The following is a 57,671-nucleotide window of genomic DNA, read 5'->3' on the forward strand; positions in this document are numbered from 1 at the left end:
CGATCAGGATGCCTTTGGTTTCGATGTAGCGTTTGACGATCGTCCGGATCGTGTCCGGAGGCAACGGCTTGACCCCAATCTCGCGCATTTTCCACCACAGTTTCCGGACGCGGGCCTTTTCAGCCGATCACCTGGGCATGGTCGAAAATGGCCAGCCAGAAGGCCACCTGCGTCGGCGTCAAATTGGTCAGGTCGTCGACCGCGATCACCGGCTTGGCTTCGGCGACTTGCTTCAAGGCCGCCTCCCGTTCTTCCTTGACCGACGACAACGGAATGTTGATCTGCAGGCCGCCGAACACGGTGTAAGGATCGTCCCGGAACTCGGTGCCGCCGACACTGACCCGGCCGATGAACGACAACACGGCGTCGTCATCCCAGGCCGCTACCCGGAAAGGCAAGAATAAGGCTACAATAAAGACGATTCGCACGATCATGGATTCACTTTTATCATACAAAAGTGTAATTTTGTTTTAACTTAGTCTAGCTTTTGTAGCCGCAAAAGTGAATATGAATAGTAAAGAAGCCGAAATTTTATTTCAGGCGGGCGCTTTAGAGGCGCCCGTCACCCAAAAACACGCCTCCGGAGACGGCTGGACCGTCACGCTGGAAGGAAAGCATAAACTGAATCCGATGCTGGAGACCGCGCGCGGCCAGGTTCGCGTGTTCAAGCGCCTGGACGCGGCGGTGGGGGTGTTGTTTGATATCGGGCTTGGTGAAATCCATGTGATGCGATGAATCCTGTTGCTTAACCTTTCATTCTGCCCTTGGTAATCCACCATGACACATAAGAAATCAAAAAAATCCTCGCGCATCCCCCGCCAACGCCCTAAAGCAGACCGGCGCAATATCTATTTTGTCACCAATGAACCGGTGATCGACAAAAGTGACAACTTGACTCCCGAAATTACGCTCGCCTTAAATAAAATCTATGAAGAAATCGCCAACCACAGGCCGAAACCCGCCATTGCCGAACTGGAAGCGCTGCAGGTCAAGCACCCCGACGTGCCCAAGATAGACAATTTACTGGTTGCCGCGCACAGCATGCTGGGTTACCGCGATAAGGTCAATGAATTAGCGGAAACAGCCTACCGAAAATTTCCGAATTATCTATTCGCCAAGATTAACTATGCGCAAATGCTGTTGAGCCGGGGGGAATTCGATGCCGTTCCCGATATATTCGATCATAAATTCGACCTGATGCTGCTTTATCCTGAGAGGCGATTATTTCATGTCTCCGAACATACCGGTTTTATCAGCGTCCTATGTGCCTATTTCTGTTGCGTTGGCCGACAGGACATCGCCCAGGAGCTCTATGACAGCCTCCTGAAAATTACCCCGCAGTCGCCCATGACGGCCTACGCCCGCTCGTTTCTTAAGCCGAGTTTACGCCTACGGCTAATACTGTGGTTGCGGCGGCGAAACGCCCGAACGGACGACGACATACCGTCTCCGCCCACCTCGTCCTATCGTTTCGAGGCGTGAGCCTTTTGAAAGATGCGTAATTTGTAAAACCAAGCGCGCCAAGATTTTTCGCGAAAGCTGAAATGGGGCCCGTCCGATTTCAGCAGCGAAAAATGACTTGGCGATTATTGCCTTCGGCGGCCCCGATTCGCCCTGCGTCCGTGCCACTACGCCACATCATCGTATACTCGATGCGGCTCCGTAGCACTCCCACAAATGGCTTTACGCCGTGTCGCGATGCCTTGTATTTTGCCTCCGCCTGCGCTATTCGCGCAGAATCCGGCAAAACACCCGGCGCTACGGCTATCGGGGACTAAAAATCTTCACTTCGCTAACGCTCCGTTTCCAAGATTTTCAGCGAAGGTAGGTAAACAATGAGCGATATTCCAAATCACTGGGCGCAAGACTGGGCGTTTTTTAAATCCGGCGGCAAGGGCTTCGTCCCGAACGAAGACGATCCGGAGTTGATCGAATGGGTTAAAGGTTTCGGAGCGGCTATGGCCGATTACGACTTGGCAGGCGAATATCCGAGCCTTCAAACCGCCCTACTCGATCACGGCATTGATGCCGATTTGCTCGCGGAATGTTTAAAAGCGGCCGAAAGAATCCTCGCGGAACCGGAATTCAACCGCTGGCCATCGGTGCCGGTGCGGGGCTATGGCGAAGGGAATCTTCGGGCGGGGCCGTTTGTGGTGGTTTTGCCGGATGCGGCGAATGATGATCATTAGGCGGGTAACGGCCATTATGTCAAGTTTCCTTTTATGCACAGTTTCTTAGTTTCGAATAGCTGACATCAGGAATTAAGCGGATTGAGCAAAGCAGCCAGATAAAAAACTGGTCATAATTTTTGCAAACTTCAGGAATAGATTTGGCTCTATGTGAAATACAGTGGGTAATAAAATTTCAACTTTCCACATAGGAAGTAAATCATATTAATGAAATTGTTGATGTTGCGATAGCCTCTGGCTCGCCGTTTAGCCAGCTGAATCTTACTATTGATGCCTTCAAGAATGCCGTTACTAATGAGTGATTCCACGAAATGCACAATTCCCGACCAATGTCCTCGAACTGTGTTGGCGAACTTGATAAACGCTGGAATTTTGGCTGCGTCCACCTCATCGCACCATTGCCTCAAAAAAGCCTCCGCTGTCGGTTTGTCGGGCATTTCCCAGAGATCATTGAATAGCACTTTTAAGCGGTAAGCTTCGCCCAGCGTGGGGTACAGTTGTATCAGTTCATCCAGCTCTTTTTCTTTTTTGTCGGATAGGTTTTCCCGGTTCTTTAGAAAAGTGTATTTGTGGCCTTTCAGAGCATCATGCTCTTTGCGTTCGGCAATGCGCACCTGATTCATGGCCTCGTTCAATAATTTCACAACATGGAATCGGTCAAAGGTAATTTGTGCAGACGGGAATGATTCGGCAGCACCGGCAATAAATGACGGTGACAAATCCATGCTGATTTGCTCCACCTGTTCTTTATCAACACCTTTATCTTCAAGGTGTTGCTGAATACTTTGCAGCGTTGCCTTACCCTTACCTTCGGTGACATGAATTACGCGGGCTTCATCCAAATCAACGCCCAGCGTAACGTAATGATGGCCTTTTTTGGTCGAGGTTTCATCGACGCCCAGCTTGGTTATCATGCTCGGATCATCGGCTGCTTTTGCCTTGCTAATCCAGTGATTAAAGATAGTCCAGATGCGCTGTGGATTGACCTTCAGTATCTCGGCGACTCGGTTGACCGGCATTTCCCGCTCAATCAAGGCTAGCGCTAAGGCTTCGAATAACAGGGTAAAACCACTGCCTGGCCGTGCCCAAGGAACGTCAACAGTACGGACTTTGCCATCGGTCGTGGTAATGCGCGGCACCGCACAATGGAGGTAACAGGTGTGTTCAAAAAAGCTCAAATGTTGCCATTGCCGCTCTACGGTATCATGCACTGGACAGAGGTTATTCGCGTCGTCTAAGAAGCGCGAGCCAGTCACGAAATCGATATGCAGATGAAGTTCGCTACGGGCCAATTCATCTGTAGAAAAGGTCACAGCTTTGACCTGCCAAGGAGGTTGCAGGCCTAAAGCCATGCTGAATAAAGTTTCACTGTTCATGGCTATATTATTGCATTACCCACTACGAATCACATAGAGCCATAGATTTTCGTTGTTCAATTCAGAAAAAGGCCTTCAACACAACAGATAGCTTTTTTCTACTTAAATTAGTTCCCAACAGGAAAACAATCATGCGGAATTTATCCGTCATGTCGATAAAAAGTGATAATTCGAAAGGGTCTGATGACATCGACTGGAATAAGCGCTGATATTGCTCCCTTTTGGTGTATTTGAATCCTTGTTTCAATTCATGGAAATTATGCAAAGATTGCGAGCGAGGTAGAGGCATTAAAGCCAGCTTACATCATGGTTGCGCCAAAGCCGCTGCACATAAAAGGAAACTTCACATAATGGCCGTTATGCAAAGCTTTGCATAACGGCCACAACCTGCCGGACGAGTTTGATTTTGGAATGGCAGCTTTATGTCATAACGCGCTTATTTTTAGGCAGAACTAACTAGGCGAAAGACACAAAACCAATCTACAAACCGACTGCGGTCGGCGTTAGGTCAAGAAAACATACCCAAACCCAAGTAAGCGCACGAAACAAACAACCCAACCTGAAAAAACACGGTAGCAATTGTTGATGCGATTCTGAAATGCCCTGACTCAACGTCATTTCCTCTTAACTTGGTCAATAGTATCTGCCTGACTGACTGGATGATTTGCTTGCCTCGACGCAATAGCCCTAGAAACCATCTTATCAACGTTGGGTTCCATGTTATCGGGCAGTAATGTTATTTCTGGATGAGATTGTGCGTAGACACGGAAAATTTCATCGGCAAAAGCTTGGCCGATAGCCAACACACCCTCAAAGTCAAAAATAACGTAATGAAAGCGTTCTAACCGTGCCAGTAATCGTTTCGCTTGCGACCTGGATACAAGTTTTTCATTACCGTATTGGGCTAAGCGCACAGGAATGATGGTTTTGTTGAATTGAAATTCGTCGGGTCCGGCATAGTCGTCGAACACCGCTTGAATCTGGCGCGTCGAATCCCGATTAATAAGCATATAGACCACTGTACCGTCTTTATCTCTAGAAATAGACGACTCGAGAATAAAATCGAAATCGAATGTGTCGTCGTGACTAAACCTGATTCCACACGATTCGATTTCAAACTCGTCGAAGACTCTCGATGTAAAGAAAATGCCTTCGCCGGTATGATTGTCGGGATCGGTGGTCAGCTTGCCTTTGGACAATTCGAATAGGGCTTGTCGTTCGTCACTTAAATCGCACAGCCGTTTAATTTTCCTAAAAATACCTTCACCGTCGTCAACGACAGCGATGACTATTTTTTCTTTGTCCCGTACAACGGATATATAAACTTGTTCTCCGCCCGAGTGGTCGATGACGTTATTGACCATTTCGGTAAAACCGTAATGGCATATGTCGACGATGTTTTCAGGCAAACCGTCAAATACGAAAGCGTAATAATCTCGCCAGACGCTATCCTCTGTGAAGCCTTCGGTCAGAGGAAATAGAGACTTATATTGTCTTAAGTCGCCAAGAAAATATCTTTTTCCTTTACCGGTGCCGCTCGAGTTTAACCAGCCTTCGGTTTCTAAGCGTTTTATGTGGTTGTTGACTGCTTGTGCGCTTATCGAGAAGATAGTTGCAATATGTTTTGCAATATCAATGGGATGATGCCTGACGTCCCTAATAATTTGGCGTCGAATTTGCTCACCGCGCTCTTTGTTGCTCATACTTTATCCTTTAAGAAAACAGTTTTCTTAAAGGATAAATCGATTTTTCTTAAAGGGCAAGAGCCCGATATAGACTGATTGCACGGTTTCTTGTTATCTAGCGAACGTCTGCTGCTTGCCAATGGCCAGTCAACCAAACAATTTCTGTCAAAGACGGCTTTGGGTCAATACCGACCATACGATTTAATTATCGCTAAAAACCCATATTTCGGACAAAAAAATGCGGTCAACGAGCCGCGCATTATAAATAGGAGTAATTATTCAGATCCCCATGCGGCATTTGGGTACTTTTTTCATCCAGGCTTTCGTATGGCACTCAATAAATCATCCGGATTTCTTGGAAGGTTTCGGTCAATAGTTTTAAGCGCTGTTTTTTGCCGCATTCAACATGGCTGCTGTTGCACGATTGACCGACTCTCTGACGGGGTCGAGATCGAGCCGCGCATAAATCGCGGTGGATTGGGTGCTCTTATGATTGAGGCTTTTGCCAATCGTCAACAGACTGGCTCCGGTTTTCGCTTGCCAACTGCCTAACGTGCGGCGTAAATCATGAATGCGTAAATCGGAGAGGCCTGCGCGTTCAAGCAATCGTTGCCAAGCTTTTTTGGGTTCTACCAAATGACCTGTCTTACCTGTACCGGGAAAAACCCACTCGCTCTGAGCGCTGAGTTTTCTGTTTGCTAAAATATCAATGACCTCGGGTGATAGGGTTACTGTTTGAGCGGAATTGCTCTTGGTAATGATTCGCCATTCGCCTCGTTCTAAATGAATTTCATCCCAGCGCATCGCTAGAACGTTTGATTTCCTAACACCAGTCAACAAAGCCAATAGAAAATAATCCCTCATGTCAGGATTTTCTTCTTTAGCCAAGGCATCGAAAAATCGCGGAAGCTCGTCGGGGTATAAAAATCGATCCCGCTCGTTTTCAGGATATTTTTTAATTTTTTCAGCGGGATTTGTGACCTTGTATGAGCGTTCCAGAATTCCAAAATTGTAAAGGCTTGATACTAAAGCCATCGTTCGATTAGCGGTAGTGGGCCGGTCTTTGCCCAGCTTTTTGTGCAGGGCAGACATTTCTGCAGAAGCGATTTTGGATAATTTGCGTTTGGACCAAGGTTCCAAATAGCAAGTAAACGATTTACGGTATTCTTGAACGGTTTTGGGCGACAAGTGCTGGCCTTTTTTATTGCGCTTATGCTCGATAAAATCGTAGAATAACTCCAACAGCGTAGGTTCTGCTTTTTGAAGCTTTAACGGTTCATTCGGATTTTCACCATTTTCGACCGCTGCGTTTAATTGGGCAGCTTTACTGCGAGCCTGCTCCACCGTCATTGCCGGAAATCGGCCTAAAGTAATGCGTTCCGGTTTTGAGGCACCTTTGATCCAACGATAAAAACAGAATGTTTTGGTGCCTGCAGAAGATACCCTCAATAGCAGCCCCTTGGCTTGCTTATCATGAAATTCGAATCGCTGTCCTTCAGATGGCAGGGGTATCGCCTCGATCCTGCCTTTAGAAAAATTCATTGTGTTTTTGCCATAGCTCCGGCTCCGTTCCGTTTTTGGGGTTAGGATTCTGGGTTAGGTATGGGTTAGGGTTTTAGTCGACTTTGAGGGAAAATAATAGAAAAGAATGGTTTTGCGTAATTTCATATATTATTGTTTTATATAAAATAAACGACTTATGGAGAACCCGGGAGAATATAGGACTTACTAATTCGTAATCAGTAGGTCGCGGGTTCGAATCCCGCCATTGGCTCCAATTAAAAAAAGGGTTTGGTCGTCTTTGACCGGGCCCTTTTTTATTCCGATGTATCCATCCAATACTTTCCTATTCTTGCTTGTCCCGGAGCTTATCACTGAATGAAAACTAAAATCCTCACTTTATTGATTTTACCTTTATTGGTTTGGGTCAATTTAAGCATCTGGAACTATCTGAATTATCCACTCAAGATGCAATCTTGGGATAAAGTCATGAAAGGGATAACTTACAGCCCGATGCGGAGGGATTTCGACCCCGGGAACAGCAGCCCTCCTACCCAAGTTCAAATCGAGGACGACCTAAAGCTGCTTGCCGGCAAAGTTCATGCGGTAAGAACCTATAGCGCTCTGGAAGGGTTGGAATTCGTTCCCGAACTGGCGGAAAAATACGACCTGAACGTAACGATGGGCGCATGGATCGACGCCGATCTCGACAAAAACCGGCGCGAAATTGACAGCTTGATCGAGCTCAGCAACCAAAATTCGCCGACAATCGTACGCTTATTGGTCGGTAATGAGGTGTTGTTGCGTAAAGATATCGCACCCGATCAATTGATCGCTTATATCCGTGAAGTGAAAGCACGCACTTGGCGTCCGGTCAGCACATCGGAAACGTGGGACATGTGGTTGGCGCATCCCGAACTGGCCGAAGAAGTCGATTTCATCGCTCTGCATATATTGCCGTACTGGGAAGGCTTGTCGATCGATGCAGCTGTCGATTACGTGTTCTACCGCTTCAATGCGATGCGCGAAGCATTTCCGAATAAACCTATTATCATAACCGAAGTCGGCTGGCCTTCCGACGGACAACCTTTTAAAAACGCCACCGCATCGCTGGCGAATCAAGCCCAGTTTTTAAGACAATTTCTCAACCGCGCGACCGAGCAAAAAATCACCTACTACATCATTGAAGCCTTCGACCAACCCTGGAAAGTGGAACTTGAAGGCTCGGCCGGGGCCTATTGGGGAATATTCAACGCCGATCGAGAATTAAAATTTCCGATGAAAGGCGATGTCACGCCGATGCCGGATTGGCAAGCCTGGGCGACCGGCGCCGCTGTTTTAAGCATCTTTTTGATGGCTTTGTTTCTATTCAGCCGCCACCGAAGATTGAAGTTGCCCGGCAAGATTTTCTTCGGCATCGTCGCAAATTTGGCCGCATCGGTCATTCTATGGTCCGCGGCGGTAGCGGCCCAGCAATATCAAACTGGGGTCTCATTGGTATTCTGGACTCTGCTGTTGCTAATGCAGGCAATGGCTGTCGTTATTCTGTTGACCGAAAGCATGGAAATCGCCGAAGTGCTGTGGCACCGCAAAGGCAAGCGCACGTTTAAACCGCTACAACCACCGGCCGGCTTCACATTTCCCAAAGTGTCGGTACATCTGCCGATTCACAACGAACCGCCGGAAATGGTACGCGAAACGCTCGAGGCATTGGCGCGTGTCGATTATCCGAATCTTGAGGTGTTGGTACTCGACAACAATACCAAAGACCCGGCCGTTTGGGAGCCGGTACAAAAAGATTGCGAACGGCTTGGCGGCGTATTCAAATTTTTCCACCTGGAAAACTGGCCGGGCTTCAAGGCGGGCGCGATCAACTTCGGACTGGAACAAACCGCCTCCGATGCCGATATTATCGCCGTGATCGATAGCGATTACATCATCTCGCCCGATTGGCTGAAATCGATGGTGCCTTATTTCGAGGACGAAAAAGTCGGTTTCGTCCAGTCACCCCAAGATTATCGCGATCGAGGCCTCAGCACATTCAAGTCGATGTGTTACTGGGAATATGCCGGATTTTTCAATATCGGCATGGTACAACGCAACGAATACAACGCAATCATACAGCACGGCACCATGACAATGATTCGCAAATCTGCGTTGCTCGAAGTGGGCCGTTGGGGAGAGTGGTGTATTTGCGAGGACAGCGAATTAGGCTTACGCCTTTACGAAGCCGGGTACGATTCGGTCTATTGCAAGGACTCGTTCGGACAGGGGCTCATGCCGGATACGTTTTCGGGTTACATGACACAGCGATTCCGCTGGGTGTACGGAGCGATGCAAATCATCAAACATCATTGGCGGCAATTTTTGCCCGGCAAACAATCCACACTGACCACCGCGCAACGCTATTATTTCATCGCCGGTTGGCTGCCTTGGTTTTCCGATGCGTTGGCGTTACTTTTGACGATTGCCAGCTTGATCATGACGACATTGCTGGTCGCCGATCCGCTACGCAGCGAATTACCGGTCAACGCCTTGTTGCTGCCGACCATCGGTTTGTTCTGCTTCAAAATTTTCCGTACGCTATGGTTATACAAGGCCCGCGTTAACTGTTCGACTCTGCAATCGCTCGGAGCCGCGCTGTCCGGCTTATCCTTAACGCATACCGTCGCTAAAGGCACGCTTCAGGGCTTGTTTACCTCCGGCAAACCGTTCATGCGTACGCCGAAACTCGAAAAGCAAGGCCCTTTCATCGCGGGCCTCGCGACGATCTGGCAAGAGCTCTTGTTGCTGACCTTACTCGGTTTGGCGATTTATTCGATGTCATCAATCGATCACTTCGATAATTTGAGCGGCCGCCTCTGGGTTGCCGTACTCTCGGTGCAAACGGTGCCCTATATAGCGACATTTCTGACCTTGTTATTCAGTATCGCGCCCAATTATTATCCCGGATCGGAAACACAAGCCATCAAGGGTCCGCAAGATAAGGAGTTGTTGTAACCTAAATTCGGCAGTTTAACCATGAAGCGCATGAAGTTTTTTAAAGGCTTGTCCTAAAATTTTGGATATCCTTTTAGGGAACAAAAATGATTTACATAGGCAAAAAAGCCAATGGATTAACTTTTTATTCTTCATGATCTTTATGGTGAAATGCTTTTTCTAGGTTGTAGGATATCAATTACCAGACCGTGCTCGGCTTTCTGCCCTCGCGCCGCCGGACTTTTTTGAGAATCTTCGCGCTCTAATGCATTATTTTCCTTTCGACGACTGGGATCATTTGCTGCGGTTTATGCTTAAAGAGCTCAACGGCGCAATTCCTGGTTTCAGGTATGGTTATAAAATGAGAATGGGTATGTAGGATTTGAAGTATACCTGTCGAGGGGCGCCGTGAAACCATCCATGGGGGCTTAATTGCAGACCCTGCTACCTGACTAAGCCGTCCCTGTAAATATGCGAACTATAAACCCGGGATTATTTTTAAAATCAATAGGCTCAACAAAAAGACTGCTTTATGAGAACATTTAAAACATTAGCCATCATTATGATGTTGTCTTTGGCGTCACCGAGCTTCGCACAAAAGCGTATCGACGAACCCGACGGTCATGATGTTTTGCTCGACGTTATCTTGTTGCGCCCAATCGGCTTTGTCGGCTTAATCGCGGGAACCGTATCGTTTATAGCAACCAGTCCTTTTACGGCCATTGCCACAATACCGAAACCGCATGATGCATTTTCGAAAATGGCGAAGTTCTTAATCGTTAAGCCGGCAAAATACACCTTCGTCAGACAGGCGGGTGATCTCGATTACGAACAAGGATTTCGCGGCAAATAACTTTTCGCTCCTTCCCAAACTCCGGCCTCCCGAGCCCTGCCAGCTAGCCCGACCGATTGAACTTGGTAGCTGTAACCGCTGCAAGCGAAGGAACATTAGCTTCTTTTTCGCTTGTACAGCGAAGCTAGAGCTTCACTCATCCTGAAAACCGGGGTAAGGCCTGACCCCGATCTCGTGTGTGACCGACATTTCCATGATCCAATTTGATGCAAACTGAGCAATGTACGTTACCGTACAGAACTTATCTATTTTTTAAGCGTAAAGTCTAAAGCTGATGAGGCAAAATAGTTTATTCATTAAACACAAACCTGTTAGGGGACTTATGGATATTGAAGTAGGCGGTTTTCTGGGTCTTATTGTGCTTGTACTGAACATCTGGGCCATAATTAGCATTGTAAAAAGTGGTGCTTCAACTGGATCGCAAGTTTTATGGGTGATTTTGATTTTACTGCTGCCCGTTGTCGGTCTGATACTTTGGTGGTTTGCCGGACCGAAAGGGGGTTAACCGACTTGTCGAAGGAAGATAGACGCTGTCAACGCAGTAAGCCGCAATTCGGTTAAAGGGGCTCTTGATAAGTATGTTCTGCATTCGGCGTTATTCATTAAACCTTAACCACTCAAGCCTAGAGGCTCGCAGGAAACAGAGCCGTCGTCAGTGCATTATAAATGTTGTTTCGTCATTTTGGAGGTTCCGGCAATACAGGCGGCGTAATATCAATGTAGGTTAAGAAGCTTTCCCAAAGCTCGTGGGTTCTTTGTTGCGTAAGCCTGGCTTTACACAAAATCGCCATATTACTCCGAATGCTGCCATCACGCCATTTCGTAAAAACCGCGTTGCAATGCGCCTCCCGGTAGGCTTTCCATTGCTCTTGAGACGAAGCTATCGCATCAATGAGTTTGAAGTCATCGGCATAATGCTGGCTGCTTGCGTTTAGATACTTAGCCAATTCGATTTCAGCACGTTCAAGATCGATCATCGCGCAATGACTAACTTCGATAGTGGTCATCGCCTGATCACAATCGATTGGATCATCAGACGCAGTCACTGATAACGAAAACGCGACCAAGGCCGCGCCAAAAAACTGATTATTCATTGCTTGAACCCTAAAAATCGTTGTTGTTTATTTGCAGAAAAAAGGGGTCAGGTTGATTTTTAGATTTATCTGACCCCCCATAAGCGCCAACTTAAGGAAGGAACGCGTCATTCCGCCAGGAATTGGCGGAATCCAGGGCCAAGGATGGCAATGCGTAGCACCACATCCATGTAACATGGATATCAACACCCCATACCGATATGATGAATAAAGCCATAAACGCACCGCTAAGTTAGCGCTTATGATCTGCCCTCCCCCTTTACCGACCCCCTTTTTCCTTTTTATGGACTTGATTTATCTTTATAGAAATATTGCCGTCCTTGGCATTCTAGGTTTTTTATCAAGAAAGACCGGAGTTTTCGATACTATTCATTGATAGCCCACTGCTTACAGTAACTCAACTCATGAATTGTCTTCAGAATCGGCGGTTTTTTCACAACCAAGCCAGCGGTAGACCAATCCGGCAAGGCCCGCGCCAATGATGGGCGCAACCCAGAACAACCAGAGTTGCGCGACCGCCCAATCGCCTACAAAAATAGCGACTGCGGTACTGCGAGCCGGATTGACCGAGGTATTCGTAACCGGGATGCTGATTAGATGGATGAGCGTGAGACCCAACCCGATTGCAATCGGAGCAAAGCCTGCCGGCGCCCGTCTATCGGTTGCACCGAGAATGATGATCAGAAACATGAAAGTCATGACTATTTCGGTAGTCAATGCTGACGCCAAACTATAGCCGCCGGGCGAATGCTCCCCATAACCGTTCGAAGCGAACCCACCGCTTACATCGAATCCCGCTTTACCTGTCGCGATAATATAGAGCACGACCGCCCCGAAAATTCCGCCTAACACTTGCGCGGCGATATACGGCCCGAGTTCTCCGGCCGAGAAGCGTCCGCCGGACCACAGGCCGATCGAAACGGCGGGATTAAGGTGACAGCCTGAAATATGACCGATGGCATAGGCCATGGTCAATACTGTTAAACCGAAAGCAAAGGAAACACCGGTAAGACCGATGCCTACTTCGGGAAAAGCTGCGGCAAGCACTGCGCTCCCGCAACCGCCGAGAACCAGCCAGAACGTACCGATGAATTCGGCGCCTAATTTTTTTGATAGTGTCATGATTAAATCTCCCCGGACTGCTTAAAAGCTTATTGTTAATATTGTTATGAGTCCTACTACTTCAAGATACTTGCCGCGGATTTTCTCCTATGTGAACGAGTTGGAAGAAATATAGCAAAGTTTATGTTAGCGGACTTGTAAAATTAACGCATCGAGTACGAAAATATCGTGTGGCCACTAACAAATAGCAAGCATCATGAAAATATTCATTCCGACCATTTTTGCCTTGCTGCTCTGCTGCCCCGCCCTCAGCGCCACGTTGTCGGTCGGCCCAGAGCGTGTCTTGAAACGGCCCAGCGATGCGGCAAGAATCGCCAAGAGCGGAGACACGGTGGTCATCGATGCCGGCGACTATTCGGGCGATGTCGCAGTTTGGCGGCAACATCGGCTAACATTACGCGGCTCCGACAAGCGGGCGCGTCTTCAGGCCAACGGAAAGTCCGCCGAAGGCAAAGCCATTTGGGTCATCAAGGGTAATAATGTCGTTGTCGAGAATATCGAATTTTCCGGCGCGGCTGTCGCAAGTTTAAATGGAGCCGGCATACGCTTTGAAGGCACGCATTTGACGGTTCGCAATGCGCATTTTCATGATAATCAAATGGGGATTTTAACCGGCTCGAATCCGCGTAGCGATATCTTGATCGAAGGATCCGAGTTCAATGACAATACGGTCGATTACCACCGGCACGGCAAGCTTGGACACAATATTTATATCGGCGCTATTCGCCGCTTTACACTGCGCAATTGTTACGTTCACGACGCCCAAACCGGACATAATGTTAAATCGCGGGCGCAGGAAAATTATCTGCTTTACAACCGCATTACCGACGAGCACGGCGCGTCGAGTTATTTGATCGATCTACCGAACGGCGGCGATGCTTTCATTATCGGCAATGTGCTGCGGCAAAGCCCCGGCTCTGATAATTGGACGGCCATTGCCTATGCCGGCGAATATAACCGGAGCAATCCGGATCAAAACCTCTATGCGGTGAACAATACTTTCGTCAACGATCGCAGCAGAGGCGTGTTCATTCACAATCACGGAAACGCCGAAGTGGTATCGATCAATAATTTACTGGTCGGTAACGTTATTCCGCTGCAAGGATCCGGGCGGCAACGCCATAACCTGAGGACTGAGGGTGGCGGTTTTGTCGATCGTGACGCTTTCAATTATCGCCTTTTGCCCGGCTCTCCCGCGATAGGAAGAGGCACCGCTCCGGGCATGAGCTCTAGCGGCGTTTCGCTTCGTCCGGAATTTCAATATCGCCATCCGCTGAGCCGAGAAAAGCGTCGGGAACGAGACCCGATCGATATCGGCGCTTTTGCATTTGACGGTGGATTATAAAACCGTCAAGACATAAACTTGTTCTTGCAAACGACTTAGGCCTCTTTCCCGAAAGCGAGGCTCTTTAGACAATATGTCTTCGGTGTGCAGTAAATCGATCCGGCACCAATCTCGATATAGCATTTCTACTTCTTGGTATTGCACGCTGAACGGCGGCCCGTCCATTTCTTGCTGCGGATAATCGAATGCTACTAATAATATTTTCGTTCCGGTTTTAAGCAAGCGTTTCATATGCGCCGCATAATCCGCGCGCATCTCCGGCGGCAACGCAACGAGCGAGGCCCGATCATAAACGGCATCAACACCCGTTAAATCGTCCTCTCTCAGGTGAAAAAAATCGCCGCAATAAATGCACAGATCATCGTTTTCCCACACTTCGAATTTGTCTTTATGCCCTGCGGTTGCCGGTACTTTGTTCTCGGTGAAAAACGCGTTGACCGCCAAGGGACTCAATTCGACGCCGATGACTCGATAGTTTTGCGCGAGCAGCCACAGCATATCGTTACTCTTTCCGCACAACGGCACGAAGACCCGGCTTCCCGCTTCGATATGCAATGCCGGCCAATATTGTTCTAAATGCGGATTGATGCTTTCACTATGAAAACCGATCTGATTTTGTTGCCAGCGTTCAAGCCAGAATTCTTGATGCATAGTTTCTCACGCTATTTATTCCCTTTTGATCGAAAAACCGTCGAAGAAATATAAGGTATGGGATGTGTCTATCGAGGGCCGCCGTGAACCACACCCCATACCTTCATAAAGTTAGCTATTTTTTGAGTACAATGGGAGTAACCGTTCATTGGTTTCAATCATTCAACACAGCTTCGCATAAAGCGGGCAACTCCGGCGCTTTGGCCGGAGCCGCCGGTGCTGCGGGCGTTTTCGCTTCGGCGGTAAACCACCAGTCGAGCGTTGCATCGCAGCCGTCGCCTTTAGATATTGGCTCTTGGCTTCGGCAATCGGGGTTGCTTTCCGGGCATTTCAAGCGCACATGGAAATGATCGTGATGCCCCCACCACGGGCGAATCTTTCCGAGCCAATCACGTTCTGCCGAATTTTCGCACAGATGCCGTTTGATCGCGGCATTGACGAAAATCCGTTCGACTTCCGGCATGCGCGCCGCCGTTTCGAGTATACGGTCATGGCGTTGCGTCCACTGAGTATCATCGATGCGGTCGATGGCAGTCCTTACCACTGACGGAGCGCTCCATTTTTCCCGCTCTTCCATCGTCAATGAACGCAAGGTAGCCTTGTGCGATATTAAATACCAGATATCGACATCGAGACCGGTTTGATGACTACGGTGTCCAGTCAAAGTCGGGCCGCCGCGAGGCTGCCCCAAATCGCCTATCAATAGAGTTCCCCAGCCTTGCGCCATCGCTTCGCGCCCCATGTTTTCGATGAATTGAATCAAATCGGGATGGCCGTAATAACGTTTGCGCGACAAACGCATCACTTGATACCCTTCCCCCCTGAACGGCAACGATATCGCCCCACGAATACACCCGGCCGTATAGTCGCCAATGCTTTGCGCAATATCGCGGACCGGCGCAGGTTCGCTGACCTTGGCCCATTTTTGTAGGGCGGGATTGGCTGCGGCAATTGTCGCACTTGTCAATAATGAAATGATGATCAATAGCTTTTTCATGGTTACCGATTTGGATGAGCGACTGGCGAATACTGCGAAAGGAATCATTTCATGCCCGCAACATCAATCATCATTTTCCATGCTGCTCGTATAGAGCGCTCGTTGACGTATGAAGTATTCCTGTAAATAACCATTGAAACGACGCACTGCAATCGACCGTGGCTGCAGCGAAGTGAATTCTTGCATCGGGATATCCTCGCCAACGTGCATTGCAAGATGAAAGCGCCGGTGGGGAATTTGATACCATTTTTCGGCCTTGGTCAGCGTACTGGGGTAGCAAGACATCGTCACCGGCGTCACGATTGTTTGTGCTTTTAATGCGATGCTGGCCGCGCCGCGTTGAAACCGGTAGGGTTTGCCGGGCACCGAGCGGGTGCCTTCCGGAAATATGATCATCGTGCCGCCCGACTGCAGGCGTTGTACGCATTCGTCTATCATGGTTTCGGGGTCGCCGTTACTAATATAGCCGGCATTGAGGATCGGCCCCCGCATGAACGGGTTGCGCCACAGACTGGCCTTGACGATGCAACTGGCTTGGCTGATTCTGCTGATCAGAAAGACAATATCGACCAATGTCGGATGATTGGCGACGATCAATTGTCCGGGCCTATTGAGTTTTTCCAGCCCTTCGATCTCGTAGGTCATCACGCCGATTCGATGCATCAGGCCGATAAATGCGTAAAAACTGTAATGAACGACTTTTTGGCCCCGGCGGATCTTACTCTGGTGAGTTCCTGGAATGATCGACAACACCGGAAAAACTAATACCCATAACAAGAATCCGCCGGCGCCGAAGGTAAAAAAACTGAACCCGGTACCAAACAAGCGCCAATAATAATTCAGCCGCTTTATCTGAGGTTGATGGTTTTTCGTTATTCGGTTTAATGTCCGGCCGACGCTTTGAATCATTATCAAACGGGTTTATTGTGTACGAAAATTCGGGCCCGAAGTGCCAGCAGTTTAGGCAACTGCCAAGATCCGGCCCGGTTATGCCGTGTTTCGAAACAAGCCATCGTCCGAGATGATATTTGGCGATTTAGGTATAAACCCGCAAGAAATTGTTTCCGGCAAGGTATGCATTGCGCTCTCCGTTTATACGCGCTATTGTCTTCCGCGCCGGTGCGCTCATCGTTATACATAAACCGTAGATATACCTTTCGCACTTCAAATTTCGGCAGTGCCTGAGGAGGCGCCAGGGTGTGCGGCAAAGGCTTTGCCAGCATGGAGCTGGCATAGAGCCTACAGGGATGTATTCACGGCGTCCTTTGACGGACACCCTGGCGCCGAATTTTGATCTGCGATGGGTATAGCATCTTGCCATCTTAGCCAATGTGCCCCGATACCATTAATTAATTGTCACCAGGCGCTCCCCGCTTCGACATCGCGATCAGGGGATCGCTCCCACAAGGCATCCGGCCCTCTTGAGAGAACGATACGTGGGGTATTTTTTATGCGAGTCGGCCTTATGTCCCCGGCACATTATTAACCATGGTGCCGAGATAGTCGACGAATTCGGTTAAAAACACAATCAATTCATCGATTCTATCTTTCAAATCATGCAAGAAATCGCGGTGATGATGATGTTCCTCGACGTAGAACGACAGCCCCATATAGATCGTATTCGAACCCATTACGATCATGATCAAGGCCGCCGTTTTCAACATCAAGCCTCTGAAATGCGCACTCATCTTACCGAATGCGACACTGATGAACAACATCATCGGTAGCGTTCCGGCACCGAAAGTCAGCATCAACAATCCGCCCTCGGCAATGCTTGTCGCGGATGTAGCCTTAACGGCCATTGCAAACGTCAATGGGCACGGCATCAAACCGTTCAACAGCCCGGCAATCAGCGCGCCGACGACCGGTCCCTTGGTGCTGGCGGATGCATAGCCCTTGCGCAACACATTCATCGGAATCAATCGAATCGAGCCTTGAAACGGTATCCAACCGAGAATACCCAAAGCCAAAATAATCACCACGGCGCCGATCACCATTTGCAACAAGCTTTGCAATTTGCCGAACAGACCGCTCGAAACCAACACGACGCCGAGCGAGGCTGCGGCAAAGCCGACCATCGTATAAACGAAAATGCGCGCGAGTTGATAGGCGAAATATGGGAGATAGCTTCTGGACGGTCCTGATTTCATGAAGTAACCGGAAACCAATGCGCCGCACATTCCCAAACAATGTCCGCTGCCCAACAATCCGGCCATGAACGCCAGACTGTAGTCGAAACCGCCGGCCGCAGCAATGTGATGCATGCCGTGATCCATTGTCGAATGATCCATCTTAAATCCTATTTTTTACCCAAGCGCAACGAATTGACGATCACCGACACCGAACTCAGCGCCATCGCCGCAGAGGCGATCATCGGATTAAGCTTACCCAAGGCCGCGACCGGAATCGCGATCGTGTTATAACCGAACGCCCAAAACAAATTTTCCTTGATAATGCGAATCGTATCGGTGCTCAGCTCGATTGCATCGGTCACTTTGGTAATATCGCCGCTGACCAGCGTCATATCGGCCGACTCGATCGCGATATCGGTACCGCTGCCTATCGCAAAACCGACATCGGCCGCCGCCAGTGCCGGCGCATCATTGATGCCGTCGCCGATCATACCGACATGGCGACCTTGTTGTTGGAATTCGTGGATAATCGCCAATTTATCTTCGGGCTTGGCGTTTGCGACAACCGTTTCGATACCGACTTTTGCAGCTATATAGTTAGCCGTTTTTTCGGTATCGCCGGTCACCATCAGCGTATGTACGCCCATTTTATTCAAGCGCGCGATTGCTTTGGCCGCTTGTGGTCGAGGCTTATCGGCAATACCGAAAACCGCCGACTCCTTGCCGTTTATCGCCATAAACACGGGCGTCTTTCCTTGCCCGGCATATTCGCCGGCCGCTTTCGATAAGGCATCGATCGAAACACCTTGATCAACCAACCACCCTCTATTGCCCAATAATAAATTTTGCCCCCCGACTTCGGCTAGAATGCCTCGTCCGGTTTCGCTCTTGAAATGACTGCATTCCTGTAGGACCATCGAACGTTCTTTGGCATAGTCGACAATCGCTTTACCGAGAAAATGCTCCGAATTGTTTTCTGCCGACGCAGCCAATATCAGAACTTCCTCATCGTCTACTCCGGAAATATTGAGCCACTCGCTGACTTTCGGTTTACCTTCGGTAATCGTGCCTGTCTTATCGAACACGATCGCATTGAGCTTGGCCGCCAGTTCCAGACTTTCGCCGTTGCGGATATAAACACCTTCGCGCGCAGCACGCCCTGTACCCACCATGATTGCTGCCGGAGTCGCCAAGCCTAATGCACAAGGGCAAGCAATCAATAGCACGGTAATCGCATTACCGAATGCATGAGCGAACGGCGCGCCAACCAGCAACCAGCCGCCCATCGTCAAGCCTGAAAAAACTATGACCGACGGCACGAACACCGCCGAGATTTTATCGACCTGTTTCTGAATCGGCAATTTGGAGGCCTGAGCCTGATCGACCATGTGTACGATACCGGCCAGCACGGTGTCCATACCGACCGCAGTCGCACGTATCTTCAATACGCCGCTGCCGTTGACGCAGCCGCCTATCACTTTTTGACCGACTTCCTTGACGACCGGTAAACTTTCCCCTGTCACCATCGCTTCGTCGACGGTCGAAACGCCATGAATCACTTGGCCGTCGGTCGGTATTTTTTCCCCCGGACGCACCAACAAAATATCGTCGATTGCGATATCGTCGACATCGATCGAGATTTCTTCGCCATCGCGCAACAACGTTGCGGTTTGCGGCTGCAAATCGACTAATTTTCGGATCGCCTCTCCGGCCTTGCCCTTTGCATTTTCTTCGAGATAGCGCCCCAACAAGACAAAGGTAATGATCGCGGCGGCCGCTTCGAAATAAATATGACCTCTGTTTCGAAATAATGCCGGCAAACTATAACCGTATGCGGAACCGACGCCCAACGCGATCAATGAATCCATGTTGGCGGCTCGGTGTTTCGCCAAACGAAAAGCCTTGCTGAAAAACTGCCGGCCGGACCAAAATACGACGGGCGTCGTCAAACCGAATTGCAGCCAATGCAGCCAGCGCGACGACGGCATGCTCATGCCGACTGCGACGACGGGCAGGCTCAAAATACCCGACCAGACGAAACGACGACGCGCCTCCACGATACGTTGGTGTTCTTTTTCAATCAGAATTTTGCGTTGCGATAAGGTATCCATCGCATAGGTTTTGTAACCGAGCGACGCCACTCTTGCACCGACTTCGTCCTTATCGAGCTGCCCATGGACGGTTAAAGTTTCGGTGCCGAAATTGACGCTGGCATGTTTGATCGCCGGATCGCGCTTCAGCACCATTTCGATTAGCAAAGCGCAGGACGCGCACGTCATGCCTTCGACGGCAAGATCGACTTCTTGCAGCGGACCGTCAAAGTCTTTCTTTCTTGCTTGGCGATCGATGCTTTGTTTATGAGCGATATTACCGAGTACCGCATCGATCAAAATCAGTAAATTCTTTTTCGGAAGGCTAGCCGGGTCAAATTCGATCACGACCGAACCCAGCGAGAAAACCGAGCGAACCGCTTTGATTTCCGAGCGCTTTTTTAGCAGGATTTCAAAAATATAACCTCGTTCTTGGTCTTTTTTTAGTATTGGAGATTCGATCCGAATGCGCCGGGATAATTGATGAACTAGCCGGAAGTTTTTAAAAGTCACGCTTTGGGAATCCATATCGATTTAGACGGTAATATCAGGCCAGTGAATAACAACAAATACTGCGATTTGAAAATTATGCCGCACAAGGCGGCATAGAAATAAAGAATTTATTTTTTACGTGACCGTATCAATAAATAAAACATATAGAAGATCGCCATCCATTCATAACGATATTTGAATGGCTTCACGATCCATTGCTGGGTAATGTGCTGCCAATGCAACTTGATCAGAAACAGCACTAAAATATCGTTTAAAAAGTCGATAACGGCTTTTTCAGGATCGTTTAAAAAAGCTTTGGGTTTTTTTAAACCGATTTTTCCGACGACTTTAGCGGCATGTACCGTATCTTTGGCATCGGTGTATTTTCGTTTAAACCAATTGAGAGGACCCGGTTTAGCTTTATTACTAATGGCTCGTACTTTCCATAGCCTCGATTTGGCTATAGGCTTCGGATTAAAAAGCCCAGTTTTCTCAATCTCGGCTAGGATTTGATACAACTGCTTGACCAGCGATTCGAACTCGCAAATCGTTTCTTGAAAACGTATCGATAATTTTTGTTGTCGCCGATATAGCACGACCCGATAAACTCCGTCGAGTTCAAGCAATTTTTCGGTCAACGCTTTAGCCGCAGCGGAATCGCAGGCTTCCGAGGGAATTTGAAACCTGACATGTCCGTTCTCCCGATAACGCAACACAAAACTTCTTTGGATAGCCATAATTCAAACATTGCCTTAGTAGAAACAAAAACGGGCGTTCCGACAAATCAGTACAGAACACCCGTTAAATACTCCGCATAAACAAATTCGCGGATTTCTATTCGACCCTTTTATTGATTAGTGCAGTCACTATCTCTTATATCCTTATCGGCGTCGAATAAAATAATCATGCCATAACAAAATATGACCGAAGTATAACAATAATTCATCTATCCAGGATGAATCGACTTCAGCTTCGACCTATAAGCTATTATTCTTTTGTTTCTGCAACGATATCTTCTAAATTCTCTTTTTGTTGCAAAACAAAATCTTTTCCGGCATCGACCACTTTCGTGGTTCCCGAAATAATTTCCTTACGATATTTATAGATCACGTAACCGGCGGCTACACCTAAGCCGAAAACCAATAACGGATGCTTGGCCGCTTTACCGAGCAATTTGCTTCCGCCTTGAACCGTTGCAGAAGCCATCGAACCTTTAACAATTTCTTTAGACATGGAATTCATCCCCTGTTGTGCGGTTTTGCCGTGCACATGTTTCATATAGTCTTTTCCTTAATTATTCAATTTAATGATAGAAGTTAGGCTTACTCGGATTTTTCGGATTCAGGTAGAATTTGATCCTCGTGCAGCATCTGATAAATTCCTTTACATCCTTCACAACAAAAATCTTTATCACCTTCTTTGGTTTTCAACTTGAACCCCGGCGTCTCCACCGTTAAACCACATAAATCACAAGCTTTTTTGGTATCGTTCATTCTGAATTCTTGATTTGATTTCATTTCCTAACGGCGGATATTAGCAAAATAAATTTTACACAACAAGCGCTTACTCTAAGAGCTAAAGCAAGCTCATGAGAATTAATGACAATTTAATTTAACAAAGAAAGTTGTTTGATAGGAAAAGTATAGAACGGGCTGAGAACCAATCATAAAATACCCATCGTAGAACAAAATTCGGCGCCGGAGTGTCCGTTAAAAAACGCTCCGGCACCGAAATTTGACTAGCAAAGGGAATAATTACGAAGCGGCCGTTTTTGTCGATGATCGATAAGCGCCGCTCGCGGCACGATTTGATGCTTTCATTAACGCGATTCTTAATGCACCAGTCAAGCTTGCACCCAAGCCTAACCGCATTGCCAACGCCGGCAACACTATCATGGATGCTACAGCCAAACCGGCACCCACTAACAGGGCGCCATTGTTATCAAAATTGACTTCATTTTCCACACGCGCTAAATCTTGACTCATTTTTTTTACCTCTGCAGACAATTAAGCAATTAACTCAATGCTATAAACATAAGCAGAATGAATGCCAACTTATAACTATTTGTTTTTATTATAAATAATAAATACGGAAGAGGCGGTCAATAAAAAAATAGGTTAAATAACACAGTTTTATTGTGTCATTTGACCTATTTTTAGAAACAGACTGTTTCATTTCCGATCAAAATGTCGACAGGTCTTCTTTTTCTCATTGCGGAGCGTGTCGTTCGAGGCAAGCCAGTTTTTGTATTGCGGATACAGGAATACTCTGCGCCGACATCAGGTACGCGTAGCGTACCCTAAAATTCACTTTGAATAGTTAGGAATATGTACAAAGTATACCTTTCGCACTTCAAATTTCGGCGATGCTTAAGGAGGCGCCGGGGTGCTCGGCAAAGGCTTTGCCAGCATGGATGCTGGCATAGAGCCTACATGGACGTATTCACGGCGTCCTTTGACGGGCACCCCGGTGCCGAATTTTGATCTACGATGGGTATAACTTATACAAGTAGTAGGCTTTGTGGCGGCTTGGTGACTCGCTTGACAGGACGTCGTGAATACGTCCATTTAGGCTTGACGGCGGAATCTGATTGCCATGGATGGCATGAATGCAGATTTTGCAGGAGCAAAAATCTGCCCTGCCGCCGACACCTGTCAATCGAGCCACCAACCCCCCTCCTTCAACAGTTGTCTAATTTATTTCATGCTCGTTCCTTAAGCGTTTCCGGTAGTGACAGGAGTTTTCAACTTTTACCGCATACAGAACCTAATAAATGTAGCGCCTATGAACTAAGTCATTGAATTATATAAGCTAGATTCATAGTAATGAAAGAACACACCGTTATCGCATACAATATTAATAAACAGCAATTCCCAGTTTGAGCAGTTTCGCCGATTTTAGGGTGTGGGGTATGCCTGTCGAGGAACGCCGTAAACCCATCCATGGGGGCTTGGCGGCAGCTCGAACGCCAAGGATGGCGTGTAGTAGGGCAATGCAGGAGCAATTGCCGAGGAGCAAAAATCTGCCCTGCTGCCGACATCCTCGCCAAGCATACCCCACACCCTTTTTGATCTCCAAATTGGGAATTGCTGATTAATAAACCCATTATTTTTTTCCATAAACTATGCCGCATTTACTATTTTCACTCAGAGGGGTACCAGAAGACGAAGCCGAGGAAGTTCGCGAACTTCTAAGCGAACATTCGATCGACTTTTATGAAACGTCGGCAGGTAACTGGGGAATTTCGATGCCGGCTTTGTGGCTTAATGATCAAACCCAACTCCAACAAGCACAAATCCTACTGCATCAATATCAAAAGCAGCGGGCGCTGAGTCAGCGAGCATTGTACGAACAACTTAAAAAAGAAGGCAAAGCACCAACACTTTTAGGCAACCTTAAGCATAATTCTATCCGCTTGTTGGTTTATCTTGCCGCTATCGCATTGGTACTTTATGCATCTGTAAAGCTGATTTTCGAATTCGGCTTTACAGTGCCTTGAGCGGTCATTTGGGCATTCGCCTCGAAACATGAATATAAAAGCCTTGCCATCCCTGCACTGGATTTCGCCGATTCCTACCGGAATGCAGCGTTTTTCCTTAAAGTTTGGCGCTATGGCAAAACGCCTTATTAAAACTGTGTTAAATAACACAGCTTTAATAAGGCTGAAATATAATTTCTTCGGTGTAATTCTGCCCGGCATCCTTACATTAAACGTATTCCATGGCATTGGCATTAGTCGCCATTCAATCATCAATCCCAAAAGCCGCGAATAAGCTTTGCAAAAACGACTACTTTTAACTCGACGCCTAGCTCCGTTCCTAGGTCAACAACTTACACGATCGGAATACACTTTTTGCTTGGCCCTTTGCGAAACATTGTTAAGAATATTGATACGCGCTTCATCATCTACCACCCCCCAAGATTTGATTTCTTCGAGCGTGCGATAGCAACCTAAGCAAACATCGGCGTCGTCGAGACAGCAATTACCGACACAAGGGGAGTCTACGCGTTTATGCTGAATCATTTGAGTTTTACCGCAGTTCCATAAGCCATGATTTCGGACGCATTGGCCATGATCGCACTGGTCGTAAACCGAATATTAATCACAGCATCGGCGCCGCGACGCTGTGCTTCTGTCACCATTCGTTCAATGGCAAGGTCCCTAGCATCGGCTAACATTTCAGTGTAGCCTTTAATTTCACCGCCAACCAATCCTTTTAAAGCCGCCATGAAATCGCGCCCTACATGCTTTGATTGCACAATATTACCCACTACCACGCCCAAGTTTTCAGTAATCTCTCGTCCCGGCACATCCGGTGTTGTTGTAAAAATCATTGTTAATTTTCCTTTTTAAATAAAAGCCTAGGCCCGCCGCTTACAAACGGGCATAAAACTAGATCAGCATGCCGCCGTTGATTTTATACCATCCGGTAAGGCGGCATCTGAATCGACTCGATGCACCGACCGGTCATCGTTATCAACCCGATATAACGATCATCGCCCGACGCCGAGAATTCAAATTCGAAAGAACGCATCAACCTTAACTTACCGAATTCATCTCTTTTAAACGTCATCCGACTTAATGCGACACAATCGTCCAACATTTGCACATCCATATCCGCACAGTGTTTTCTTGCGGCCAGATAAGCATATTCTCTAATCGACAAAGCATCCGACCAACAGAAAAGAACTACAATCAATAAAAAAATCAGAAGCACTTCAACTTGCATCGGTCGCCCCTAAAATTGCGTATTAGTGTAAAGATCGAGTGATTCCTCTAATACGACCTAACAATCGGTGCAATCTATCCGAATTTTATTGGCTTAGCAAACGAGACGTTTATCTTTCGCCCATGAAACTACGGTATTAGCTAATGAAAGCAGTGGAGTTTTAGCCGAAACGTTTTTACTTCTAGAGAGGCATTATTATGAACTCATTGCAAAAAATTTTATTGATCCATCATCATATAAAGCCGAAACAACTGCATGGCGCACAAGAATCGGCGCAACAATACGGCATCGAACTCGAACCTCTTTTATTGAACGATTTTTTGCTTAATCCCAAAAAACAACTTAATGGAAGACACCATCTAGTGAGCCTGCTGGAAAGCGCAGATCTTTCTTTGTTACTCAACCAGGCGCATCGATACCACTTCAGTATAGGACTGCTGCCCGCACATAAATCGTCAATCGTCTGCCGCCTTTTCAACATTCCGACCCAAATCGAGAAAGCGTTACCGCTTGCCATCTCGCCAAATAAGGCTATCGATCTCGACTTGTTACTGTGTAATGACGAGGCCGTTTTGTTATCGGTGATGGTCGGCTATGTACCTTTTTTTAATTTTCGCCAACAATATTACGAACGGCAATCCTTGTTAAGAAGATTAATTCATCTCATCAAAAATGCCGCTAGCCTTACCCGCCTGAAACCATTCGATTTGAGCATTGCCACCGAAAAACGCGATCAAATCAAAACTGCGGTCACCGGTGTATTAATCATTGAAAACGATATCGAAGCGTTTGCGGCTAACTTGGTCAACGAAACGATATCATCTCAAGACAATAAGCTATCGGCCATGCTGGTCGCGCCTTGTTCAACTGTCGATTATCTGTTTTTTTTGCTGGATTGTTTTTATTATAAAAACCGAACAGCCGCAAGACTTCCTAAAGCGGTTAGCTATATCAAAACCCGCGAACTCACACTGAGCACTTCGAAGAAATTGGATTATTGGATAGACGGGCGCCCCTGTAAAGCAGAAACATTGTTTTTCAAATGCATACCGGACAGCATTAAGATCATTGTCGGCGAACAATTCAAATTCGTCCATGATACCCATGAGGCAGAAAAGGAAACTCTAAAAATCAATAACCTACCTCAAAACGAAGTGCGTTTGCAGCGTTTGCGGAAAAAAGTCCCATTTTTTTCGGTTGCGCAGGAAGACGACTTTAAGGACCTGTTCCTAATGCTCAAGGAAAATGCCCAACTCTCCGGGCCGTTTTTGGTATTGATGGTGCTGAGCAGCATGCTGGCGACATTCGGTTTATTTTTAAACAGTGCACCGGTCGTGATTGGTGCAATGATCCTAGCACCACTAATGGCGCCGATCGTGTCGCTATCGATGGCTATTTTGCGTAATGACCGCAAACTGTTTAATAATGCGATTTGGGTGTTTTTAATTGGCCTTATAGCCGCCATTGCGGTATCGGCTTTAACAACGCTAATATTGCCTTACGAAAAGATCACTGAAGAAATCCACGCCCGATTGCAACCGAGTTTATTGGACCTCGGTGTCGCAATCGTATCGGGTATGGCCGCCGCCTATGCTCACGCCAAAGAAAACATACTGAAAAGCCTTCCCGGCGTGGCGATTGCCGTTGCGCTAGTTCCACCACTTTGCGTAATCGGTATCGGCTTAGCTTGGCACGATTGGGTAATTGTCAGCGGCGCCGGCTTATTATTTCTGACTAACTTTGCCGGAATCGCCATGACCGGCGCGCTAACGTTTCTGTTTTTGGGCTTTTCCACCGTAATTCGCATTAATTGGGGCCTTGGGTTCTCGCTGCTATTAATCGCGTTGGTGAGCATTCCACTCTACGATTCGTTAATGACCGATATTAACCATGGCCGAATTACCTCAGCCGTCGGAAGCCAGACTTATATGGTCAATGGCAAAACTATTCAGCTTGATGACGTCAGGGTCATTTCGGCCGGCGACACCCTTTGCCTTTCAGCTGTATTGGGCAGCTCCGAAAACATTAGCTCACAAGACGTTGAAGTGCTTCGAATCGATATCGAAAAACTCCTTGATCAACCGGTTAAGATTGAAGTCACATTGAAAATTATTAGTTCGGCATATAATCACCCGTAATTTTTTAAATTATCAGTTATCATGTCTAACTCCTCTCCCTTCCAACGCGCTAGAGAAGCTCCGAACCTTCCTACCGGTACGGTCAAATTTATCCTGTACTGTATTAGCAGTTTCCCGGGTCTATTGACGTTAATGTTAATTCTCGAGACCGGACAGGCGGCATGCAATATTCTGGTGCCTTATGCAGTCAAGGCCATTATGGATGGCGTCGCTTCATTGACCGGGGACACCGGCCCGGTACTGAAAACATTGCAACAACCATTGCTATTGCTGGCAGGCTTGGCTTTGGCCGAGATCATCTTCAGTCGAACCAGCGGTGCATTGCTGATTATTATCGGACCTCGTTTGCGGCAAAGAACAACACAAAAACTTTTTGCTTATTTGCAGTATCACTCGGTTAGCTACTTCGGCCACCACTTTGCCGGAGCGCTGGCGCATCGCATTAGCGAAACCGCGATCAGTGTCAATCATACAACGTGGTCGGTTTTGTGCGAATTTTGGCCAATTACAATAACCTTTAGCGTGTCGATTTTTTTATTGCTAGGGGTTCATCAGGGTTTGGGGCAATACGTTGCAAGCTGGGTACTGGCCTATATTGCCATTTCTTATTGGCTTGCCACCCGCTGTCAGCATTACGCAAAAAGTTACGCCGCGACTCGCAGTCAGGTCAACGGCAAAATCGTCGACGCGGTCAGCAACATGCTTAACGCAAAGTTGTTTGCCCGGCTCGATTACGAACGCCGTTATTTGAATGAATATTTGGAAACCGAAGTTCGGGCCGGACGCCGCACATTTTGGTATATGGAACGGGTCCGTTGGTTTCAATTCATTGCCGCCGCCGCACTCAAGATCGGCACGGTCTACTATGCGCTCACACTTTGGGAAGGCGGCATAATCAGTGTCGGCGATTTTACAATGAGTATTGCCTTGGCGTTATTGATTATCAGCGATGCCCGTAATCTAACACGACGTTTTTTAGAGTTTTTCGAATATGTCGGCAATGTTGCCAACGGTATCGATACCATCGTTCGTCCTCACGAAATTGTCGACAAACCTGAAGCTACACCTCTAATCGTGACACATGGCAGGATCGAGTTCCGTCATGTTCGTTTCGGTTACGATCCCTCGCAACCGGTTTTCGAAGACTTGAACGTCATCATCGAACCGGGGCAACGGGTTGGTTTAGTTGGTTTTTCCGGGTCCGGAAAATCGACCTTTGTCGCGCTAATGCTGCGCAATTACGAGCCTCAAGACGGAGCGATTCTAATCGATGATGTCGATATTGCTGGCGTATTTCAAGATTCCTTGCATGAACAGGTCAGCCTGATTCCTCAGGATCCGAGCTTGTTCCACCGCAGCCTCAAAGAAAATATCGGTTACGGCAAACTGGATGCGGAGGATGCGGAAATCATTGGCGCAGCTGATCTCGCTCACGCCGACGAGTTTATCAAAGACATGAAAGAAGGTTACGATGCCCTGGTAGGAGAACGCGGCGTTAAGCTGTCCGGCGGACAGCGTCAGCGCATCGCCATCGCTCGCGTCATGCTGAAGGATGCGCCGATTCTTATTCTTGACGAAGCCACATCCAGTTTGGATTCGGTCACTGAAAAAACCATTCAGGAAAATCTCGACCGAGCCATGGGCCGTAAGACCGTCATCGCCGTTGCGCATCGTTTATCGACGATCGCCCATCTCGACCGCATTTTGGTCTTCGACAACGGCCGAATCGTCGAGGACGGCAGCCATAATGAATTACTGGATCGAAAAGGATTTTATCATCGGCTTTGGTCAATGCAGGCAGGAGGCTTTTTGCCGGAAGAGGCGGTTAGCGGTTAGCGGTTAGCGGTTAGCGGTTAGCGGTTAGCGGTTAGCGGTTAGCGGTTAGCGGAATAGTTTAAACCGCCTTTGTCGTTGAACAAGCGGAGAAAATTGTTCTGACAATCATTGCTTTACTAAGCGACGGTTCGATCTATATAGGTGTGCGATAGATCACTTTACAGACTAGCCTAGCAAAAACTAACAAAACGGTCGTGAAAAAAGTTAAAATGAGCGGCTTTTAACTCTCCGCGCACTTTCAAGCTGGATAACTATTATGTTAAGCAAATATAACACCGATGACTTAAGAATCAGTGAAACGAAAGAAGTCATCGCGCCTGTTGCAGTACACGAAGAACTGCCGATGAATGAACTCGCGGCGACTACGGTGCTGCAAACGCGCGCCGAAATTCATGACATATTAACCGGAGATGACGACCGCTTGTTAGTCGTGATCGGCCCGTGTTCGATTCATAATCCGGAAGCGGCGATCGAGTATGGAAAAAGACTCAAAACGATCAAAGACGAATTGAACAAAGATCTTCTGATCGTAATGCGGGTTTATTTCGAAAAGCCCAGAACGACGGTCGGCTGGAAAGGTCTGATCAACGATCCCGATCTGGATTCCAGCTTCGATATCAACAAAGGCCTGCGTATTGCCCGGCGCCTATTGCTGGATCTAAACACACTGGGCATGCCGGCCGCAACCGAATATCTCGATTTAATCACACCGCAGTATGTTTCCGACTTGATTTCGTGGGGGGCCATCGGCGCAAGAACTACCGAGAGTCAGGTGCATCGCGAATTGGCTTCCGGTCTGTCCTGTGCGGTCGGTTTCAAGAACGCGACCGACGGCTCGATCAAAATCGCGATCGACGCAATCGGCGCCGCAATGAGCCCCCATCACTTCCTCTCGTTAACGAAAGAAGGCCGTTCGGCGATATTTTCGACGCGCGGCAATGAAGATGCTCACATTATTTTACGCGGCGGCAACGGCCAGCCCAACTACGATGCGGTCAACGTTGAAAAAGTCGCGGAGGGGCTGGAAAACTCAGGATTAAGACCGCGCATTATGATCGATTTCAGCCATGCGAATAGTTTGAAACAATATCAACGTCAGCTGATCGTCGGCGAGGATGTCGGCGGGCAAATAGCCTGCGGCGACAAACGCATCATCGGCGTCATGATCGAAAGCCACTTAAAGGCCGGACGCCAGGATGTAATTCCCGGCAAACCGTTGACTTTCGGACAAAGTATTACCGATGCCTGCCTAGGCTGGGAAGATTCGATACAGTTGTTGAAAGATCTTGCTGCGGCAGTCGTTGCACGCAGAAAGACTGAAAATTAAAACGGAGCGTAAACGTGAACATATTGTTAAATGGCGAATCCCGCGAGTATCCGGAAGCGACAACGGTCGCGCGGGTTATAACCGATATTGGGCTAAGCGGCAAACGCATCGCGGTTGAATTGAATAAAGAAATCCTGCCATTCGACCGCTACGAGCAGCAAACGCTGCAAGACAACGATCGTCTCGAAATCGTTCATGCCATCGGCGGCGGCCAAGACGATACTTTCACCGTAGCCGGCACCCGCTTTCATTCGCGCTTATTGGTCGGCACAGGTAAGTATAAAGACCTGGAGGAAACCCGCCTGGCTATCGAAGCTAGCGGTGCTGAAATCGTTACGGTCGCGATCCGACGGACCAATATCGGCCAAAACCCGGGCGAACCCAATCTACTCGATGTAATTTCGCCTGATAAGTACACGATCTTGCCGAATACCGCCGGTTGCTTCACTGCCGACGATGCTGTGCGGACCTGCCGTTTGGCCAGAGAGTTATTGGGCGGCCATAAACTGGTCAAACTGGAAGTCTTGGCCGACCAAAAAACCTTATTCCCCGATGTCGCCGAAACGTATGTTGCGGCGGAATTATTGGTCAAGGACGGCTTCGATGTGATGGTTTATACCAATGACGACCCAATTGCCGCAAAAAGACTGGAGGATATCGGCTGTGTTGCGGTGATGCCATTGGCTGCACCGATCGGTTCGGGATTGGGCATTCGTAATCCATACAACATTTTGACCATCGTCGAGAACGCCAACGTACCGATTCTGGTCGACGCCGGCGTCGGAACGGCTTCCGATGCCGCTATCGCGATGGAGCTCGGCTGCGATGGCGTGCTAATGAATACCGCGATCGCCGCCGCCCAACATCCGGTCATGATGGCTGAAGCGATGAGAAAAGCAATCGAAGCCGGTCGCCTGGCATTTTTAGCCGGACGCATGCCAAGAAAACGATTCGCTTCGGCTTCGTCGCCGATCGACGGTTTGTTTCTTTAAACCTAGAAAAAGACTTTGAAGGTCAAGTGTAAGTTAATTCAATAACTTGCCCAGCCTAAACAAATCAAGCACCCATGACCCAAATACCGAAAAATGTTAAAGCTGGGCTTGCTATGCGTTTGCATAGAACTTTCGTTCACCCAAAAGATTAGCGGAAATATTACTGTGGAAGTTCGTAGATTTTGGCTCTTTATCTAATTTTTCGATATAAGAAGCTCGGCAGAGAAAATGCCGGTTCCGGAGAGGGTGCGGTTCAGGCGTCGGCGGCAGGGAAAGCCGCCGTCGAGCCTACATGGACGTATTCACGGCGTCCTGTCGGGCGAGTGACCGCACCCTCCCCAACGCCTAGCACTTTCATTTACTGGGGCGATTACCAGACTTTCATGAACTTTAGGTAATCTCTTGAAATACTTCATGTGCTTCATGATTAAACTGCCAAATAGGATTCGCTTGGCTGTTTTTTCAACTCTAAGCACATGCATTCGCACTGAACTGTTGGGTTACGCTTCGCTAACCCAACCGATTCAGCCGTATTCATTAATATTGCAATATAAACGCCGAACTCCGTCAGCATGAATTCCCCCGATTTATCCAACGCCGGCAAAATCCGAAGCTTTTCGCGGCGTCAAGGCCGTATCACCGCCGGCCAGCAGCAAGCACTCACCGATTCCTGGGATAAGTACGGCCTGGAGCCCGGTATCGAATGCTGTTTCAGCGAAATTTTCGGACGCGAAGCGCCGGTTATCGTCGAAATCGGTTTCGGAAACGGCGATAGCCTCGCGGACATGGCCGAGGCGAACCCCGGTTGCGATTACATCGGTATTGAAGTGCATAGACCGGGCGTCGGCCATTTGATTATGCAACTGGAAGCGCGCGAACTGAGCAATGTCCGAATTTTTTGCCATGATGCAGTCGAGATTCTGGCCCGAAGCATCCCCGATCAAAGCCTAGCGGGTGTCCATCTATTTTTTCCCGACCCTTGGCCGAAAAAACGTCACCATAAACGGCGTATCGTCAAACCGGCCTTCGTCAATTTGGTCACGGCAAAATTGACACGGGGCGGTTATTTTCATTGCGCGACGGATTGGGAAAACTATGCTAAGCATATGCTGGCGGTATTATTAAATGCACCGGATCTTAATAATGCCGAAGCCGGCGGAGGATTTAGCGAGCGTCCCTCTTATCGGCCCTTAACTAAATTCGAAAGCCGTGGACTACGCCTCGGCCACGGCGTTTGGGATTTGATTTTTAAAAAAAACTAGTACTCAGTCAATCTTGTTTTGCCGGGGAAAAGTAAATCCGTTCGTCCTGAGCAAAGTAAGCGCCCTTCGGTCGCATGGCGTTACTATGAAACAATCGCTGTTTGACGTATTTTTTTGTATTTTTACATCTTGTCAAGATATTGATTTTAAACGCATAAAAATCCATTTCTTGAGAACCTGCCGAAGGATGAGCGGATTTACGCTGAGCTAAACTATTTTTACCCGACATTGTAAAAATGACTGAGTACTAAATATCTGTGTAAATAAAAAAGGCGCGAAAGGCAATTGCGTCATTCGACAACACCAAGAAGAGAACACATTAAGCATTGTGTAGGCGTATCCGAGAAAATCATACAACAGAGCTCACAACCGAAGTGCTCTGTTCACTGTTCCCTGTTCACTATTTACTTCTCACTGTTTACTGTTCACTATCAGCCGACATATCCAATTGCATCGCCTTAATGATCGTGGCCAATTCGCTTCGCTGTCTTTTTAACGGCTCTAGCTCTTGCTCCAGAATCGCTATATTTTCAGCAACGCTACCTTTGGATTCATTAATCTTTCTCAGCATTTGCAAACGCCCTTCAATCTGTTTTTTATGATCCTTGATTTGATGCATCAACGGTGTCAGCACGCTGTTACTCCAGGCGGCGGCGTCTTTTTGGGCATGTTTCATAATATTTCGCGCTTTACTAATTAACGTACTATAAAGCTTATTAATTACAATGCTTTGTTCAGTCAATGTGGTTTTTGCACTGGTCCGGAATACTTCCCCTTCTTCGAAGATCTGCTCTAATTCGAACTGATATTGCTTAATCGAGAAAAGTTGCGGTTCGATTTCCTTGAAACCGTATTCGTCCTGAAACTTTTTATGAATCGCTTTAACCAAACGGCGTGTTTCATTAGTCGTATCGACTGCGTCTTGCAATAAATCCCGTAAATCGTCGAACAACTTACGAATTTGCTGCTTCATGCCGTATGTCGTTAAACTCTTGGTCATATCTTCCCGAGTCTGCCGGATGATCTCATCGACTTTTTCCTTGGCAAACGAGTCAATAAGGATTTTTGCCTGCACGCTAAAAACCTTGCGACTGGCTTGAAAATTTTCGACATTGATCATGTAATGCTGTTGCCTGTCGCGGGTTTCGGCCATCAGCTTTTCGGTCATTTCATGATTTTCAAAATCCAGCTTCTTGAACTCCTCCAATTGCTTGGTAGCATTGGTCAACTTACCGTCGGTAAGATTAGACGATTCGCCCACCAAAAAACCGATATCTTTTTTAATCGTATTGAGTAATATTTGCCGCCGTTGCTTCAGGATGTCGTCGGACAAATATTTTTCCAAGGAATATAACCGACTTTTTTCGAGCAACACGTCATCGGATTTGACCTTCGCCAGCAGCGCCTGCTTTGCCGATACCGGAAAGATGGATGATTCGTCGATATTTAAAATTCCGGCCGACGTGCTAATTTGCGATTCTATAGCTGCGTCATAACCCGTCTCACCGGCTAGATCGTCCCACATCGAATCGATTTTGTTCATGACGACCGCTAATCCATGCTTTCTCCCGCCCCTAGCGCTACAAACATGATTACGCCACATTTCCAAGTCACTCTTCGTCACTCCGGTATCGGCAGCTAGAACGAATATGATTGCCTGAGCGCTTGGAAGCATGTTCAACGTCAGCTCAGGCTCGGTACCTAATGCATTTAAGCCCGGCGTGTCGAGAATACAAAGTCCTTCCTTCAATAACGGATGCGGAAAACTGATTAATGCATGGCGCCAACATGGAATTTCAACGGTTTCAGGATTAACGACCCCTTGCTCGGCCGCTTCACGTTCGTTCCATAATCCCAATTTATCCGCTACATCCCTTGGCACGCTCTTTGTGGCGATCAACTCTTTAAATGCTTCTTGCATTTGCGTCGGAGAATCGAAATTTAGATCGATTTGTGTCCAGCGAGCGGGATTGTTTTTATACTCGGCCAGCGAAATATCTTCTAAGCGACTTTCTATATTCAGCAGACGAATATAACTGCCCCCCTCCTCGTCATAAAATACTTCGGTAGGCGACATCGTTGTCCGACCAGGAGCTGAAGGCAACAATCGAACACCGGTTTCGGCAAAAAACAAAGCATTGATCAGCTCCGTTTTGCCGCGCGAAAACTCCGCAACAAAAGCCAGCGTAACGCGGTCCGATTCTAAGCCATTAAGGATATTCAAAATTGTCCCGGTGCTATGAACATCGTTCATCCCGTAACGGATACGCCATTCTTGATACATTTCAATCGCTTGTACCAACTGACTGCGCCACTGCGAATATTCATGCAGCTGTTCTTTAAATTCCGGGTTCCTCATGGCTGGCCTTTTTTTCGGTCATTAGTCTGCAAGATGATAAGGTCGCTTGAGTCTTTCACGCAACCGAAGCGAACGAAGTATAACGATGTAATGCGGGTAAGTGTAGACCATATCGTTGAATCTGTTAGTCACGCACAACTATTTTTAAATACCGTATTGTTTGCGGTATTCGATAATTGCATCAACTGGATAGCCTAAATCCTGAACAGTTTCCAAATATTCAATAATCTGTTCGAGTGAAACGATACTTTGGACAGGCATATCATACGTTTGCCTGACTTCCTCTGTAGCGGATTGCCCATCCGGGCCTTTTTCCTGCCGATCCAGCGCGATAAGCACGCCCGCAGGATAAGCACCCTCTCCGTTAATAATGGAGACGGACTCGCGCACAGACGTCCCAGCCGTAATCACATCATCCAAAATCAGAACGTTCCCGGACAAAGACGTACCGACGATCACTCCGCCCTCGCCGTGATCCTTGGCTTCCTTGCGATTGAATGCAAACGGCATATCTCTTCCGGTTAGTCGAGCATAAGCAATCGAAGTCGCGCTAACCAACGGAATGCCTTTATATGCCGGGCCGAACAACATATCGATATCTAGCTTCGACTCCAGCAAGGCCCGCGCGTAAAACTCGCCTAATTTGCCCAATTTCGCACCGGTATCGAACAATCCGGTATTGAAAAAATAAGGGCTCATGCGTCCCGACTTTAATTGAAATTCACCGAATTTGAGCACGCCGCAGTCCAGGGCATACTGAATAAAATCTTTTTGGTAATCAAGCATTGCGTTTCTTTATGTAATAGTTTGAAAGATAAGGTGTAAATTGCTTTAAGTATGGGGGTCACGGGGCCCTCGATAGACATATCCCATACCTTTTATTCTTAGGCGGTTTTTCAATCAAAAGGAAGTAGGCTAATTTGCCCTCGATACCTGTTATGACGATCTCTCACGTTCCTCCGAGGGATTCTACACCTTGGCTGCCGAAACTAAATCGCTATGCATTCCCAGGCTGGGGCAGTGGAAACGAGAAATAGGGCAATTATTTATACTTTTTCACACTTCAAATTTCGGTAGTGTCTGAGGACACCCCGGTGCCGAATTTTGATCTACGATGGGTATATGACCAAACCCTCATTCAACGAATGAATTTTTCAAGGATGGTATCGAGAAAATTCCAACCGTGCTCCGAGCAGCGGTAATGATCATCCGTAAAATCGACCAAGCCTTGCGCGATACATTGCTCAAGGCCCGGCTGCAGACTGTCGAGACTCAACCCCGTAACGGCGCGATAGTGCGCTTCGGTAAAACCCTCTTTAAGCCGGAAATGATTCATCGCGAATTCAATAGGAAGATTATCGGCTTCGCACAAGACGGGGTTTTCCTCGCCAAGCGTTTGCATATATAACTCGGGGCTTTTAGGTTTAACGCTACGATAAATCTCGAAGGGCAGCTCCAAACTGATTTTACCGTGCGCACCTGCGCCGATCCCCAGATAATCGCCGAATTGCCAATAATTGCGGTTATGTCGGCACTGAGCACCCGGCTTGCTGTAGGCGGAAATTTCGTACTGCCAATAGCCCGCGCTTTCCAATAATACTTGGCATTGCATTTGCTTTGCAAAGATACTTTCCTCTTCCGGTAGTTGCGGCGGAAACTTATGAAAATAAGTATTCGGCTCCAACGTCAACTGGTAAAAAGAGATATGAGCGGGATTCAAATCGACGGCGGTACGAATATCGGACAAGCCGTCATATTCGCAAACTTCCGGCAAACCGAACATTAAGTCTAGATTGAAATTGGAAAAGCCGACACGTTGCGCAATTTCCGCCGCGTGAATCGCCTCGGCCGACGAATGAACCCTTCCCAATTTTTTCAATTGCGCATCATTAAAACTTTGCACGCCGATCGATAATCGATTAATCCCGATAGCTCGAAATTCAGCGAATTTACCGCTTTCAAAGGTACCTGGATTGGCTTCGAGCGTGATTTCGGCGTTATCGGCTAGCTTCGTTTGACACCTAATACCGCAAAGCAATCGATCGATCGCTTCGGGTGAGAACAAACTGGGCGTTCCGCCGCCAATGAATATCGTCCCAATGGCGGGCTGCCGAACGGCAAAGCGCTCCAAATCTAGGCTCAAATCTTGCAACAAAGCATCGATATAGCGAATTTCGGGTAACTCACCCTTGACCGCATGAGAATTGAAATCGCAATAAGGGCACTTTTTGATGCACCAAGGTATGTGAATGTATAAACTTATCGGCGGCAAGATTTTTTTGCACATGATTGAAGATGAGGTATTTTAACACCGAAATCATTGTAAACGCTCGCTTTCCCTTTTCCTGACGAGAAGCATGTCTTGTTTAACACTCCGACGTTCTGCAGCAATAATTAAGCGAAAAACAAGACCGTTCACAGACACTGCGTTCCGAATTGATGCGGCTAAATTTAAAGAGTATGTTATGCAATACGGTAAACGCTTGGAAAGTTGACGTCTTACTCTCTTTTAATCGCAAAATCGTCTGAGAATATACCTTTCGCACTTCAAATTTCGGCAGCGTTTAAGGAGGCACCGGGGTGCCTGGCAAAGAATTGATTTTTTCAGGTATTTAAAACTACTTATTGAACATCAACGCATTCTAATTGGTAACACTATGCGGCTATTATTGGTCGAAGACGATGAAATTCTGGGCGACGGCATACAAGCCGGCCTAACGATGGAAGGCTATGCGGTCGATTGGCTTAGGAACGGCGCGCAGGCAGATGAAGCACTGAAATCCAACAGTTATGAACTGATTGTAATGGATCTTAATCTGCCGGGTATGGACGGCTTAAACCTACTTTCCGAAATCAGAAAACGAAAAGATGAAACCCCGGTCTTGATCTTAACGGCGCGGGACGGCATCGACGATCGAGTTACTTTACTCGATAGCGGCGCCGACGACTTTGTCGTTAAACCATTCGATTTATCGGAAGTCTGCGCCCGCCTTCGAGCACTAGCCAGAAGACAAGCGGGGCGAAGCGTCTCTCAAATCGAACATAAAGGCATCGTGCTAGATCCCGCGGCGCATACCGTCACGATCCATAACACCCCGGTTAATTTATCGCAAAAGGAATTCGGCATTTTAAATTTTTTAATGAATAATATCGGCAAGGTCGTTTCCAAGGCGCGTATCGAGGAAGCCTTATATTCCTGGGGTTCTGAAATAGAAAGCAATACTGTCGAAGTGCATATTCATCATCTACGCAAAAAACTAGGCTCGGATTACATCCGCACAGTCAGAGGCGTCGGCTACATACTCGATGAGAATTAATGCGTTACTCACTTAAAGGAGTGCTGCTGTTTGCATTGCTTTCAGCAACCATAGTCATCTGGGCTGTTACGGCATATATCAGCTATAGGGTCACACGCGATGAAGTCGTCAAACTATTCAATGCCGAACTCGAACAATCCGCTCAAGCGCTATATTCGTTTGTCGGACAATTGCTTTATAAAGGCTCGCTGAATGAATTATGGGATTTGGACAGCCCTGAAAAAATGCCGCCACCCGACCAGCAACTCACGCAATTACGTAAAAAAATATCGTTTCAATTAATCGATAAAACCGAGGGTTTGATTTTAAGGTCGAAAACCGCACCCAAACAACCGATGTCGCATTCGACAAACGGCTACACCAAAACCGAGGTAGCAGGACATACTTGGCATGTTTTCAGCGTTTCCAATGATGAAGACGAATATATCGTTCATGTCGGTCAACGTGACGATATCCGTCAGGAATTGAAAGACGAAATCGCCAACCATTTAATCAAACCGCTATTGATCAGCTTGCCTTTATTCGGACTGGTCATTTGGATCATTGTCGGCCGCTCGCTCAAACCGGTCAATCGCCTGGCGCGGCAACTGGCGAAGCGCGAGGCTAATTACTTAAAACCCCTATCGACGCGCTGGCTTCCGACTGAAATCATACCGGTAGTCGAGTCCTTGAACACTTTATTCATCCAGCTTGAGAAAGCCTTCGAAAACGAACGGCGCTTTACGGCCGACGCTTCGCATGAACTTAAAACCCCGCTCGCGGGCTTGTTAACTCAAGCCCAAGTCGCGATAAAAACAACCGACGCTGGCGTCAGACAACAAGCATTAAGCCGTATTGAACAGGCAGTGAAACGGATGACCGGCCTAGTACAACAGTTATTGACTTTTTCGCGCATCGAATCGGACCCCAGTTACTTGACTAAACAACCGATCAAATTGAGCAATGAAATTATTCAAATCATTGCCGAAATGGAACCGGAAGCCCATAAAAAACAAATTACCATGGGTTTTGATAACGACACCGACAGTTTAGTCATGGTCAATTCCTTACTCATCAATATCTTAATAAGAAATATCGTCGATAACGCAATCAAATACACGCCAAGAGGCGGCAAAATATTGATTAGCCTGACCGCACAAGGAAACCGCCCTTGTTTATGTGTCGAAGATTCGGGGCCGGGCATTCCGACCGAACAATTCGAAAATGCATATCAACGTTTTTACCGTTGCGTCGAAACCGCCAACCATGCTCAGGGCAGCGGTCTCGGCTTATCGATGGTGAAAAGAATCGCGGCCTTGCATCATGCCGAATTACAGATGGCTCAATCCCGCTTTGGCGGCTTGCGCATCGCGTTACTCTTTCAAGCCCAACAAACCGATTACCCGGTGGCCCCAAACATCAATTCGGATTTTTTCAAAAAACCGCCTTATGCTTGGCACCAATTAAAAAAATAATATACCTATACCTTTCGCACTTCAAATTTCGGCAGTACCTGAGGAGGCGCCGGGGTGCTCGGCAAAGGCTTTGGCAGCATGGATGCTGTCATAGAGCCTACAGGGACGTATTCACGGCGTCCTTTGACGGGCACCCCGACGCCGAAATTTGACTAGCAAAGTGTATACATCGCTTATCGACATTCGATAGCATTAGGCTCTTCGACGACTGAATTGCATAACTCGCCAATACCTTCGATTTCAATACGAACCGTTTGCCCGGGCTTCAGATAACCGCGCGGTTTCATTTTAACGCCGACGCCCGACGGCGTGCCGGTTGCAATGACATCGCCAGGCTCGAGCGTCATAACTTGACTCAAATAAGCAATCATTTGATAGCAATTAAAAATCATGTGCCGAGTATTGGAATTTTGCCGTAATTCATCATTAACCCAGGTCTTGATCGTCAAATTATGCGGATCGATGATTTCATCCGGCGTGACTAGCCATGGCCCGAGCGGGCCATGTGTATCGAACGATTTACCCAGCGTCATCGTCGGCGAACGGGCCTGCCAATCCCTAACCGACACATCGTTGGCAATCGTGAAGCCAGCGATGACTTGATGCGCTTGTTCCAGAGGCACATGACGGCAACGCTTGCCGATTACAAATGCCAACTCGCCCTCATAATCCAGTTTTTCCGATACCTTAGGCCGATGAATCGGTTCACCGCTACCGATTACACAAGTTGTTTGCTTATTGAAAAATGTCGGGTATTCGGGTTTTTCCTTGCCGGTTTCCTCAATGTGTTCGGCATAATTAAGGCTGATCGCTAAATATTTCCCTGGTCTCGGCACCGGTGCATGCACTTTCACCTCTGCAACCGGCAGGCGATGCGTGCCTGTATCGACGAGTTGTTGCAACGCCTCTAATGCCGGAGCGCCAGCGTTTAGAAAATCGATCATCGAGACCGAAAGCGCACTATCCCCGAAACCGTCGACAATTTCATCGCCGACGACAGCGCCAATTCGTGTTTGCCGATTATGCGTAAAAGTAATTAATTTCATCGTTTGCTTCGTCCTACCATTGGAATGAGACATTAATTTTAAATGATCCGGTATAAGGAAAATACGCCTCATTGGTTTTGGCTCTTCAATGAACCACGAATGCCCCGGATGCCATTATTCAACCAGGCATTCTCTAAACCGTTACTTTTACCTTAGAAGCGCCGCCTATTCTTATATATAATGTGCCGACCGACGAAAGGACGGTTTCGTTTTAAGACCCGTCCGTGCGTCATCAACTTATGCTGACAACCACAATGACACCCGAACAATTTAAACAGCATGCCCTGCAAGGCTTTAACCGAATTCCGATCAGCCGGGAAATTCTCGCAGATTTGGACACACCGCTCAGCGCTTACCTAAAACTGGCCGACGGTCCCTATTCGTATCTATTCGAATCCGTACACGGCGGCGAGCAGTGGGGCCGCTATTCGATTATCGGCCTGCCTTGTCGAACTGTCGTCAAAGTTATCGGCAATGACATCCGAGTTGAGCGAGACGGCGAAGCCATTGAAATACTGTCTCATGAAAACCCACTGGTCTGGATCGAAGCATTTAAAGATCGTTACAAAGTCCCCGATATCGAAGGGTCGCCACGCTTTAACGGCGGACTAGTCGGTTATTTCGGCTATGAAACCATCGGCTATATCGAACCTCGACTCAAGTCGACAAACAAACCGGACCCAATCGGCACGCCCGACATCTTACTAATGGTTTCCGAAGAAATACTGGTCTTCGATAATTTATCCGGAAAACTGCTGCTCTTGACTCATGCTGACCCTGAGCAAGACAATGCCTACCAAGACGCCGTAAATCGCCTGGACGATTTGGCAGTCCGGCTACGCGAACAAAAAGCGCGTTCCGAAACTCACAAGGCGCCGAAACAAGTCGAGGAATCGCATTTCGTTTCCGGCTTCACGCAACAAGGTTTCGAACAGGCCGTGTTGAAAGCGAAAGAATACATCGTCGACGGCGATATCATGCAAGTCGTGCTGTCGCAACGCTTGTCGATCCCGTATAGCGCCTCGCCGCTTAATTTATACCGCGCGTTGCGTTGTCTAAATCCTTCGCCGTACATGTATTTTCTAAATCTCGAGAATTTTCATATCGTCGGTTCGTCGCCCGAGATCCTGGTACGCCTGGAAGACGGCACGGTCACGGTTCGCCCGATCGCTGGAACCCGCCCGCGCGGCGCGACGCACGAGCAAGACCTTGACCTGGAAAGGGAACTGCTTGCCGACCCGAAAGAACTGGCAGAACATTTGATGTTGATTGATCTCGGCCGCAACGACGCCGGTCGCGTCTCGCGTACCGGCACCGTGCAACTTACCGACAAAATGATCGTCGAACGTTATTCGCATGTCATGCATATCGTCTCTAACGTCACCGGAGAATTGCAAGAAGGCAAAAACGCCTTCGATGTCTTGGCTGCGACATTTCCGGCCGGCACGGTCAGCGGCGCGCCGAAAATCCGCGCGATGGAAATCATCGATGAACTGGAACCGGTCAAGCGCGGCGTCTATTCGGGCGCGGTCGGTTATATCGCGTGGTCGGGCAATCTCGATACCGCGATTGCGATCCGCACCGCCGTGATCAAGGATAAAACCTTGCACATTCAAGCGGGTGCCGGCATCGTTTACGATTCGGTGCCGATTAACGAATGGGAAGAGACGATGAACAAAGGCCGGGCCGTATTCCGAGCCGTCAGCATGGCCGAGGCAGGCTTGGAAGGAGAACAATCATGAGCGCCGTCAAACTGGTTATGATCGATAATTACGACTCGTTCACTTATAACCTAGTGCAATATTTCGGCGAACTCGGCGCCGATGTAACGGTCGTACGCAACGACGAAGTCACCGTGACCGATATCGAACGCCTGGCGCCCGATAAAATCGTCATTTCACCGGGGCCTTGCACACCTAACGAGGCCGGAGTTTCGGTCGAAGCGATCTTAAGGTTCGCAGGCCGTTTTCCGATTCTAGGCGTGTGTCTCGGCCATCAAAGTATTGGACATGCTTTCGGAGGCAACATCATCCATGCCAAAAGCATTATGCATGGTAAAACCTCGCCGGTTTATCACAACGATGTTGGAGTATTCAAAGGACTGAACAACCCGTTTACCGCAACGCGCTATCATTCTCTGGTCATCGATCAAGCCACGTTGCCGGAGTGTCTTGAAATCACGGCGTGGACTCAGGACGAAACCGGCAATATCGAAGAAATCATGGGCGTCCGCCATAAAATATTTGATATCGAAGGCGTGCAGTTTCATCCGGAATCGATCTTGACTGAACACGGCCACGATCTGCTGCGAAACTTTTTGGACAGATAAAACAAAGCCCATCCCACGGTAAAATTCGCAAAATACGCGATTCATTGATCCGACTTCCAACTACCGACGAGAATATTAGCCAAACACTATGGATCTCAAACAAGCTCTGCAAACTCTCCTGACCAAGCATAATCTCAATCACGAGCAAATGCGCGACGTGATGCGCATTATTATGACCGGCGGTGCGACCGATGCACAAATTGCCGCATTCTTGATTGCCTTACGCTGCAAAGGAGAAACCATCGAGGAAATCGCCGCTGCTGTCGAAGTGATGCGAGAATTAGCCGACACCATCGAAATCTGCGGCGAGCATGTCGTGGACACCTGCGGCACAGGCGGTGATGGCGCAAACACATTCAATATTTCGACGGCCAGCGCTTTCGTCGTTGCGGCAGCCGGAGGCAAAGTCGCCAAACACGGCAATCGTTCAGTTTCCAGCCGCACCGGTAGTGCCGACGTGCTGGAAGCGGCCGGTGTCAACCTGGACTTAAGCCACGAACAAGTCATCCGCTGCGTCAATGAAGTCGGCGTCGGTTTTTTGTTCGCACCGAAACATCACGGCGCAATGAAATATTCGGTCGGTCCTCGCCAAGAAATGGGCGTACGGACACTATTCAACCTATTGGGCCCATTATCCAATCCGGCTAAGGCACCGAATCAATTGATCGGCGTCTATGCAAAGGAATGGGTTCGGCCGATGACCGAAGTACTAAAAAAACTCGGCAGCCACCATGTCATCGTGGTCAGCGCAGAAGACGGACTCGATGAAATCAGCATTGCCTCATCGACTTCGGTGGCGGAGTTGAAAAACGGCAACATCAATTGCTACACGATCACACCGGTCCAATTCGGTCTCAAACGAGGCAACCTGGAAGAGCTTGCGGTCGATAGTGCCGCAGAGAGCCTAGCTATGATTTATTCGGCACTCGACAATCAACCGGGACCTGCCAGAGACATCGTCGCGCTCAATGCCGGCGCGGCAATTTATGCGGCAGGCCTGACCGACAACTTACATTCCGGCGTGCATAAAGCTCAAATAGCCATTGAAAGTGGCATGGCAAAAGCGAAATTGAATACATTCATCGAATTTTCCAACGCGCTAACTTCAAGCGAATCATCATGACCGATACTCCCGATATTCTAAAAAAAATCCTTGATACCAAAGCCGACGAAATCGCACGCCGCAAGCTGAACACGACGGTCGACATGCTGCGTGAAATCGCCGCCGGCGTCGAAAGCCCGCGCGGATTCGCCGCCGCGCTACAGAGCAAGGTTGCCGGAAAAAAAACTGCGATCATCGCCGAAGTCAAAAAAGCCTCGCCGAGCAAAGGCGTGATCCGCGAAAACTTCGATCCGGTCGCGATCGGCCAAGATTATGCGATGAACGGCGCAACCTGCCTGTCGGTGCTGACCGATAAGGAATATTTCCAAGGCAGCGAAGTGTATCTGCAAATGGTCAGGGAACGCTGTCCGCTGCCCGTGCTGCGCAAGGATTTCATGATCGACCCTTACCAGGTCTTCGAAGCGCGCGCCTTAGGCGCCGATTGCATTTTGCTAATTGTCGCCGCGCTCGACGATGCGCAAATGCACGAATTAGCGAACACCGCGAAGGAATTGGGCATGGACGTCCTGGTCGAAGTACATGACGCAGATGAATTGCAACGCGCGCTAACACTCGACACGCCGCTGATCGGCATCAACAACCGTAACTTAAGAACCTTCGAAACCTCGCTGCAAACGACGCTAGCCTTGAAAGATCAAATCCCTGAGAACCGCATCATCATTACCGAAAGCGGCATTCACACGCCTGAAGACGTCAAGCTGATGACCGACAACGCTATCTATGCCTTCCTGGTCGGCGAAGCCTTCATGCGCGCGCCAAGCCCGGGCCAAAAAATGCGCGAATTGTTTGAATTGCCGTAGATTTGTTTTTCAAGCTCGAGGCCATACGAATTCTGGAAATATCAGACCATAAAAATGCCTAGGTTAGACAGCATTTCCATTAATGGTTACAAGTCGATCAAAAATTTAGATAATTTTAAACTGACTAACCTCAACATTTTATTGGGTGCGAATGGCGCGGGGAAAAGTAACTTTATTTCCGTATTCAAGTTTCTAGCAAATATGTATGAGCGGAATTTGCAGGATTATGTGCAAACCAACGGCGGCCCGGATGTGTTATTACATTACGGGCGAAAAAACACCAAAGTCATTCATATGGAATTTTATTTTGCACAAAACGGCTATGAATTCAGTTTAAAGCCTACTTTAGATAATCGGTTGATTTTTGCTTCCGAAATGCTTTGGTTCACTGATTACTATACAGGTCACGACGGCCATCCCCGTTATCCTTCATCGACAACCATCCAATCCGGAGGCAACGAAGCGTCGCTCAAAAATTCCTCACATAAGTTTGCGCAATATATCAAACCTGCCATCGCAAGCTGGCGGGTTTATCATTTTCATGATACCAGCGATACAGCAACGGTTAAACAGATTCATTCTGCGACGGACAATCTGAAACTCAAAACCGATGCAGCAAACTTGGCCGCTTTTTTAATGCGATTAAAACGCGTCTATCCTGAAAATTATCAGAAAATTGTCAGTACGATTCGGTTGGTTGCGCCATTTTTCGCCGATTTCGTACACCGAGAAGATGCCGATAATGTTCAACTTGAATGGTTCGAGCAAGGCAATCCCGATACGCCGTTTAAAGCGCATGTTTTATCGGACGGCACGTTGAGGTTCATCTGTTTAGCCACGCTGTTACTACAGCCATTTCGGTTGATGAGCGATACCGTATTGATCGACGAGCCGGAGCTAGGTTTACACCCCTATGCCCTTGCAATTCTCGCCGATTTAATCAAAAGGGCGTCCGAGCAAAAGCAACTCATCATTTCGACACAATCCGTCGAGCTGATTGAGCACTTTTCGGCTAACGACATCATCGTTGTAGACCGAGTAAACGACGCATCTACATTCAAACGCCTAAACGAAGAGAATCTAAAAGACTGGCTGGAAGATTATAGTCTTGGCGAATTATGGAAACAAAACATTATCGGCGGGAGACCGTCGCGATGAAACGAATGTATGTAGTTTGTGAAGGCCAAACCGAAGAAACCTTCGTTCGCGATGTGATCGCCCCGATTTTTGCTCACAGGCAAATCTATATAACTGCGCGCTTGATTTCAACATCAAAAGGTCATAAAGGCGGCGGGTTAAATTATCAACGCATCAAGAAATTTATCTTGAATTGCCTGAAAGAAGAAGCCGATACCATTATTACCACTTTTTTCGATTTATATGCGCTGGATAACGGCTTTCCATCTTACGAGGAAGGCCGGAAAATTAGCGATGTGCATCAAAGAGTCGCCCGGCTTGAGGATGCTTTTAAAGCCGATGTCATTAAGGAAAACGAACTCTATGCAGAGCGTTTTCCCACTGTATACAGCCTTATGAATTTGAAGGGTTGCTGTTTACCGACATAGCAAAGCTAATTGAATTAGAAACGTCTTGGGAAAAAGCCTTCAAAGAATTAAATGCCATCCGTGACTCGTTTAGTTCCCCTGAGCATATCAATGACGGTTATGAAACTAAACCTTCGGCTCGGATTAATGGAATTTTGCAAAAACCTTCATACCGTAAAATACGGCATGGCTCCTTAGCGATTAAAAATATCGGCATTGATAATTTGTGCGAACAGTGTACGCACTTTGCCGAGTGGTACCATAAATTAAATCAAATAAGATGTTCGGCCTAAATCCACTTCTTCAACCCAGTCGGTTTTATAATATACCTTTCGCACTTCAAATTTGGGCAGTGCCTGAGGAGGCGCCAGGGTGTGCGGCAAAGGCTTTGCCAGCATGGAGCTGGCATAGAGCCTACAGGGATGTATTCACGGCGTCCTTTGACGGACACCCTGGTGCCGAATTTTGATCTGCGATGGGTATAAACTAATGACCCAGGGCATACTTGTTAGATATGCCGGATTTTTTGGGAACAAACCAACTGAGCTGACAATCACCACGCCAATCCCCGATTTACTCCCACGCCAATCAATGACTGACTTCGGTCACCATCACATCAATACCATTTTCCTTAAGGCGGTTCTTAATGGTCGTGACGCTCGACATCTGCTCGTAAGGCCCCATTTTGACGCGGTTCCAAATCACATCGCCGACTTGGGCTTTCTCGACGCGGGATTCAATGCCCATTAGCGCCAACTTAGCACGCAGGCGGTCGGCATCGGCAAACTCTCTGAACGAACCGGCCTGCAGCAGGTATTGAGTCGCCTTAGCCTTGCCGACCCGTTCTTCGCGCACCCGGGTTTTGATCTCGTAATCGGGCACGACGACTTCTTTTTCCGGTAATATCGTATAAAAATCGAAACGCGGCTCGTCGATCGCTTCAGGCTTTGGCGATTTCGCCTTTGTTGATGTTTTGACTTGATCGGCGACTTGTTTAGGAAGCGTTTGTTTAGTCGAGCTCTTGTTTTCCGGAGTAGGCCCGCACCATTTTAGCAATAACACCGGAAATACCACGATCACGAGAACGAGCACCAACCAACTCCACCAGGTCGCTGGTACACCGGCTTTCGGTTTCGGCTGGGTCCTGTGTTGCCCCCTGTGTTTATAGTCTCTTGCCATATCACATCACTTCAGGCGCATTGATCTTCAACAACTCCAAGCCATTGGCCATGACTTGTTTTGCTGCGGAAATCAAGTTTAGCCGCGCGTTCCTCAATGCCGAGTCCTCGACTAGAAACTGATGGGCATTGTAATAAGTATGAAAATCGGTCGCCAAGTCGCGCAGATAATGAATCAACTGGTGCGGCTCGTAGTTTAGGGCGGAACGCTCCAGCACTTCGGGATAACGCGCCAAGGTGCCGATTAAATTTAGCTCGTGCTCTTCTTTCAGCAGCGCCAGATGCTTCATGCCGTCGAGCAAGTCGCGCGCCCAGTTTTTTTCGTCAAGCTGGCGAAATACACTGCAAATCCGCGCATAGGCGTATTGCACATAATAGACCGGGTTTTCGTTGGTTCGCGATGTCGCAAGCTTCAAATCGAAATCCATGTGCTGCTCTGAACGGCGCATGACATAGAAAAAACGCGCGGCATCTTTACCGACTTCGTTACGCAACTGTCTTAAGGTCACGAATTCGCCGGAACGTGTCGACATTTGCACTTTTTCTTCGCCACGGTACAACACCGCGAATTGCACCAACAATACCGTCAATTTCGATTCGTCGGCTCCGAGCGCCTGCATTGCGGCCTTGACCCTTGGGATGTAACCGTGATGGTCGGCCCCCCAAATGTTGATGATGCGGTCGTAACCCCGATGCAATTTGTTCATATGATAGGCGATATCGGAGGCAAAATAGGTGCCTTGACCGTTTTCGCGCACGACGACGCGGTCTTTTTCATCGCCCAAACGACTCGATGCAAACCAGGTCGCCCCGTCTTTTTCGTAAAGGTAACTGGCTTGTTGTAAACGGCTCAAAGCCTCGTCGACCGCACCGCTTTCCATCAGCATGCGCTCGGAAAACCATTCTTGATAATTCACGCCGAACTCGGCGAGGTCTTCTTTAATATCCTGCAAGATCGTTTTCAGACCGACTTGAAAGATGTCCTGATAAAGCCCTGAACCCAACAGGGTCTTGGCTCTTTCGATCAACGCATCGATATGCACTTCCTTGTCGCCGCCCTGCGGCTCATCTACCGGAATATTCTCGATCAGTAATTCGGCGGGTCTTCGATATTCGTTGCCTGAGGCTTTATGAATCTCGGCCGCGATTTCGCGAATATATTCGCCGCGGTAACCATTGACCGGGAACGGGATAATTTCGCCGCATTCTTCGAGATAACGCAGCCAGATACTGGTCGCTAAAATATCCATTTGCCGGCCGGCATCATTGACATAATATTCGCGGTGTACTTCAAAACCGGCCGCTTCCAGTAGGTCGGCAACCACCGAACCATAGGCCGCCCCGCGTCCGTGACCGACATGTAAGGGCCCGGTCGGATTGGCCGAAACGAATTCGACTTGAACCTTTTGTCCGGCACCGGCTCGGCTCAAGCCGAATTGCGAGCCATCGTCATGAATTTTTTGGATGATTTGATATTGCGCATTCGGGTCAATGAAAAAATTGATGAAACCGGGACCGGCGATCGCAACGCGCGCGACCGCGCTATCTACCGGCAATGCCGCGACGATTTTTTCGGCCAACGCTCGGGGATTAGACTTGGCGGGCTTTGCCAGCATCATGGCAATGTTGGTCGCAAAATCGCCATGCTGTGCATCACGGGCATGTTCTATCGTAAATTTAGGGCTTACGCCCCCATCCAGGATTCCGTCTTTTTTTAAGACATCAATGGCTTGCAGGATAAGGGCCTCTAATTTTTGTTTCATGACTTCCGCGAATTTAGGTGAAAAACAACTGGATATTATCCATGAAAGTTAACCGCTTATACAATGCGGATTTGTGTTGCAGCAATCCCCGGTTTGGGCGTTTTCGCTGTATTTGGACATGCCCGCGACGTTAATACAAATCCACCGGATCGACATCGAGCGACCAACGCACTTTTCGGGTTAATTTAAGTCCCGCTATAAGCGGCATTAGTTTATCCAGGAAGCGATGCAATTCGGGCCTAGTCGCGCTTTGTAGCAGCAACTGATAGCGATACCTTCCGGCGCGCCGGGACATTGGCGCCGGCACCGGACCCAACATCCGTACCGTTCGATTCGGTTCGACAGCTTGCATCAGTTGCTCGAAAAATTGCAGCGGCACGGCGGAATCGGTGGCTTCGACGCGTAACAACGCTTGAAAACTATAGGGCGGTAACTCGGCCAATCGTCGTTCGGCTAGTGCGGAACGGGCGAAGCGGCCATAGCCGTCCTTGATCAATATAGTCAACAACGGATGCTCGGGCTTTCGGGTCTGTAATATCACCCGCCCGGGTTTTTCCGCGCGCCCGGCGCGGCCCGATACCTGTACGATCATTTGCGCCAGTTTTTCCGAGGCATGAAAATCGATGCTGAACAGACCGCTGTCGACATCGAGCATCACGACCAAAGTTACATTCGGAAAATGATGGCCTTTCGCCAGCATCTGTGTGCCGAGAATAATATCGACGTCACCCCGATTAATACGTTCGAGGGCGTCTTCCAACACTCCTTTACGTTGAGTGGTATCACGATCCAAGCGAATGACGCTTCGCCCGGGAAACAGTTGCGCTAACGCTTTTTCGACCCGCTCGGTACCGAGGCCAAGCGGTGTCAATTGACCGGTCTCACACTCGGGACATTGCGGCAACAAGCGCTGTTCGCTACCGCAATGGTGGCAGCGCAACAGCGCTTCGTCGTAATGTACGACCATATTGGCTTCGCAGCGCCGGCACCGCGCCACCCAACCGCAACCGTGGCAGATCAACGTTGGGGCAAACCCTCGCCGGTTAAGGAACAATAATACCTGCTCATTTTTAGCCAGCGTCTTGTGCATTTCGGCGATCAACGGCTCCGACAAACCTTCCTGCATGCGTTTATTGCGAATATCCAAAAGCAACATTTTAGGCGGGGCGGCGTTACCGGCTCTTTCGGTCAAATGTAATAACCGATAGCGGCCTTGCTCGACATTATAAACGCTTTCCAAAGACGGCGTCGCCGTACCTAACAAGACGGGAACATTAAGCAGTTTGCCGCGCACTACTGCGACATCGCGCGCCGAAAACCGGAATCCCTCCTGTTGTTTGAATGATGCGTCATGTTCCTCATCGAGAATGATCAATCCCGGTCTTGCCAGCGGCGTGAATAATGCCGAGCGCGTACCAAGCATGATCGCATAATCGCCGCGTTGCATGCCGAGCCAAGCTTGTTGACGCTGTATATCGGTCAACTTGGAATGCGAAATCGTAATTGGCACGGCAAAACGCAGACGGAAGCGCTGCTCTAACTGCGGGGTCAACGTAATTTCGGGCAACAAAACCAACACTTGCAGCCCTCGTTCGAGTACCGAGCGGATCACCTGCATATAGACTTCGGTCTTGCCGCTGCCGGTCACGCCTTCCAATAAAAAGACTTCGAAGCGGCTCAAAGCGCTAACGACTTGTTCAATGGCTTCCTGCTGCAATGAATTCGGGTGCAGCTGCGGATTCAATATCAAATGAGTCGTGGCGTTGACGGCGACCCCTTCTAACCTGAGTAGCTGCTTGTCTTGCAGCGCTTTGGCTGCCGGTCGCCAATTTTCGATAATCGCATTCAAATGCGATGCCGGCACCGCGTCTCGCTGCGTTTGCAATTGATATAACAATTGTTGTTGTTTCGGTGCGCGCCTCAGTTGCTCAGGATTTAATAAACGGCCTTTTTCGGTCAATACATAAAATTTTTCTGCTTTAATCGTAGCCGGCTTACCTTGCCTGAGCGCAACAGGAAAAGCGGCACTAAATACTTCGCCCAGCGGATGATGGTAATAACGCGCGGCCCAATGCAACAGACTCAAGTCACGATCCGACAACAAAGGCCGTTCATCCAAGACGGCCTCAATCCGCTTGAGCTTAGCGCTAAGGATTTCGCTGTTTGAATCAATTCCAATCAAAAAAGCGGTTTTTTGGCCCTTGCCGAACGGTACTGTTAGCCTAATACCCGGCTTTAGGGTTTTCGGATCAAGATCCAACGGCGGTAAATAATCGAATAAACGATAAACCGGTACCGGAATCGCGACTTTGAGGATGTACAAATTGTTTCGCACTCACCGAGCCATTTCGTTTTTTATTGCCATGTGATTTAAGAGTTTATTAACCTAAATTTAGCAGTTTAACCATGAAGTTCATTAAGTATTTCAAGAGATTACCTAAACGTTGCAGCTAAGCTTTCGGGTGAGCGAAAATTGCACGCAAACGAATGACAAGTTATTAAATTAACTTCTTATTATTCATGACCTTCATGGTGAAATGCTTTTTCTAGGATTAAAGATATCCACATAATCTGTGGATAACTCTGTGCATATCCCGTTAATACTTGTCCTGAATAGCGGTTTTTATTCGATTTTTTAGGTTTGACCAATCATTAATCGGCTCGTCAATTATTAAAATATCAATGACTTGCTAATTAAGCATATCATTAGCAATACCGCCGAGAGCTGGGTTGATTAAATTTCTGAATTGTGTATAAAACTCGAAAACCGTTAATTTCACGGCTTGACAAACTTCAACGTCATACGGTCGCTTTCGCCGATCGCCAAATACTTGGCTCTGTCCTTCTCGTTCAAACGTAGTGTAGGCGGCAAAGTCCAGACGCCGGCCGGATGATCCCTAGAGTCTTTTAGATTGGCATTGATTTCGGAACGATCCAACAGTGTGAATCCGGCTTTTTCGGCCAATTCGATAACATGGCTCTCGTCGACATAGCCCGATTGCACTTGTATTTCGATAGCGGCACCAGGCAGGCTTCTATGCTCCACGACACCAAGGATTCCACCCGGTTTCAGCGCTTTGAACATCGCAGCGAATACCGCATCGGCTTGACCGGCCTTGATCCAGTTATGCACGTTCCGGAAGGTCAGCACGCGATCGGCAAAACCTTCAGGCGCTATCTCGACAGATTCGGGCGGTTGCAAAACAGTCAATTCAACCTTACCGTAGACCTCGGGCTGTTGCTTCATTTTCTCGACAAAAGCCTGTAATGTCATTTGAAAATAGGGAACTTTTGCATCTTTTGAGAAATGTGCGGCATAGAGCTTGCCATTATTTTTCAGATAAGGCGCCAAAATTTCGGTATACCAACCTGCGCCCGGCCAGATTTCGACAACAGTCATCGACTCGCCGACATCAAAAAACGACAAGGTCTGTTCGGGATGACGGTAAGCATCACGGGCTTTGTTTTCGGCCGAACGATGCGCCCCGTCGATCGCTTGCCTCAACGCCGACGTTTCGGCGGTCGCCGTAGCCGCGCACAAAACCAAACTGAGTAATACAATCACTTTTTTCATTACACTATCCCCATCTAAATCAACACCACAGGCTTGTCGGCCCGCAAAATCACTATAATCCAAGCCCATTCGTTTACCGCTCACGGCTCACTGAAATTATCCGCCATTCCCAAAACTGCACGAGACTCCAGGCAGCCAACATCAAAAAGGCAACCAACGTCCAGCCTGGCATGCTAATGCCGAACAGACTCCAATCGATTTCGGCACATTCACCTGTGCCGCTAAGCATCATTTTGATCGTATCAGTCAATGGAAAATTTTCGAAGACATACTCCAAGCCAGGCCCGCATTCAGGTACTTGGTCGGGCGGCAAATTTTGTATCCAGACATGACGCATCGAAATCGACGCGCCTGCCAATGCCACAATAGCACCGATGACTGCATAAACTCTTCTGCCGACTCCGTTCGGGTTATGTATCGCAGCAATCAAGAACACAACGCCGGTCGCCGCAATCGCGATGCGTTGAGAGATACACAACGGGCAAGGCTCGAGACCATCGACGAACTGAAAATACGCACCCATCGCCAATAAAAAAGCACAGCCGGCGGCGCCGAGAAAAAACCAAATGCGCGGCCGCGATGCGGCTTGCAAGAATAAGTCATGAATCATATCTTGATGCCTTGTTCATTGTTACTAAATTTTATTGAGGAAATCGGATTATACCGGTGGAACTGACGATCGTGGAGTGGGAATGGCTTTTAATCTCGCGCTGAAGCGCGGAGATTTTTTTCCGATCAGGCATCGACGTATGGATAAACCTAGATTCAACAATCAGTCCACGAAATACACAAAAGCAATCATATGGTTACAGAAATCCTTTGCGTGTACTGATGCTGCATAATGTTTATAGCTTGTTTATTATTACCATGAAGATGATGAAGGGGAGAGAATTGAGTGCTTTATGAACTGTCTCAATATCACAGATGAACTCAATACAGTAATACAGCGTTTTCTAATCAGCAATTCCCAGTTTGAGCAGTTTCGCCGATTTTAGGGTGTGGGGTATGCCTGTCGAGGAACGCCGTAAACCCATCCATGGGGGCTTGGCGGCAGCTCGAAAGCCACGGATGGCGTGAATGCGGATTTTGCATGGAGCAAAAATCTGCCCCTGCTGCCGACATCCTCGCCAAGCATACCCCACACCCTTTTTGATCTCCAAATTGGGAATTGCTGGTTTTCTAATCCAGTTAATGATTAAAAAATATCAAAACAATAGCGGGACTGGAGTGCTCTTCATGGTAAGAATATACCTTTCGCACTTCAAATTTCGGCAGTGCCTTAGGAGGCGCCGGAGTGCTCGGCAAAGGCTTTGCCAGCATGGAGCTGGCATAGAAGCCTACTGGACGTATTCACGGCGTCCTTTGACGGACACCCCGGCGCCGAAATTTGACCAACAAAGGGTATAAAATGCTTTTTATCAAAATAATGAATCATTCACGATTTTTTGAATTTAACCACTTTATTCAGCGGGCTTAAGTTAATTTCATCGACGACGATGTTAGCATTCGAATGCAGAATATACAGCACCGCATCGGCAACATCTTCGGGCTCGATAGCTTGTCCGGCCTCGCCGCCGGGCCCAAAGGACAAGTTCTCGAAAAACGGCGTATTGACCATGCCCGGATTGATCAGCGCAATCCTAACACGGCTTTTCGAACATTCCTCGCGTAACGCCTGAGTAAATCCGCGCACGGCGAATTTACTCGCGCAGTATACCGCGCCTTTGCGGCTTCCCTTGAGCGCCGCTTCCGAGCCGATAAAAATCAGATCGCCCCTCGCTTGTTTTTTTAAACCCGGCAATAATGCGCGCGTCAAAAACGCTTGCCCGGTAAAATTGACCGTCATCAATGATTCGATCGCGGCAAACGAAAACTCCTCCAACGAACCGAAGCGGCCCGCACCGGCACAAAAAACCGCTGCATCGATTTCAGGATGATGCTTGCTCAACTGGGCCGCTTGGTCTGCCAAACCCGTCAAATGACTCAAATCCATTTGCACCGCCGTAAAATTCGACATCGACGATTGAAAACGATCGGCATCACGCGATACGCCAAGCACATGATGACCTTCGCCCAATAATTTTCTAGCCACCGCTCGTCCGATTCCGGAACTGGCACCAGTTACCAGAATCGTTCTTTTCACAAACGACATGGAAAAAATTTATCCTCGGGTATGTAGGCCGATAACTGCTCGCTACAAAAGTCCATCATCTCCTGTTCTAAATCCTGGCGATAAGACACCATGCCCTGCTGATTGACCAAGGGTCCCGCGAAAAGTTTTTCTTCCGGATACAGTTTATGCATTTTTTTGTAATTGTTCTCCGGCAATCGAAAAACGCCTAAGCTAACCGAATGCAAGTTCTCAGGATCAATGCGCTTGAAAACCTGTTCGAACAATTGCCGGTAATGCCGCCGGAAATCGTCGGTATAGATCAAAGGATCGAAACGTAAGCCCAACGGCCAACCTTGTGCTTGTAGTTTGCCCATCGCCTCGATCCGTTTTGCCACGGACGGTGCGCCTGCCTCAACCTTATCCGCAATCGCTTCCGGCGATAAACTGAAGGCGACGATGCAGCGCGCTAAAGGCTCTCGGTCTAATAGGCCCCTAACCTGTGTACTTTTTGTTCTCAACTCCAGCCAGGCATTGTCCAGACCGGCAAAAACCGGTAGAAATTCTTCGACAAAACCGGTAACCGGTTCCAGCGCCAAGCTGTCGCAATCGTAACCCGAAAAAAAATAAAACCGCTCATCCGGATTTTCTGTGCAAATTTGCTTGATCTCACTCTGGAAATCCTCGTAATTGACAAACAAGACATAATGAGCCGACTGATACATTCCCTGTAAAAAACAATAGCGGCAATCATACAGGCAATTGAGCATGTGCGAAAAATAATAATTTTTTCCGGCGCCTATGCCGTAACCGGCCGGGGCTTCCAATACAAACCGCCGATACTTTTCAGCCAAAATCAGTGCCGGCTGCTGTTTTTGCAAGCGGAAGTTTTGCGCCTTCGGATTGAATACCTCACCGAAACGTGCGCAGCTGATCGTTTGCGCCTTAGGAAATCGTGCGCGTATTGCTTCGACACGCGGGTGCTGGCGAATCGATTCTTCGATGTAGAGAGTTTGTATCATTACCAGAGTTTAACGCAAACCATAAAATCATGTCAGCGCTTTGATACACGACAGCAATTCACAATTAGAGGTTAAAAAAGGGTGTGGAGCACAGGGTAAACGCATTAAAATAATTAACATATCAATATGTTATCCTGTTGCTTAGAACGCTTAGTCAATTCGGTTTAACTTATGGTGCCCCTCCCTGGGCCCCGTTAGGCCGCGCCGAGCACTGGCGATTTTGCCGAGAATAGCCCGTTAGGGGAGCGGCAGGGATGCCGCTCGTTTTCGGAGGGCTAAGGATTGCCCTTCCGAAAACCCTCGGCAAAATCGTCAGCGCGCAGGATGCAGCGGCCTCCGGGTGTCTTTTCTTTTGGATACTTTTCTTTGGACAAGCAAAGAAAAGTATCGCGGTTGTCGGTCCGCGAACCGACTACACATAAGCGTCGCGATAGCGACACAAAGCCTTATTTAGGTTTCAAACAAACCAAATCTTATAGTTAACCAGGAAAAAAAGAATATTTTAACTATCTGATTTTCTATAGTGTTTTAATGCGTTTGCCCTGGTGTGGAGCATGCTTGGCGAGGATGTCGGCGGCAGGGACGAGCTCACGGCGTTCCTCGACAGGCATGCCCCCGCCCTAAACTGCGTAAACATGTTCAAACTGAGAATTACTGGATATAAAGACGCCTTGATCATAAATAGCATTGCCGTACCGTAAAGACAAAAACCGTCAATGAACAAACTACACAGACCTTGCGATTTCTGACACAATCCCCATATCGGGTTAAAATACCGTAACCTTTGAAACCATATCTCAACATCATGAAAACGAAAAAAATCGGATTTATCGGGGGCGGCAATATGGCCTCCAGCCTTATCACGGGCTTGATTGCCAGCGGCCACTCACCTTCCCAAATATGGGTTTCGGATGTCAATCAAGATGCCCTTAAAACGCTGGCCAACAATTTAAATATTAATATTTCCGTTGCCAATGAAGCCGTCATCGAAGAAGTCGACGTCGTCGTGCTTGCAGTCAAGCCCCAGGTACTACGCGAAGTGGCGGAAAACTGCGTGGCCGTCATCAAGAATAAGCGTCCGCTGGTCGTATCGATCGCCGCAGGCATCGCTCAAGAGAGCCTGAGTCGCTGGCTAGGTACCGAAGTCGCCGTAGTTCGCTGCATGCCCAATACACCGTCCTTGGTGTTGACCGGCGCGACGGGCTTGCATGCCAATACGAATGTCGACGAAGAACAACGCGACTTGGCTGAAAATATTCTAC

The 57,671-nt window shown here is 48.1% G+C and carries 54 protein-coding genes (1 of these 54 cut by a window edge); 24 read left to right on the forward strand and 30 right to left on the reverse strand.

Annotated features, from left to right (window positions below):
- Positions 1 to 119: 119 nt before the first annotated feature.
- On the reverse strand, positions 120 to 455 hold the full coding sequence (locus METBU_RS28175) for a hypothetical protein (protein WP_235726416.1): 336 nt from the start codon (positions 453 to 455) through the stop codon (positions 120 to 122).
- Between the two features lie 52 nt (positions 456 to 507).
- Between METBU_RS28175 and METBU_RS0114335 the strand changes: the two genes are divergently transcribed.
- The 3 genes from METBU_RS0114335 to METBU_RS0114345 all read left to right on the forward strand — a co-directional run bounded on the left by METBU_RS0114335 (position 508) and on the right by METBU_RS0114345 (position 2,189).
- Positions 508 to 735: a hypothetical protein gene (locus METBU_RS0114335; protein ID WP_017841291.1), complete on the forward strand. Its 228-nt coding sequence runs from the start codon at positions 508 to 510 to the stop codon at positions 733 to 735.
- Between the two features lie 42 nt (positions 736 to 777).
- Complete coding sequence (locus METBU_RS0114340) at positions 778 to 1,482, forward strand: hypothetical protein (RefSeq protein ID WP_017841292.1); 705 nt, start codon at positions 778 to 780, stop codon at positions 1,480 to 1,482.
- Between the two features lie 353 nt (positions 1,483 to 1,835).
- Positions 1,836 to 2,189 (forward strand): hypothetical protein, encoded by a 354-nt coding sequence (locus METBU_RS0114345; protein WP_017841293.1) that lies wholly within the window; start codon positions 1,836 to 1,838, stop codon positions 2,187 to 2,189.
- A 146-nt stretch (positions 2,190 to 2,335) separates the two neighbouring features.
- On the opposite strand, the gene METBU_RS0114350 is transcribed toward METBU_RS0114345, so the two are convergent.
- From METBU_RS0114350 to METBU_RS0114360, 3 genes are all read right to left on the reverse strand, one after another.
- A complete protein-coding gene (locus tag METBU_RS0114350) occupies positions 2,336 to 3,565 on the reverse strand; it encodes an ISL3 family transposase (protein ID WP_017841294.1) in 1,230 nt (409 codons plus the stop codon).
- 614 nt (positions 3,566 to 4,179) lie between these two features.
- A complete protein-coding gene (locus METBU_RS0114355) occupies positions 4,180 to 5,268 on the reverse strand; it encodes an STAS-like domain-containing protein (RefSeq protein ID WP_017841295.1) in 1,089 nt (362 codons plus the stop codon).
- 360 nt (positions 5,269 to 5,628) lie between these two features.
- On the reverse strand, positions 5,629 to 6,792 hold the full coding sequence (locus METBU_RS0114360) for a tyrosine-type recombinase/integrase (protein WP_017841296.1): 1,164 nt from the start codon (positions 6,790 to 6,792) through the stop codon (positions 5,629 to 5,631).
- A 336-nt stretch (positions 6,793 to 7,128) separates the two neighbouring features.
- On the opposite strand from METBU_RS0114360, the gene METBU_RS0114365 reads away from it, so the two are divergent.
- From METBU_RS0114365 to METBU_RS0114375, 3 genes are all read left to right on the forward strand, one after another.
- The gene (locus METBU_RS0114365; protein WP_017841297.1) at positions 7,129 to 9,750 is read left to right on the forward strand and encodes a glycosyltransferase; all 2,622 of its coding nucleotides are present in this window, start codon (positions 7,129 to 7,131) and stop codon (positions 9,748 to 9,750) included.
- A gap of 511 nt (positions 9,751 to 10,261) precedes the next feature.
- Positions 10,262 to 10,582: a hypothetical protein gene (locus METBU_RS0114370; protein WP_017841298.1), complete on the forward strand. Its 321-nt coding sequence runs from the start codon at positions 10,262 to 10,264 to the stop codon at positions 10,580 to 10,582.
- Positions 10,583 to 10,904: 322 nt separating this feature from the next.
- Positions 10,905 to 11,087 (forward strand): PLDc N-terminal domain-containing protein, encoded by a 183-nt coding sequence (locus METBU_RS0114375; RefSeq protein WP_014146695.1) that lies wholly within the window; start codon positions 10,905 to 10,907, stop codon positions 11,085 to 11,087.
- Positions 11,088 to 11,259: 172 nt separating this feature from the next.
- Here the strand turns inward: METBU_RS0114375 and METBU_RS0114380 are convergent, their stop codons facing one another.
- Both METBU_RS0114380 and aqpZ read right to left on the reverse strand, forming a co-directional pair.
- Positions 11,260 to 11,676 (reverse strand): lysozyme inhibitor LprI family protein, encoded by a 417-nt coding sequence (locus tag METBU_RS0114380; RefSeq protein ID WP_017841299.1) that lies wholly within the window; start codon positions 11,674 to 11,676, stop codon positions 11,260 to 11,262.
- 402 nt (positions 11,677 to 12,078) lie between these two features.
- On the reverse strand, positions 12,079 to 12,798 hold the full coding sequence (aqpZ, locus tag METBU_RS0114385) for an aquaporin Z (protein WP_017841300.1): 720 nt from the start codon (positions 12,796 to 12,798) through the stop codon (positions 12,079 to 12,081).
- Positions 12,799 to 12,994: 196 nt separating this feature from the next.
- On the opposite strand from aqpZ, the gene METBU_RS0114390 reads away from it, so the two are divergent.
- Positions 12,995 to 14,143 (forward strand): right-handed parallel beta-helix repeat-containing protein, encoded by a 1,149-nt coding sequence (locus METBU_RS0114390; RefSeq protein WP_017841301.1) that lies wholly within the window; start codon positions 12,995 to 12,997, stop codon positions 14,141 to 14,143.
- On the opposite strand, the gene METBU_RS0114395 is transcribed toward METBU_RS0114390, so the two are convergent.
- From METBU_RS0114395 to METBU_RS0114440, 9 genes are all read right to left on the reverse strand, one after another.
- On the reverse strand, positions 14,138 to 14,794 hold the full coding sequence (locus METBU_RS0114395) for a thiopurine S-methyltransferase (protein ID WP_017841302.1): 657 nt from the start codon (positions 14,792 to 14,794) through the stop codon (positions 14,138 to 14,140). The two genes, METBU_RS0114390 and METBU_RS0114395, sit on opposite strands and share 6 nt — an antisense overlap.
- Positions 14,795 to 14,948: 154 nt before the next feature.
- Positions 14,949 to 15,791, reverse strand: a complete 843-nt coding sequence (mepA, locus tag METBU_RS0114400) for a penicillin-insensitive murein endopeptidase (protein ID WP_026130239.1) — start codon at positions 15,789 to 15,791, stop codon at positions 14,949 to 14,951.
- 63 nt (positions 15,792 to 15,854) lie between these two features.
- Positions 15,855 to 16,700, reverse strand: a complete 846-nt coding sequence (locus METBU_RS0114405; protein WP_017841304.1) for a lysophospholipid acyltransferase family protein — start codon at positions 16,698 to 16,700, stop codon at positions 15,855 to 15,857.
- A gap of 554 nt (positions 16,701 to 17,254) precedes the next feature.
- Entirely contained in the window at positions 17,255 to 18,082 is an 828-nt protein-coding gene (locus METBU_RS0114415; protein ID WP_017841306.1) for a sulfite exporter TauE/SafE family protein, read from the reverse strand.
- 8 nt (positions 18,083 to 18,090) lie between these two features.
- Positions 18,091 to 20,541 carry a heavy metal translocating P-type ATPase gene (locus METBU_RS0114420; protein WP_017841307.1) on the reverse strand — a complete coding sequence of 817 codons (2,451 nt, stop codon included), beginning with the start codon at positions 20,539 to 20,541 and terminating at the stop codon, positions 18,091 to 18,093.
- Between the two features lie 92 nt (positions 20,542 to 20,633).
- A complete protein-coding gene (locus METBU_RS0114425; RefSeq protein ID WP_017841308.1) occupies positions 20,634 to 21,242 on the reverse strand; it encodes a hypothetical protein in 609 nt (202 codons plus the stop codon).
- Between the two features lie 250 nt (positions 21,243 to 21,492).
- Positions 21,493 to 21,783, reverse strand: coding sequence for a hypothetical protein (locus tag METBU_RS0114430; protein ID WP_014146685.1), 291 nt, complete (start codon positions 21,781 to 21,783; stop codon positions 21,493 to 21,495).
- A 44-nt stretch (positions 21,784 to 21,827) separates the two neighbouring features.
- Entirely contained in the window at positions 21,828 to 21,998 is a 171-nt protein-coding gene (locus METBU_RS0114435) for a heavy metal translocating P-type ATPase metal-binding domain-containing protein (protein ID WP_017841309.1), read from the reverse strand.
- A 261-nt stretch (positions 21,999 to 22,259) separates the two neighbouring features.
- Entirely contained in the window at positions 22,260 to 22,490 is a 231-nt protein-coding gene (locus METBU_RS0114440; RefSeq protein WP_017841310.1) for a hypothetical protein, read from the reverse strand.
- 1,139 nt (positions 22,491 to 23,629) lie between these two features.
- Between METBU_RS0114440 and METBU_RS0114445 the strand changes: the two genes are divergently transcribed.
- The gene (locus METBU_RS0114445; protein ID WP_017841311.1) at positions 23,630 to 24,004 is read left to right on the forward strand and encodes a DUF6164 family protein; all 375 of its coding nucleotides are present in this window, start codon (positions 23,630 to 23,632) and stop codon (positions 24,002 to 24,004) included.
- Positions 24,005 to 24,032: 28 nt separating this feature from the next.
- Positions 24,033 to 24,278: a hypothetical protein gene (locus METBU_RS27595; RefSeq protein ID WP_138767049.1), complete on the forward strand. Its 246-nt coding sequence runs from the start codon at positions 24,033 to 24,035 to the stop codon at positions 24,276 to 24,278.
- A gap of 50 nt (positions 24,279 to 24,328) precedes the next feature.
- Here METBU_RS27595 and METBU_RS0114450 read toward each other — a convergent pair whose 3' ends face one another.
- The 3 genes from METBU_RS0114450 to METBU_RS0114460 all read right to left on the reverse strand — a co-directional run bounded on the left by METBU_RS0114450 (position 24,329) and on the right by METBU_RS0114460 (position 25,235).
- A complete protein-coding gene (locus METBU_RS0114450) occupies positions 24,329 to 24,529 on the reverse strand; it encodes a DUF1289 domain-containing protein (protein ID WP_017841312.1) in 201 nt (66 codons plus the stop codon).
- Positions 24,526 to 24,840 (reverse strand): YbjQ family protein, encoded by a 315-nt coding sequence (locus tag METBU_RS0114455; protein ID WP_017841313.1) that lies wholly within the window; start codon positions 24,838 to 24,840, stop codon positions 24,526 to 24,528. The genes METBU_RS0114450 and METBU_RS0114455 overlap by 4 nt, the downstream gene beginning before the upstream one ends.
- An 83-nt stretch (positions 24,841 to 24,923) precedes the next feature.
- Positions 24,924 to 25,235, reverse strand: a complete 312-nt coding sequence (locus METBU_RS0114460) for a DUF3301 domain-containing protein (protein ID WP_017841314.1) — start codon at positions 25,233 to 25,235, stop codon at positions 24,924 to 24,926.
- 197 nt (positions 25,236 to 25,432) lie between these two features.
- Between METBU_RS0114460 and METBU_RS0114465 the strand changes: the two genes are divergently transcribed.
- The 5 genes from METBU_RS0114465 (at position 25,433) to trmB (ending at position 32,790) form a co-directional block, all read left to right on the forward strand.
- On the forward strand, positions 25,433 to 27,373 hold the full coding sequence (locus tag METBU_RS0114465; RefSeq protein ID WP_017841315.1) for a DUF389 domain-containing protein: 1,941 nt from the start codon (positions 25,433 to 25,435) through the stop codon (positions 27,371 to 27,373).
- Between the two features lie 21 nt (positions 27,374 to 27,394).
- Positions 27,395 to 29,209, forward strand: coding sequence for an ABC transporter ATP-binding protein (locus METBU_RS0114470; RefSeq protein ID WP_026130241.1), 1,815 nt, complete (start codon positions 27,395 to 27,397; stop codon positions 29,207 to 29,209).
- 256 nt (positions 29,210 to 29,465) lie between these two features.
- Complete coding sequence (gene aroG / locus METBU_RS0114475) at positions 29,466 to 30,536, forward strand: 3-deoxy-7-phosphoheptulonate synthase AroG (RefSeq protein ID WP_017841317.1); 1,071 nt, start codon at positions 29,466 to 29,468, stop codon at positions 30,534 to 30,536.
- Positions 30,537 to 30,550: 14 nt separating this feature from the next.
- Positions 30,551 to 31,528, forward strand: a complete 978-nt coding sequence (gene thiS / locus METBU_RS0114480; RefSeq protein WP_017841318.1) for a sulfur carrier protein ThiS — start codon at positions 30,551 to 30,553, stop codon at positions 31,526 to 31,528.
- Between the two features lie 572 nt (positions 31,529 to 32,100).
- Positions 32,101 to 32,790, forward strand: a complete 690-nt coding sequence (gene trmB / locus METBU_RS0114485; RefSeq protein WP_017841319.1) for a tRNA (guanosine(46)-N7)-methyltransferase TrmB — start codon at positions 32,101 to 32,103, stop codon at positions 32,788 to 32,790.
- Positions 32,791 to 32,797: 7 nt separating this feature from the next.
- Here trmB and METBU_RS0114490 read toward each other — a convergent pair whose 3' ends face one another.
- The 4 genes from METBU_RS0114490 to hemW form a co-directional block, all read right to left on the reverse strand.
- A complete protein-coding gene (locus tag METBU_RS0114490; protein ID WP_017841320.1) occupies positions 32,798 to 33,019 on the reverse strand; it encodes a hypothetical protein in 222 nt (73 codons plus the stop codon).
- Between the two features lie 189 nt (positions 33,020 to 33,208).
- The gene (locus METBU_RS0114495) at positions 33,209 to 35,149 is read right to left on the reverse strand and encodes a dynamin family protein (RefSeq protein ID WP_017841321.1); all 1,941 of its coding nucleotides are present in this window, start codon (positions 35,147 to 35,149) and stop codon (positions 33,209 to 33,211) included.
- A 144-nt stretch (positions 35,150 to 35,293) separates the two neighbouring features.
- Positions 35,294 to 35,935 (reverse strand): orotate phosphoribosyltransferase, encoded by a 642-nt coding sequence (gene pyrE / locus METBU_RS0114500; RefSeq protein ID WP_017841322.1) that lies wholly within the window; start codon positions 35,933 to 35,935, stop codon positions 35,294 to 35,296.
- A 352-nt stretch (positions 35,936 to 36,287) separates the two neighbouring features.
- Positions 36,288 to 37,436, reverse strand: a complete 1,149-nt coding sequence (gene hemW, locus METBU_RS0114505; protein WP_017841323.1) for a radical SAM family heme chaperone HemW — start codon at positions 37,434 to 37,436, stop codon at positions 36,288 to 36,290.
- 370 nt (positions 37,437 to 37,806) lie between these two features.
- Between hemW and METBU_RS0114510 the strand changes: the two genes are divergently transcribed.
- Together METBU_RS0114510 and METBU_RS0114515 are read left to right on the forward strand one after the other, a co-directional pair.
- A complete protein-coding gene (locus METBU_RS0114510; protein ID WP_017841324.1) occupies positions 37,807 to 38,466 on the forward strand; it encodes a response regulator in 660 nt (219 codons plus the stop codon).
- A complete protein-coding gene (locus METBU_RS0114515; protein ID WP_017841325.1) occupies positions 38,466 to 39,920 on the forward strand; it encodes an ATP-binding protein in 1,455 nt (484 codons plus the stop codon). The genes METBU_RS0114510 and METBU_RS0114515 overlap by 1 nt, the downstream gene beginning before the upstream one ends.
- Positions 39,921 to 40,093: 173 nt before the next feature.
- Here the strand turns inward: METBU_RS0114515 and METBU_RS0114520 are convergent, their stop codons facing one another.
- The gene (locus tag METBU_RS0114520) at positions 40,094 to 40,966 is read right to left on the reverse strand and encodes a fumarylacetoacetate hydrolase family protein (RefSeq protein ID WP_017841326.1); all 873 of its coding nucleotides are present in this window, start codon (positions 40,964 to 40,966) and stop codon (positions 40,094 to 40,096) included.
- Between the two features lie 254 nt (positions 40,967 to 41,220).
- Here METBU_RS0114520 and trpE point away from each other — a divergent pair, with 254 nt between their 5' ends.
- The 7 genes from trpE (at position 41,221) to METBU_RS29230 (ending at position 47,055) form a co-directional block, all read left to right on the forward strand.
- On the forward strand, positions 41,221 to 42,708 hold the full coding sequence (gene trpE, locus METBU_RS0114525; protein WP_017841327.1) for an anthranilate synthase component I: 1,488 nt from the start codon (positions 41,221 to 41,223) through the stop codon (positions 42,706 to 42,708).
- Positions 42,705 to 43,295 carry an anthranilate synthase component II gene (locus METBU_RS0114530; protein ID WP_017841328.1) on the forward strand — a complete coding sequence of 197 codons (591 nt, stop codon included), beginning with the start codon at positions 42,705 to 42,707 and terminating at the stop codon, positions 43,293 to 43,295. The genes trpE and METBU_RS0114530 overlap by 4 nt, the downstream gene beginning before the upstream one ends.
- Positions 43,296 to 43,383: 88 nt before the next feature.
- Positions 43,384 to 44,418, forward strand: coding sequence for an anthranilate phosphoribosyltransferase (gene trpD / locus METBU_RS0114535; protein WP_017841329.1), 1,035 nt, complete (start codon positions 43,384 to 43,386; stop codon positions 44,416 to 44,418).
- The gene (gene trpC, locus METBU_RS0114540; RefSeq protein WP_017841330.1) at positions 44,415 to 45,218 is read left to right on the forward strand and encodes an indole-3-glycerol phosphate synthase TrpC; all 804 of its coding nucleotides are present in this window, start codon (positions 44,415 to 44,417) and stop codon (positions 45,216 to 45,218) included. Before trpD ends, trpC begins: the two co-directional genes overlap by 4 nt.
- A 54-nt stretch (positions 45,219 to 45,272) precedes the next feature.
- A complete protein-coding gene (locus METBU_RS0114545) occupies positions 45,273 to 46,376 on the forward strand; it encodes an AAA family ATPase (RefSeq protein ID WP_017841331.1) in 1,104 nt (367 codons plus the stop codon).
- Positions 46,373 to 46,783 carry a DUF4276 family protein gene (locus METBU_RS25350; RefSeq protein WP_051056248.1) on the forward strand — a complete coding sequence of 137 codons (411 nt, stop codon included), beginning with the start codon at positions 46,373 to 46,375 and terminating at the stop codon, positions 46,781 to 46,783. The genes METBU_RS0114545 and METBU_RS25350 overlap by 4 nt, the downstream gene beginning before the upstream one ends.
- Positions 46,765 to 47,055 carry a DUF4276 family protein gene (locus METBU_RS29230; protein ID WP_412768462.1) on the forward strand — a complete coding sequence of 97 codons (291 nt, stop codon included), beginning with the start codon at positions 46,765 to 46,767 and terminating at the stop codon, positions 47,053 to 47,055. Before METBU_RS25350 ends, METBU_RS29230 begins: the two co-directional genes overlap by 19 nt.
- Before the next feature lie 295 nt (positions 47,056 to 47,350).
- Here METBU_RS29230 and METBU_RS0114555 read toward each other — a convergent pair whose 3' ends face one another.
- The 7 genes from METBU_RS0114555 to METBU_RS0114585 all read right to left on the reverse strand — a co-directional run bounded on the left by METBU_RS0114555 (position 47,351) and on the right by METBU_RS0114585 (position 56,409).
- Entirely contained in the window at positions 47,351 to 47,941 is a 591-nt protein-coding gene (locus METBU_RS0114555; protein WP_026130242.1) for an SPOR domain-containing protein, read from the reverse strand.
- Position 47,942: 1 nt separating this feature from the next.
- Positions 47,943 to 49,703: an arginine--tRNA ligase gene (gene argS, locus METBU_RS0114560; protein ID WP_017841333.1), complete on the reverse strand. Its 1,761-nt coding sequence runs from the start codon at positions 49,701 to 49,703 to the stop codon at positions 47,943 to 47,945.
- A gap of 130 nt (positions 49,704 to 49,833) precedes the next feature.
- Entirely contained in the window at positions 49,834 to 52,038 is a 2,205-nt protein-coding gene (locus METBU_RS0114565; protein ID WP_017841334.1) for a primosomal protein N', read from the reverse strand.
- 441 nt (positions 52,039 to 52,479) lie between these two features.
- Complete coding sequence (locus METBU_RS0114570) at positions 52,480 to 53,277, reverse strand: class I SAM-dependent methyltransferase (protein ID WP_026130243.1); 798 nt, start codon at positions 53,275 to 53,277, stop codon at positions 52,480 to 52,482.
- 73 nt (positions 53,278 to 53,350) lie between these two features.
- Complete coding sequence (locus METBU_RS0114575) at positions 53,351 to 53,887, reverse strand: disulfide bond formation protein B (protein ID WP_017841336.1); 537 nt, start codon at positions 53,885 to 53,887, stop codon at positions 53,351 to 53,353.
- Between the two features lie 825 nt (positions 53,888 to 54,712).
- Positions 54,713 to 55,429: an SDR family oxidoreductase gene (locus tag METBU_RS0114580; RefSeq protein ID WP_017841337.1), complete on the reverse strand. Its 717-nt coding sequence runs from the start codon at positions 55,427 to 55,429 to the stop codon at positions 54,713 to 54,715.
- Positions 55,417 to 56,409: an SPL family radical SAM protein gene (locus METBU_RS0114585; protein WP_017841338.1), complete on the reverse strand. Its 993-nt coding sequence runs from the start codon at positions 56,407 to 56,409 to the stop codon at positions 55,417 to 55,419. The genes METBU_RS0114580 and METBU_RS0114585 overlap by 13 nt, the downstream gene beginning before the upstream one ends.
- Positions 56,410 to 57,214: 805 nt before the next feature.
- Here METBU_RS0114585 and proC point away from each other — a divergent pair.
- On the forward strand, positions 57,215 to 57,671 hold the 5' portion of the coding sequence (gene proC, locus METBU_RS0114600) for a pyrroline-5-carboxylate reductase (protein ID WP_017841341.1). It continues 371 nt past the right edge of the window; 457 of the gene's 828 nt are visible here — the first part of the coding sequence; its start codon is at positions 57,215 to 57,217; its stop codon lies off the right edge, out of view.

Source organism: Methylotuvimicrobium buryatense 5G, assembly GCF_000341735.1.
Classification (GTDB): domain Bacteria; phylum Pseudomonadota; class Gammaproteobacteria; order Methylococcales; family Methylomonadaceae; genus Methylotuvimicrobium; species Methylotuvimicrobium buryatense.

Excerpts from the sequence above, each read along its gene's own strand:
- METBU_RS0114430 (WP_014146685.1), bottom strand. The coding sequence starts at position 21,783 with ATGAAACATGTGCACGGCAAAACCGCACAACAGGGGATGAATTCCATG.
- METBU_RS0114570 (WP_026130243.1), bottom strand. The coding sequence starts at position 53,277 with ATGAAAAAAGTGATTGTATTACTCAGTTTGGTTTTGTGCGCGGCTACG.
- METBU_RS0114420 (WP_017841307.1), bottom strand. The coding sequence starts at position 20,541 with ATGGATTCCCAAAGCGTGACTTTTAAAAACTTCCGGCTAGTTCATCAA.
- METBU_RS0114370 (WP_017841298.1), top strand. The coding sequence starts at position 10,262 with ATGAGAACATTTAAAACATTAGCCATCATTATGATGTTGTCTTTGGCG.
- METBU_RS0114555 (WP_026130242.1), bottom strand. The coding sequence starts at position 47,941 with ATGGCAAGAGACTATAAACACAGGGGGCAACACAGGACCCAGCCGAAA.
- METBU_RS0114510 (WP_017841324.1), top strand. The coding sequence starts at position 37,807 with ATGCGGCTATTATTGGTCGAAGACGATGAAATTCTGGGCGACGGCATA.
- trmB (WP_017841319.1), top strand. The coding sequence starts at position 32,101 with ATGAATTCCCCCGATTTATCCAACGCCGGCAAAATCCGAAGCTTTTCG.
- METBU_RS27595 (WP_138767049.1), top strand. The coding sequence starts at position 24,033 with ATGAATATAAAAGCCTTGCCATCCCTGCACTGGATTTCGCCGATTCCT.
- mepA (WP_026130239.1), bottom strand. The coding sequence starts at position 15,791 with ATGAAAAAGCTATTGATCATCATTTCATTATTGACAAGTGCGACAATT.
- METBU_RS0114435 (WP_017841309.1), bottom strand. The coding sequence starts at position 21,998 with ATGAACGATACCAAAAAAGCTTGTGATTTATGTGGTTTAACGGTGGAG.
- METBU_RS0114580 (WP_017841337.1), bottom strand. The coding sequence starts at position 55,429 with ATGTCGTTTGTGAAAAGAACGATTCTGGTAACTGGTGCCAGTTCCGGA.
- METBU_RS0114405 (WP_017841304.1), bottom strand. The coding sequence starts at position 16,700 with ATGATTCAAAGCGTCGGCCGGACATTAAACCGAATAACGAAAAACCAT.
- METBU_RS0114380 (WP_017841299.1), bottom strand. The coding sequence starts at position 11,676 with ATGAATAATCAGTTTTTTGGCGCGGCCTTGGTCGCGTTTTCGTTATCA.
- METBU_RS0114470 (WP_026130241.1), top strand. The coding sequence starts at position 27,395 with ATGTCTAACTCCTCTCCCTTCCAACGCGCTAGAGAAGCTCCGAACCTT.
- METBU_RS0114350 (WP_017841294.1), bottom strand. The coding sequence starts at position 3,565 with ATGAACAGTGAAACTTTATTCAGCATGGCTTTAGGCCTGCAACCTCCT.
- METBU_RS25350 (WP_051056248.1), top strand. The coding sequence starts at position 46,373 with ATGAAACGAATGTATGTAGTTTGTGAAGGCCAAACCGAAGAAACCTTC.
- pyrE (WP_017841322.1), bottom strand. The coding sequence starts at position 35,935 with ATGCTTGATTACCAAAAAGATTTTATTCAGTATGCCCTGGACTGCGGC.
- METBU_RS0114465 (WP_017841315.1), top strand. The coding sequence starts at position 25,433 with ATGAACTCATTGCAAAAAATTTTATTGATCCATCATCATATAAAGCCG.
- METBU_RS0114545 (WP_017841331.1), top strand. The coding sequence starts at position 45,273 with ATGCCTAGGTTAGACAGCATTTCCATTAATGGTTACAAGTCGATCAAA.
- METBU_RS0114450 (WP_017841312.1), bottom strand. The coding sequence starts at position 24,529 with ATGATTCAGCATAAACGCGTAGACTCCCCTTGTGTCGGTAATTGCTGT.
- METBU_RS0114390 (WP_017841301.1), top strand. The coding sequence starts at position 12,995 with ATGAAAATATTCATTCCGACCATTTTTGCCTTGCTGCTCTGCTGCCCC.
- METBU_RS0114355 (WP_017841295.1), bottom strand. The coding sequence starts at position 5,268 with ATGAGCAACAAAGAGCGCGGTGAGCAAATTCGACGCCAAATTATTAGG.
- METBU_RS0114395 (WP_017841302.1), bottom strand. The coding sequence starts at position 14,794 with ATGCATCAAGAATTCTGGCTTGAACGCTGGCAACAAAATCAGATCGGT.
- aqpZ (WP_017841300.1), bottom strand. The coding sequence starts at position 12,798 with ATGACACTATCAAAAAAATTAGGCGCCGAATTCATCGGTACGTTCTGG.
- trpC (WP_017841330.1), top strand. The coding sequence starts at position 44,415 with ATGACCGATACTCCCGATATTCTAAAAAAAATCCTTGATACCAAAGCC.
- METBU_RS0114345 (WP_017841293.1), top strand. The coding sequence starts at position 1,836 with ATGAGCGATATTCCAAATCACTGGGCGCAAGACTGGGCGTTTTTTAAA.
- METBU_RS0114445 (WP_017841311.1), top strand. The coding sequence starts at position 23,630 with ATGCCGCATTTACTATTTTCACTCAGAGGGGTACCAGAAGACGAAGCC.
- METBU_RS0114585 (WP_017841338.1), bottom strand. The coding sequence starts at position 56,409 with ATGATACAAACTCTCTACATCGAAGAATCGATTCGCCAGCACCCGCGT.
- argS (WP_017841333.1), bottom strand. The coding sequence starts at position 49,703 with ATGAAACAAAAATTAGAGGCCCTTATCCTGCAAGCCATTGATGTCTTA.
- METBU_RS0114425 (WP_017841308.1), bottom strand. The coding sequence starts at position 21,242 with ATGGCTATCCAAAGAAGTTTTGTGTTGCGTTATCGGGAGAACGGACAT.
- METBU_RS0114365 (WP_017841297.1), top strand. The coding sequence starts at position 7,129 with ATGAAAACTAAAATCCTCACTTTATTGATTTTACCTTTATTGGTTTGG.
- trpD (WP_017841329.1), top strand. The coding sequence starts at position 43,384 with ATGGATCTCAAACAAGCTCTGCAAACTCTCCTGACCAAGCATAATCTC.
- METBU_RS0114460 (WP_017841314.1), bottom strand. The coding sequence starts at position 25,235 with ATGCAAGTTGAAGTGCTTCTGATTTTTTTATTGATTGTAGTTCTTTTC.
- METBU_RS0114415 (WP_017841306.1), bottom strand. The coding sequence starts at position 18,082 with ATGGATCATTCGACAATGGATCACGGCATGCATCACATTGCTGCGGCC.
- METBU_RS0114360 (WP_017841296.1), bottom strand. The coding sequence starts at position 6,792 with ATGAATTTTTCTAAAGGCAGGATCGAGGCGATACCCCTGCCATCTGAA.
- METBU_RS0114515 (WP_017841325.1), top strand. The coding sequence starts at position 38,466 with ATGCGTTACTCACTTAAAGGAGTGCTGCTGTTTGCATTGCTTTCAGCA.
- METBU_RS0114530 (WP_017841328.1), top strand. The coding sequence starts at position 42,705 with ATGAGCGCCGTCAAACTGGTTATGATCGATAATTACGACTCGTTCACT.
- METBU_RS0114575 (WP_017841336.1), bottom strand. The coding sequence starts at position 53,887 with ATGATTCATGACTTATTCTTGCAAGCCGCATCGCGGCCGCGCATTTGG.
- hemW (WP_017841323.1), bottom strand. The coding sequence starts at position 37,436 with ATGTGCAAAAAAATCTTGCCGCCGATAAGTTTATACATTCACATACCT.
- METBU_RS0114375 (WP_014146695.1), top strand. The coding sequence starts at position 10,905 with ATGGATATTGAAGTAGGCGGTTTTCTGGGTCTTATTGTGCTTGTACTG.
- METBU_RS0114490 (WP_017841320.1), bottom strand. The coding sequence starts at position 33,019 with ATGTCGGGTAAAAATAGTTTAGCTCAGCGTAAATCCGCTCATCCTTCG.
- METBU_RS0114520 (WP_017841326.1), bottom strand. The coding sequence starts at position 40,966 with ATGAAATTAATTACTTTTACGCATAATCGGCAAACACGAATTGGCGCT.
- METBU_RS0114495 (WP_017841321.1), bottom strand. The coding sequence starts at position 35,149 with ATGAGGAACCCGGAATTTAAAGAACAGCTGCATGAATATTCGCAGTGG.
- METBU_RS0114455 (WP_017841313.1), bottom strand. The coding sequence starts at position 24,840 with ATGATTTTTACAACAACACCGGATGTGCCGGGACGAGAGATTACTGAA.
- trpE (WP_017841327.1), top strand. The coding sequence starts at position 41,221 with ATGACACCCGAACAATTTAAACAGCATGCCCTGCAAGGCTTTAACCGA.
- METBU_RS0114440 (WP_017841310.1), bottom strand. The coding sequence starts at position 22,490 with ATGAGTCAAGATTTAGCGCGTGTGGAAAATGAAGTCAATTTTGATAAC.
- METBU_RS0114340 (WP_017841292.1), top strand. The coding sequence starts at position 778 with ATGACACATAAGAAATCAAAAAAATCCTCGCGCATCCCCCGCCAACGC.
- METBU_RS0114335 (WP_017841291.1), top strand. The coding sequence starts at position 508 with ATGAATAGTAAAGAAGCCGAAATTTTATTTCAGGCGGGCGCTTTAGAG.
- aroG (WP_017841317.1), top strand. The coding sequence starts at position 29,466 with ATGTTAAGCAAATATAACACCGATGACTTAAGAATCAGTGAAACGAAA.